The sequence below is a fragment of the Enterococcus sp. S183_ASV_20 genome (assembly GCF_018919685.1).
Classification (GTDB): domain Bacteria; phylum Bacillota; class Bacilli; order Lactobacillales; family Enterococcaceae; genus Enterococcus; species Enterococcus faecalis.
The window spans coordinates 1-57,671 of sequence record NZ_JAHLRI010000012.1; the positions used below are offsets into that span (position 1 = coordinate 1).

Sequence of the window (57,671 nt, forward strand, 5' to 3'; positions counted from 1 at the left end):
CTTTTTAGACATGGTAGGTGGACGTCCTTTCTGTTTAGAGAGTCCCTCTATACCAAACTTCTGATACGTTCTAAGCCAATTCGCAATCAATGATGGATTGTTCATTTTTAGAAGATTAGCTACTTCTTGATAGGACAACTCTGTTGTTAAATATAACTCTATCGCATCTAGCTTAAATTGAACAGAGTAATTCTTATTTTTTCGACTGCGAAGTAGGCCTTCTTCACCAAGTTCTTTATAGGCATTTATCCATTTGCTTATTTGAGAACTATCTTTAAACCCATACTTCTTTGCGAGAAACCTTAGACCTCCTTGACCAGATAAGTAGTCATGAACAAGTTTAAGTTTAAATTCAAAACTGTATTTTGCCATACAAAAAAACCTCCAAAAGTTAGATTTCTAGGTCTAACTTTTGGGGGTCGGCTCAATTCGTTGCTTTTTTATATTTTTTTACACAAATGATACAAAAAGAATATCAAAATCAAATAAATGATTAGTATACTTGAAGAAACAAATAGGAAGCAAAGCAAACGTTTTGAGGTGTTCTTTCATGGAAAATCGAGGAATTTTATTTGATAAAGATGGTACGTGTATTCGTTTTGACACTCTTTGGCAAGCAGGTTTGCAAGCTTGTTTTGAAACACTAAGTATGTTAGCCCCTCATCATTCAGCAGAAATAAAAAAGATATTAGCTATTCAGGAGCAACGTTTTTTGCAAAAACATTTACTTGATGAAGTCCTTTATCAGGAACTTTATCAGGAATTGGCGCAATTTGAGGAATTAGTCGAACAGGGAATCAGCAGTCGATGGCTGGAGCAATTTTTTTATGATTATTTACGAAAAAATCTGAAAAAGATCGAACCGATTGGTGATTTAAAACAGTTATTTCTTGAGCTGAAACGGAAGAACTATAAAATTGGATTAGCAACTTCAGATACTTTGCCAGCGACTATGTTGATTATGGAATATCTTGGTTTAACAGAAATGTTTGATTTTATTGCGACAGGAGATCGTTACTTACCGAAACCAGATGCGGACATGCTCCAAGCCTTTTGTCAGTCATGTCAATTGAAGGCGACAGAAGTAATTATGGTAGGTGATTCGCTCGTGGATGTTTTTATGGGAACGTGTCATGGCAAAGCAGGAATTGGTGTTTTAACCGGCAACTGCCAGTCAACTGATTTTGAAAAGTTTGAAGTAGCCTATTTCCGTGATATCCATGAAATACCTTATCAAGAATTATGGGAAAATACCAAGAAGAAAAAAATCCTGAAAAGATGACGAGTCTTTTCAGGATTTTTTTATTAATCCAATTGAAGCAATTGCCGTTTCTTTTGTTGAAATTCTTCTTCTGTTAGAATTCCTTCATCAACTAACATTTTTAAATTTCTTAACTCAGCCATTACGTCTTCAATAGTGCTAGATGAGTTTTTTTGTGAATCAGATAGTTTTGGTTCAATCGGTTGGTTTTTATCACTCTTTATAGGAGTTGGTATTTCTGCGAAAAATCTAAAAACTTCGACCGCCACCACCGAATGTGCCGCCGCCAGTTGAGTGGGTGGTGCTACCACCACCGCCCATTCCGCCACTGCCGCCATTGTTTTTAGGAATACGACGCGTAGTGATGAAAGAGTTGGTTAACTGATCTGTGCGGGAGGTTAAGTTTAAAGTTGTTTTTTCCCTAAAGGGATATTGATAACTTGAAAATTTTAATTGATATTTAGAAATATTAATGCCTAAGAAGACCAAACTGAGTATCAGCGCAGCAGCAAAAGCAATTACCATTTCCAGCGGGGTAATGACTTTATAACGAGTGATTTTACCTGTTTCGCTGTCCACACGATAGTGTCCCCCAGGAACCCCTTTATTAACAAATGCTTGAGTTTCCTGAACAAAGGTTTGAGCAGCCGCGAAATAATTTCCTTGACTCATCCCATCCATTACTTTATCTAAGGTATCATCAATTCGTGCACCCGTCATATAATCAATCATGTTTCCAGAAGTAGAGATGTAGACTTTCCGTAAGTCCATATCAATGAGAAAAAGAATCGCATTTTGGTCCTTGCCAACTTTATTTAAAAGATAATGATCTGCATAGTCTTGTTCATCGCCATAGGTATTATTATTTGTGGTCACAATAAAGACAGAGGCTTTTGTTTTTTCTTCTAAAGGTTGTATCTCTTGTTTTAGTTGGTTGATTTGATCAGGTGTCAGTAATTGTGCGTCATCATCAATTGAATTTTCAGCCGCCGAAACGGGTAGGGCAAGGCCAAAGGTAAGAAGTATTAGGAAAAAAATAGGTAAAAGTCGTTTTTTCATAGGAAATAACCTCCTAATAAAAAGAGTGCTAAGAGTCCAGCGAAAATGCCTAACGTTGCTAGTCCTAAACGAGTGTAACTAATTGGAAGCACACCGCTTACTTTACCTGTTTGTCCATTCATGGCATAATAATAAACTTTTTTTGATTGTTCCTGACTGCGATAGGTGACTAACCAAATTGGCAAAAGCATATAGTAATTATTTTCTTGGTTTAGAGAAATATCCGTGCGAACATTTGTCAACGTAGTATAACCAGAAGCAGAGTCCCGTAACAATGATTCCGAATAATCTTGTAATTCTTGTTGGACGTGTTTTTTGATTGCTTCATATTCAATATCGCGTTTTTCTGCTTGGAAACCTGCTAGGTATTGGCTTTTGAAAGGCACCGCTTGATCAATTAAAAATGGTTGAACGCCTTCCACCATTTTTTGTTGGACGTTTTTTGACAAGGCATTTTTAACTAATTCTTTAAACGATAATTTTCCTGAACGTCCCACATTGAAACGTTTTGTTTCGGTGTATTCAATATCACCTACGCGCCAAATGCGAATACTTGTGCCAGTAGCTTGCAGTTGTCCGTCGACTTCTGCATCAACGACCCAATAGGGGAAGTAAACCCCAGTTAATTTATCGATTTGATTTTTGCTGAAAAAATCTCGGGGAATGAACCATTTTTTCTTGGTCCAAGCGAGAAATTTTTCAATCGCTTCGTCTTTTTCAATTGTAAAGGGTAAGACGTTTTCTGGTAAAAATTCGCCACTTAATCGACCAGCCAAGACAACTGGATTATGGCAATAATAACAGTATGTGGCTGCTGTTGTTGCATCGGTGACAATTTGAGCGCCACAGCTTGGACAATTAAAAATTTCCATTGTGCCTGTATCTGCAGTTGTTTCATTCTCAGTGGTCTCTGTTTGTTGCGTAGCGGAGGATTCTTCTTCCGCTGTGAAAGTCAAATTTTCCTCGGCAGTCGTTGTTGAGGGATTCTCTAAATGCGCCTCATGTTGCTGTTGCTCATAACGAGTCACTTCTTCTTCCGTGTAAATATTTAAACAATATTCACAATGAAATTTTTGATCTTTGGGATTAAATAAGAGCGGGCCGCCACAGTTGGGGCATTTATGGGTAAATGTTGTTTCCATTGCAACCGTCCTTTCTAATAGAGTGAGTAAATAACAGGAATCTGATTCAAAGAAAAAGGGTAGACTTGTGCCTGACCCTTTTCTTTAATTGTTCACTACTTGCTTATAAAGGAACCCCTTGGAATGGTTTACCACAATGTGGACAGAACTTAGGAATACCATTACTTAAGTCAACAATTTCGCTACATTCACTACATTTCATTTCTAATTTTGGTTTTTCGTTTGTTGGTTTTGGTGTACCACAGTTTGAACAAAACTTCCCAGTGTTTTCAGTCCCACATTGTGGGCAAGTCCAAGTGTCTGTAGCCCCTTGTGCGTTTTGCTGGTTTTGTTTTTCTTGCATTTGTTGTTGGTTTGTTTGAGACGCTTGCGCAAAGTAGTTGCCATTCGCATTCATGCCCATACCAACGCCCATAAAGCCGCTCATAGCGCCACCTTCATTTTTACCAGCAGCCTCCATACCACGAGCCAAGGAACCTTGAACATAGCCTTCGCGAACACCTGGATCGCTGAGCATAGCACCTTCATTTCGCATGTTGATTAATTTAGTTGAATCATCTGTATAAGAAATGCTCGCAACTGCTACAGAAACAATTTCCATACCGCGATTGGTGCGCCAATCCTCATCAAGCGCAGTTTGCATATATTTGCTTAATTCAACACTTTTTGAGGGAACATAAGAAATACGTTGTCCATCAGCAGACATTTGATTGATTGCTGCTTGCAATGCTGTAATGAACTCTGCCAAATATTGTTCATTAATATCATTAATATCTACTTGCGTTTGGTTTTTAGGAATCGCATTGGTATAAAATAGCAAAGGATCTGTAATTTTAATTGAGTAATTTCCGTGTGCACGTAAGAAAAGTTCGGCATTATAAAAATTATCAAAATAGTTTAATGGCGCAGGTGTTCCAAATTTAATGCCTTTAATTTCTTGCAAGTTAATATAAAAAACTTGTTGTTTTTGTGGAGTTACGCCACCAAATTTGAAACGACTGAAGGTCTCTGCAATCGCATCTTTTAAAGAACCGTTAAACATTGAAGGCGCAGAATCATTTTTGACTGTATAATAGCCTTCTTCAGCAGTGTAATCGATGATTTTGCCCCCATCGACAAGAAGCATCATCATGTTGGGATAGACATGTACAACAGAACCATCTGTTAAAACATCGTCCGTTCCTTTACGATTAGAACCACGTTTATCATCTTTACGTACAAAAACACCTTTTGTCATGACGGTTGTGTCCCCCATATTATCAGGTTCAATAACCTCTAGCCATTGATCGGCCAAGCCACCGCCAACTGAACTTGTTGCTGCTTTAATAAGTCCCATGTTCATTCCTCCTAATAAAAAACTAATTGTTACAGCTAGTATACCACACAATGAATGCAGAGAAATCCAACGAAAGCCTGATGAAATGGAAAAAATTGATCAAACTTTATTAAGAAATTAAAAAAAGTATAGGTGAAACACAAGCATTTTAAAAAAAGTTACGTATAATAGAAGAAAAGACATATTATATAGTTAGGGGATTATTGAATGGAACGAAGCAATCGTAATAAAAAATCTTCAAAAAAACCACTTATTCTTGGTGTTTCTGCCTTGGTTCTAATCGCTGCTGCCGGTGGCGGGTATTATGCTTATAGTCAATGGCAAGCCAAACAAGAATTAGCCGAAGCGAAGAAAACAGCTACTACATTTTTAAACGTATTGTCAAAACAGGAATTTGATAAGTTACCGTCCGTTGTTCAAGAAGCTAGCTTAAAGAAAAATGGCTATGATACTAAATCTGTTGTTGAAAAATACCAAGCAATTTATTCAGGGATTCAAGCTGAAGGAGTCAAAGCTAGTGATGTTCAAGTCAAAAAAGCGAAAGACAATCAATACACATTTACCTATAAATTATCGATGAGTACCCCTTTAGGCGAAATGAAAGATTTGTCTTATCAATCAAGTATCGCCAAGAAAGGCGATACCTACCAAATCGCTTGGAAGCCGTCTTTAATTTTTCCAGATATGTCAGGAAATGATAAAATTTCGATTCAAGTAGATAATGCCAAACGTGGAGAAATTGTCGATCGTAATGGTAGTGGGCTAGCAATTAACAAAGTGTTTGACGAAGTGGGCGTAGTGCCTGGCAAACTCGGTTCTGGCGCAGAAAAAACAGCCAATATCAAAGCTTTTAGTGATAAGTTCGGCGTTTCTGTTGATGAAATCAATCAAAAGTTAAGCCAAGGGTGGGTCCAAGCAGACTCCTTTGTACCAATCACAGTCGCTTCTGAACCAGTGACAGAATTACCAACAGGGGCTGCGACAAAAGATACAGAGTCACGTTATTATCCGCTGGGGGAAGCAGCTGCGCAATTAATCGGGTATACGGGCACCATTACTGCAGAAGATATTGAAAAAAATCCAGAGTTAAGTAGTACGGGCGTAATTGGTAAAACTGGCTTAGAACGAGCGTTTGATAAAGAATTAAGAGGGCAAGATGGTGGCTCACTAGTTATTTTAGATGACAAAGAGAATGTCAAAAAAGCTTTACAAACCAAAGAGAAAAAAGATGGTCAAACGATTAAATTAACGATTGACAGTGGCGTACAACAACAAGCCTTCGCTATATTTGACAAACGCCCTGGTAGTGCGGTCATTACCGATCCTCAAAAAGGCGATTTATTAGCAACGGTTAGTTCACCTTCGTATGATCCTAATAAAATGGCCAATGGCATTTCTCAAAAAGAATATGATGCTTACAATAACAACAAAGATTTACCATTCACAGCACGTTTTGCGACAGGCTATGCACCAGGCTCTACCTTTAAAACAATTACCGGTGCCATTGGTTTAGATGCAGGGACATTGAAGCCAGATGAAGAGCTAGAAATTAATGGTTTGAAATGGCAAAAAGATAAATCTTGGGGCGGCTATTTTGCGACACGTGTAAAAGAAGCAAGTCCAGTCAATCTGCGTACCGCTTTAGTTAATTCAGATAATATTTATTTTGCCCAACAAACATTACGGATGGGAGAAGACAAATTTAGAACGGGTCTTAATAAATTCATTTTCGGTGAGGAACTAGATTTACCAATTGCCATGACGCCTGCTCAAATTTCAAATGAAGATAAATTTAATTCTGAAATTCTTTTAGCAGATACGGGCTATGGTCAAGGTCAATTGTTAATTTCGCCAATCCAACAAGCTACCATGTATAGTGTTTTCCAAAATAATGGAACATTAGTCTATCCAAAATTAGTTTTAGACAAAGAAACGAAGAAAAAAGACAATGTAATCAGCGCCAACGCAGCGAATACAATTGCCACAGATCTTTTAGGTAGTGTGGAAGATCCTTCAGGTTATGTTTATAATATGTACAATCCGAACTTCTCATTGGCTGCTAAAACAGGAACAGCTGAAATAAAAGATAAACAAGATACAGATGGCAAAGAAAACAGTTTCCTTCTAACGTTAGATCGTAGTAACAATAAATTCTTAACAATGATTATGGTTGAAAATTCAGGAGAAAATGGTTCTGCAACAGATATCAGTAAACCATTAATTGATTACTTAGAAGCAACCATTAAATAAAAAGAGAAAATGAACGAAACGAGGTTTCTGTAAAAAGAAACCTCGTTTTCCCTTTTTAGAAAAAGGAAAGTGTGCTACAATGAAGCGACTAAATTGTAGAAGGAAAGGGATTCGTGTGCGAATTTTAGCAATAGATACATCTAACCAAACATTGAGTATTGCTGTGTGTGAAAATCAAAAAATTCTGGGAAGTTATACAGCAACGGTTAAAAGAAATCATAGCTTAACATTAATGCCGGCAATTGACTATTTGATGAGTCAATTGAACTTGGTGCCAACGGCAATTGATCGTTTTGTCGTAGCAGAAGGACCTGGATCATACACTGGCTTACGTTTAGGCGTGACGACTGCCAAAACATTGGCCTATACTTTAAAGAAAGAGCTAGTAGGCATTTCCAGTCTACAAACGTTAGCGGCCAATTGTGTTGGACAAACCGGTTTAATTGTGCCTCTTTTTGATGCGCGTCGTAAAAACGTCTATGCTGGTGCTTATCGGTTTGTCGATGGCGTGTGGCAAAATGAGTTACCGGACCAACATATTTCCCTGCGGGAGTTATTAGAACAACTAAAAAATGAACCAAATCTTTTTTTTGTTGGTGAAGATGTTGAAAAATTCACTGAAGAAATAGCTCAAATCATTCCTCATGGAGAAATTTGTGATGTCCCGCAATGGCAAATTCCTAATGCTGCAGTTTTGGCTGCGTTAGGTAGTGTGGCTGAACCTGTTGAAAATGTTCATGGGTTCTTACCTGCGTATTTGAAAAAAGTAGAAGCGGAAGAAAATTGGTTGAAGACACACACGCCTAATGGAGAAAGCTATGTGGAAAAACTTTAATTTTGTGACAAAATACTTTACAAAAAGACGGCAACGGTATATAACTAAAACCATTGCAATGAACCAGCAAGAATTTCAATTGCGTGAAATCACCTACCAAGATATTAAGGATTTACTAGCAATTGAACGTGAAGTTTATGCTGGGGAACTTCCTTGGACGATGTCTGCTTTCATGGCAGAACTTGGCTCAAAAGCGCCGCATCTCTATTTGTTAGCGGCAATTAACGGAAAAGCAGTTGGCTTTATTGGTTGTCGGATTCAAGGAACGGATGCACACATTACGAATGTCGCTGTCCATACAGCATACCAAGGCTTAGGTTTAGGTCGTTCTTTAATAGAAGAAACGCGAATTTTTGCCAAGAAAAATCGTTGTGAAACCTTATCGCTAGAAGTACGAATGAGTAATGTTAAAGCCCAACGTTTATATCGAAAAATTGGCTTTGTCTCACAAACGGTGAAAAAAGGCTATTATGACGAAAATAATGAAGACGCACTAGAAATGATAATTGATTTAAAAGAAGAGTGAAGAAAAAATGTTAGTAACAAAAAAAGAAATATCTGTAGCAAATATTGGTGAAGAATTATGGCGTTTTAGTAATTCTTCTTATACAACTGGCTCCCCTTGGACAGAAACACAATTCGCGGAAGATTTTGCTCAGGAAAATAGCGAATATCTTTTTTTAGTTGAAAATGGCCAGTGGTTAGGTTATATTGCCTATCATTTTATTTTAGATGAAGCAGAAATTAGTCACGTTGTTGTGAATGGTCAGAAACAACACCAAGGAATTGGTTGTCAATTAATGAAAGCTTTTAAAGAATATGTTAAAAGTCGTGACATTACACAAATTTTCTTAGAGGTCAGAGAATCGAATACATTAGCTCAAAAACTTTATGAGAAAACAGGTTTTCGGAAAGTAGCTGTTCGAAAAAATTATTATAAAGAACCGCAAGAAAATGCCTTTGTAATGTGTGCGAAATTAAGGAAGGAAGCCCAATGACAATTTTTACAAAAGAACGTAAATTATTATTAGCTGTGGAAAGTAGCTGTGATGAAACAAGTGTGGCTGTCATTGAAGATGGCGACAAAATTCTTTCCAATATCGTAGCTTCGCAAATTAAGAGCCATCAACGTTTTGGTGGAGTCGTTCCGGAAGTTGCGAGCCGTCATCATGTTGAACAAGTGACGATCTGTATTGAAGAAGCATTAACAGAAGCAAAAGTCACACCAGAAGAGCTTAGTGGCGTTGCTGTGACCTATGGGCCTGGGTTAGTTGGTGCTTTATTAATAGGACTTTCTGCAGCAAAAGCATTTGCTTGGGCGCACCAATTACCACTTATTCCAGTCAATCATATGGCTGGGCACATTTATGCTGCCCGTTTTGTGGCACCGCTCGAATTTCCATTGATGGCCTTACTCGTTAGTGGAGGACATACGGAATTGGTCTACATGAAAGAAGATGGCTCTTTCGAAATTGTTGGTGAAACACGTGATGATGCAGCTGGTGAAGCGTATGATAAAGTCGGACGTGTGTTAGGGTTGCCTTATCCTAGTGGTAAAGAGATTGATGCTTTGGCCCATGAAGGCACAGATACCTATCAATTTCCACGGGCGATGCTAAAAGAGGATAACTATGACTTTAGCTTTAGTGGTTTGAAAAGTGCGTTTATTAACACGGTTCATAATGCAGAGCAACGTGGTGAAGTACTGTCTACAAAGGATTTAGCCGCAAGTTTTCAGGCGAGTGTGGTAGAAGTATTAGTGACTAAAACCATTCGTGCTTGTCAAGAATATCCTGTTAAACAATTGCTAATTGCTGGGGGCGTTGCTGCGAATCAAGGATTACGAGAAGCAATGAGATATGCAATCAGTGAACAATTACCAGAAGTGACATTACTTATTCCGCCATTAAAACTTTGTGGGGATAACGCGGCGATGATTGGCGCTGCCGCCTTTATCGAAGCTGAAAAGAATCACTTTGCTTCGTATAACTTAAATGCAGAACCTAGCGTTAGTTTTATGACAATTAGTGAAGAAGGCTAGCCAGCTAGACAAAAATTTGCTATAATGAAGCCAGTTTAACAATGACATTCGATGATAAAGAGAGTACTTATTTCAACGTCAGCTTAGCGATCTTGGGAAGGTGGGAGCCAAGAGTGATCGGAATGAGGAAGCGCACTTTTAGAATTCTGCTGAAAGCAGACGGCAATCACCGTTATCGATGAAGCAGGTCTATCCAAGTAGTATAGACAATTAGAGTGGTACCGCGGGTAAATTCTCGTCTCTGACAAAACAAATCATTTTGTTTTGTCAGAGACGTTTTTGTTTTTTTATACTTACAAATTAATCAGGAGGGTTCTTATGAACAACAAAGAAATCGTAGCAAAAGCGTTACATGATGTTTTAAATGAAGAATTAACGATGGATCAAATCGAACAATTATTGGAAAATCCTAAATCTGTTGATCATGGAGATGTTGCTTTTCCAGCCTTTTCATTAGCTAAAATTTATCGTAAAGCACCACAACAAATTGCAGCAGAATTAGCAGAAAAAATTGATGGCACAAATTTTGAAAAAATTGAAGTGGTAGGACCTTATTTAAACTTTTTCATGAATAAAGAAGCAGTCAGTCAAGCTGTCATTGGCGCAGTAGTCAAAGAAAAAAACAACTACGGAAACAGTACCTTTGGCAATAATGGCAATGTTCCTATTGATATGTCTTCACCAAACATTGCTAAACCAATTTCTATGGGGCACTTACGTTCTACGGTAATCGGGAATTCAATTGCCTTTATTTTAGAAAAAATTGGGTATCAGCCAATTCGGATTAACCACTTAGGTGACTGGGGTACACAGTTTGGTAAGTTAATTGTAGCTTATAAAAAATGGGGTTCTGAAGAAGCAGTCCGCCAACAACCAATTAATGAATTATTGCGCTTATATGTACAATTTCATGAAGAAGCAGAAGAAAAACCAGAATTAGAAGACGAAGCACGTGCTTGGTTTAAAAAATTAGAAGAAGGAGACCAAGAAGCCAATGAATTATGGAAATGGTTCCGTAGCGAGTCTCTAAAAGAATTTGATAAAATCTATTCCATGTTAGAAGTTGAATTTGATTCATACAATGGCGAAGCCTTTTATAATGATAAAATGGATGAAATTGTTACTTTATTAGAAGAAAAACATTTATTAACAGAAAATCAAGGTGCAGAAATTGTTGATTTGACAGAATATAATTTAAATCCAGCACTTATTCGTAAATCAGATGGTGCGACGTTATATATCACACGGGATTTAGCTGCTGCGCTTTACCGTAAACGGACGTATGATTTTGCCAAATCACTTTATGTAGTCGGCAACGAACAAAGCAATCACTTCAAACAATTAAAAGCAGTCTTGAAAGAACTAGGGTTTGACTGGTCAGATGATATGGAACACATTCCGTTTGGTTTAATTACTCAAGGCGGTAAAAAATTATCCACACGTAAAGGGAAAATTGTTTTATTAGAAGAAGTATTGAATGAAGCTGTTACTTTAGCAGGAAATCAAATTAACGAGAAAAATCCAGACTTAGCAAATCGTGAAGAAGTGGCGAAACAAGTGGGTGTAGGTGCAGTTATTTTCCATGACCTTAAAAATGATCGTCTAAATAATTTCGATTTTGTATTAGATGAAGTTGTTCGTTTTGAAGGTGAAACTGGCCCATATGTTCAATATACGCATGCTCGTGCGATGAGTATTTTACGTAAAGCAAACTTTACACCAGACGCTACACAACGTTATGCACTAAATGACAAGGACAGCTGGGAAGTCGTGAAGTTGTTACAAAAATTCCCTGAAACTGTGATGCAAGCTGCTGAAAAATATGAACCATCTGTTATTGCGAAACATAGCATTCATTTAGCACAAGCGTTCAATAAATATTATGCCCATGTTCGGATTTTGGATGAAGATGCTCAAAAAGAGGCACGCTTAGCGTTAGTTTATGCAGTAGCTACTGTTTTAAAAGAAGATTTACGTTTACTAGGGTTACATGCACCAGAAGAAATGTAGAAGTTTTTGTGAAAATTTTACTGCGTTGAACGCTAAACTTATTAAGCAAATATTAAAGTTAAGTTACAGATTGAGAAATTCATAGTAATTAAATAGCTGGGGTGCTATACTCGAGTCAAGTTATAAAAGGATTAGAAAAGGTGGCACCCAATTATATGACAGAAAAATGGCGTGAAGACGAAGAATATCTTTCTTATGTAGAAGATTTATTAGCAACCGAAGAAGTCCAAAAATTAGCAGAATACACACAACATATGCATTCAACTCGTTTAGAACATTCAATTAGTGTTTCCTATCATAGCTATAAATTAGCAAAGCGTTGGAACGGCAATGCTCGTGCAACAGCTCGTGCTGGTTTATTACATGATTTGTTTTACTATGATTGGCGCACAACAAAGTTTGACGAAGGCTCTCATGCCTATGTTCATCCACGAATTGCAGCCAAAAATGCTGAAAAAATTACAGAGTTGTCTGATTTAGAACGAGACATTATTATTAAACATATGTGGGGCGCAACTATTGCACCACCAAAATACAAAGAAAGTTACATTGTAACCTTTGTTGACAAATATTGTGCTGTGAAAGAAGCGGCGTTGCCGATGACGACAGCCATGAAAACCAAATGGCGTCAGTATTTTGGCCAACAGTCAATCTAATAAAAAGCTTATCCGTAAGGATAAGCTTTTTTTGTTTGACGTTGACTAAAAAGTCTAGCATTCATCTATTTAAAATAAATATTAAAAGTAATTTTGTTCTGTTAATTTCTTTTGAGCATATCGATAGACTGCTTCTTGATTTTCAGTTGTTAACTGTTTGTATATGTTCATAATATTGGTTGGGACAACAAATGGCGTTTCTTCCGTTTCAGGAATACCTAAGATTTCAAGAGGTGATACATCTAAAATTTTAGATAAGGCGACAATTTTATCCCTCCCCATATTTTCAATCATTCCAGTTTCCCATTTCCTGACGGTACTTTTTCCAACACCAACAAAATTTCCAACTTGTTCTAATGTAAGATTTTTCTCCATCCGTTTTTGCTTCAAAAAATTTTCTTTCAAAAAAACCACCTCCGTAAAAACATTCTAGCACAAAAAGTGTCGCAAAAGAAACATGTTTTACTCTATACATAGAGTGATAAATAACTATTGAATCGGCATATATTGACGGTTTTTTCACAAAATGATATACTTCCAGTGTCTAATAAGACACTAAAAAGGGGTGAAAAGGGGGAGTAAAATGGAATCAAATTTAATTCATTCAAAATTGAAATTAAAAGGGAAAAATGTTGAATGGTTAGCAAGTGAAATGACCGCTGCAGGTCAACCAATCTCAGCTTCAACAATTTATAAGAAATTAAAAGGAGAGGTTGTATTTAAAGCTTCAGATATTAAATTGATTTCTAAGTTGTTAGATTTGGAAAGCGAAGAAATCATGGTTATTTTTTTTAATGAGCTAGTGTCTAAAAAGACACGTAAAGGTTGTTAAAGGTAATGAGTTATTCTTCTATTGCACTTTCCAGAGTTGCGTGGTATTATTTTTAATAGTTTAATAGCAACATGGTGATGGTGTTCACCACGAACTATTTATTGGACGAATAAATTAATGACGCCTACCAAACGGGAGAAGTGTACCCTTTGGTAGGCTTTTTCTGTACGCTAGGATTGGCGATAAGAAAATTGTAAAGGAGCATGTAAAGTGAAAAAAGAAACAAAGCAACTACTATCAATCAGCGGTTATATGGCAAAATGGTTGCTCATTACCGCAATTATTGGTTTATTTATGGGGGCGTTATCCGCCTTTTTCTTAAAGAGTCTTACCTATGTAACAGATGTTCGTTTAGCAAATCCTTGGTTACTCTTTATCCTCCCCATTAGCGGTGTCGTTTTTACGTATTTCTATACGCGTTTTGGGAAAAATGCTAGCCGAGGAAATAACTTAGTGATTGAACAAGGCAATGGCGGGGAAGAAGATATTCCCTTACGCTTAATTCCTTTAACATTGTTTGGCACGATTACTACGCACTTATTTGGTGGTTCTGTTGGTCGTGAAGGGACGGCGGTGCAAATGGGGGGCGCAATCGCAAATGCTGTAGGAAAAGTCTTTAAACTGTCCGCTTTGGAACGACAAGTAATTATTATTAGCGGAATTAGTGCAGGTTTTAGTTCTGTTTTTGGCACACCATTAGCGGGAACGGTTTTCGGATTAGAAGTTTTGGCGATTGGAAAAGTTCGTGCAGAGGCACTTTTCCCAAGTTTTTTTGCAGGCTTATTTGCTAATTTTGTGACTGAAAGTTTTGGTGTAACACATACGCATTATCCGATGGGCAAAATTCCGACTTGGTCGGTTGATCTATTCGTAAAATTATTTTTGGCATCGATTTGTTTTGGCTTGGCAGGTTGGGTTTTTAGTCGTTCCATTGTCTTTTTAAAAAAGGCCTACGCAAATTGGTTTGCTAATGTCTACCTTCGTGCGTTTCTTGGCGCTGCCATTGTCGTTCTGTTTGTGCTCGTCTTAAACAACCAACGTTATTTAGGCTTGAGTTTACCTTTACTAGAAGATGCTTTTGCAGGCAATGCGCAGCCTTTTGATTTTGTTGGGAAATTATTCTTTACGGTGTTATCCTTGGGTGCCGGATTCCAAGGAGGAGAAGTGACGCCATTGTTTGAAATTGGGGCTACGTTAGGGAGTTCTTTGGCCCCTTTGTTACATCTGTCAATTCCTTTTTTAGCAGGTTTAGGATTTATTGGTGTTTTTTCTGGCGCCACGAATACGCCGATTGCTTGTTTCATTATGGGCATTGAACTATTTGGTAGTGAAGCGGCAGTCTATTTTTTCATGGTCTGCTTAATCAGTTTTATGTGTTCAGGAAATAGCGGTATTTATGCTTCGCAACAAAGTTTGTATCGCAAAGGAACAGCAGAATATCCTCTCTTTAATGCATTAAAAAATCGACGTAAATAAGATGTTTTTTTATGAAAATATGCTAAACTAGAGAAGATGAGGTGAAGACATGAAAGACTATCAATATCCATTAGATTTAGATTGGACGACAGAGGAAATGGTGATTGTCACTAATATGTGGACAGCAGTTGAGCAAGCCAACGAAACAGGCTTGCCTGTTGACAAATTTTTAACAACTTATCAACAATTTAAAACGGTCGTTAAAAGTATCGGCGAAGAAAAACGCTTAGGTCGTGAATTTGAAAATGCTTCAGGATATTCGTTATATCGTACGCTTCAACAAGCTAAAAAACAGGGAAGCGGTAAATTAAAGCTGGGGGATGATTAGATGACTGAAACGCAAAAATTTGTTCAAACAATTCAAAGTTGGCTTTTTGAAGCAGCCGATGTGATTCGAATGAACTTGGAATCAGAGTTAACCGTTCAACAGAAAAATGGCCGCACCGATTTAGTGACAAATATGGATGAACAAACCCAAGAATTTTTAATGAATAAAATTCAAACAAATTTTCCCGAAGATCAAATTTTAGGGGAAGAAAAAGGCTACAATACTTTAAAAAGTTTTGCTGGTCGCGTGTGGATCATCGATCCGATTGATGGCACAATGAATTTCGTGATGGAAAGAGAAAATTTTTGTATTATGTTAGCTGTTTATGAAGACGGCATTGGTAAATTAGGTTTTATCTATGATGTGATGCGAGAAGAACTTTATTGGGGCGGCAAAGGGCTTGGCGTTTATCGGAATAATCAATTATTAAAAGCGCCTACTATGAAAGCCTTGGCAGATGGATTATGGGGCATGAATGCTTACATGCATGGAAAAAATATTCATTACGCAACGGAAATCGGACAAGCAAGTATGGGCGTGCGTATTAGCGGTTGTGCAGGTTTGGAAATTATTGCTATGTTAAAAGGCAACCATCATGGCTATTTATCTAATCTAAGTCCTTGGGATTATGCAGCAGGCTTAGTACTTTTGGAAGAATTTGGGTTTAAATACTCTGGTATTACAGGAAAACCATTAACTTTTGCGGGTCGTGAATACTTTATTGCAGCAACTCCTGAAACCTATGATGAAGTATTTACCCGATATTTAAATGAATCGGAATAATCAAAGAAGAGCGTTGCTGAAAGGTAAGGCTCTTCCTCTTTTAAAAGAGAAAAATTTGTAAAAAAATGTCCTTGTTTTCAGAAAAAGCCGAATAATTTCTAAAACTTTCATTATTTTTGCAGGCGAAAGCCTTTTTTTAATGAAAAAAGTTTGCTATAATAAGCAGTCGGCTTTTATGGACTTAAGTAACATAAGCGTATATAGATAAGGAGCAATTAAATTGAAATACAGAGATGATATTCGTAACGTGGCAATTATCGCCCACGTTGACCATGGTAAAACAACCTTAGTAGATGAACTTTTAAAACAATCTGACACTTTAGATGGACACACACAATTACAAGAACGTGCAATGGATTCCAATGCACTTGAAAGTGAACGTGGAATTACTATCTTAGCAAAAAATACAGCCGTAGATTATAACGGTACACGTATCAACATTCTAGATACACCAGGACACGCGGACTTCGGTGGTGAAGTAGAACGTATCATGAAAATGGTAGACGGTGTTGTTTTAGTTGTCGATGCGTATGAAGGAACAATGCCTCAAACACGTTTCGTATTGAAAAAAGCATTAGAACAAAAAGTAACACCAATCGTGGTTGTTAATAAAATTGACAAACCTTCTGCTCGTCCTGAACACGTAGTAGATGAAGTTTTAGAGTTATTCATCGAATTAGGCGCAGACGACGATCAATTAGATTTCCCAGTTGTTTATGCTTCTGCTTTAAACGGAACTTCAAGTGAATCAGATGATCCAGCAGATCAAGAGCCAACAATGGCCCCAATTTTTGATAAAATTATTGAACATGTGCCAGCCCCAGTTGACAATTCAGACGAACCACTTCAATTCCAAGTCTCATTACTAGACTACAACGATTACGTTGGACGTATTGGGATTGGCCGTGTGTTCCGTGGCACAATGAAAGTCGGCGACCAAGTTGCGTTGATGAAATTAGATGGCAGCGTGAAAAATTTCCGTGTAACGAAAATTTTAGGTTTCTTTGGCTTACAACGTGTGGAAATTGATGAAGCAAAAGCGGGCGATTTAATTGCCGTTTCCGGAATGGAAGACATTTTCGTTGGGGAAACAGTTGTAGATGTTCACAATCAAGAAGCATTACCAATTCTACACATTGATGAGCCAACCTTACAAATGACTTTCTTAGTTAACAATTCTCCATTTGCGGGACGTGAAGGAAAATACATTACCGCTCGTAAAATCGAAGAACGTTTAATGGCTGAGTTACAAACAGACGTATCTTTACGTGTTGATCCAATTGGCCCAGATTCTTGGACTGTATCAGGCCGTGGCGAATTGCATTTATCAATTTTAATTGAAAACATGCGTCGTGAAGGCTATGAATTACAAGTTTCTCGTCCAGAAGTTATTGAGCGTGAAATTGACGGGGTTAAATGTGAACCATTTGAACGTGTTCAAATTGACACACCTGAAGAATACATGGGTAGCGTGATTGAATCACTAAGTTTACGTAAAGGCGAAATGCAAGATATGATTAATGCCGGTAACGGACAAATGCGTTTAATCTTCTTAGCACCAGCTCGTGGCTTAATTGGTTATTCAACAGAATTCTTATCAATGACTCGTGGGTATGGTATTATGAACCACACCTTCGATCAATACTTACCAATGATTCAAGGAACGATTGGCGGCCGTCATCAAGGTGCGCTAGTTTCAATCGATACTGGTAAAGCAACGACTTACTCAATCATGAGTATTGAAGAACGTGGTACAGTTTTCGTTGAACCAACGACAGAAGTTTACGAAGGAATGATTGTTGGGGAAAACAACCGCGACAATGATTTAACTGTGAACATCACAAAAGCTAAACAAATGACTAACGTTCGTTCGGCAACGAAAGACCAAACATCAGTCATTAAAAAACCGAAAAAATTAACGTTAGAAGAATCATTAGAATTCTTGAATGAAGATGAATACTGTGAAGTAACACCAGAAAGCATCCGTTTAAGAAAACAAATTCTTAACAAAAACGAACGCGAAAAAGCAAGCAAGAAAAAGAAAAAAGCTGAATAATTTTTTTGAAAAGTACAAAATGCCAATGGCTATTGTACTTTTTCTTTTAATAAGTAAGGGAGTTGTGTGGATAAGTGAATAAAATCGCAAAATATCTGATAGTAGGGGTATTTCTATTAACTGGTTGTGCTAATAGTTCTGTTGAACGTTTATTACCTAAAAACCAGACACAAATTATAGCTCATCGTGGAGATCATAATAAAGCTCCAGAAAATACTGTTGAAGCAATTAATGAAGCAGCTAACCAGAATTATAATGGTGTAGAAATTGATGTTCGTAGCAATAAAGATGGTCAATTATATTTAATGCATGACAATACATTGGATAGAACAACGAATGGACAGGGAAGATCAGAAAAATTTACCATGAAACAATTAAAAAAATTAAGTATAAAAACGGCTAGTTATCCTAAATATGAAAACACATCAATAAAAATTCCGACGTTTGAAGAAGCAATTGAAGCAGCTGCAAATAATGGATTGATGGTTAATGTTGATGGATCTAAAGGAAACTGGTTAGATGGACATTTTGTTAAAAATGTTATGGACATCTTAAAAAAATATGAAATTTATGATCGAAGCTTTTTTGTGATTAGTGATGAGCCAAGTCGAAATTTTGTGATTCAAAAGTATCCAGATGCTACTGTCTCATGGTTATGTGATAAAAAAGAAGATATTCCTAAAGAGATAAAAAAATTAAATCATATAAAAACGCATTATTATCTGTAGCTAATGATATTGCGGATGAAGCGGTCATTGAGAAACTCAATGTTTCTGGAATTCGTTATCAAGTATACGGTGTTCAAACTTCAGAGCGATATCAAGAATTGAAAAAAATGAAAGTACCTTTAATTGAAACAGATAAAGTTGTACCAGATAAAGCTGAATAATTTTTCGACAAATAAACATTTAAACCAACTATGCTCGTTTTACTACGAAAATAGTTGGTTTTTTTATGAAAAAAACGAATTAATGCGTATTTTAAGATAAGGTTATTTTTTTATGTGTGGATAACTACTCGTTATCCACAACAAGCAAATTCCGCTATTTTTGAAAGCTTTTGATAGCAAGCTTTCACAATTTTTCATTTTTTTTGATGTTTCACGTTAACTGGTGTTTCACGATTGTGTCTTGTTTTAACACACCTTGTTCCTGTTAGATTAGCGTGTTAAAATGACTTGTAGAACAAAGATTGGAGCGCAATAAATGGGTGCATTACAAGAATTATTAAAAGATACATTTGGCTATGATGATTTTCGGCCAGGACAAGAAACGATTATTCGTCATGTATTGCGACAAGAAAATGTCTTAGGCATTATGCCAACAGGTGGAGGCAAATCGATTTGTTATCAGTTGCCAGCCTTACTTCTGGATAATTTAACATTGGTGATTTCACCATTAATTTCTTTAATGAAAGATCAAGTAGATGCCCTGAATTTAATGGGGATTCCAGCTACATATATCAATAGTACCATTTCCTATCAAGAAATGAATCATCGTATTCAATTAGCGGTTAACAAAGAAGTCAAGCTATTGTATGTTGCGCCAGAGCGATTAGAATCTTATGATTTTCAACAGATGCTGACACATGTACCGATTGATTTATTGGCAGTAGATGAGGCACACTGTATTTCACAATGGGGGCATGATTTTCGTCCAAGCTATTTGCGTTTAGCAGAGATTATCGATCAATTTCAACAGCAACCAACTGTGATTGCACTAACAGCAACAGCAACGCCACAAGTAGCGGAGGATATTGTCAAGCAATTAAGAATTCCATCAGAAAATGAAATCAAAACAGGATTCGCTCGAGAAAATTTATCTTTTCAAGTCGTGAAGGATCAAAACAGAGACGTTTTTCTTTTGGAATATTTAAAGATGAATACTGGGCAATCAGGTATTATCTATGCAAGCACGCGGAAGGAAGTTGAACGAATTTATCATTTATTAGAAAATAAAAAAATTGCGGCTGGGATGTATCATGGGGGCATGAGTGAACAGCTACGTAGTGAAAATCAAGAAGCGTTCTTGTATGATCAAGTGCAAGTGATGGTAGCAACAAATGCCTTTGGTATGGGGATTAATAAGAGTAATGTTCGTTTTGTCATTCACGCACAAGTACCAGGAAATATTGAATCTTATTACCAAGAAGCGGGCCGAGCTGGTCGTGACGGTCTACCTAGTGATGCTGTGTTAATGTTTGCTCCACAAGACTTGCAAATTCAACAATACTTTATTGAACAATCTGAAATGACCATTGATTATAAGCAGAAAGAGTACTTGAAATTACGGGAAATGTCACAATATGCGAATGCACAAATGTGTTTACAAAAATATATTTTACGCTATTTTGGTGAAGAAGGGACGGACTGCGGTCGCTGCTCGAATTGTCTGGATAATCGAGAATTAGTCGATATTACGGTCGATGCCCAAAAAGTCTTGTCTTGTGTAAAACGTATGGGAGAACGTTTCGGTAAGGGCTTAGTTGGTAAAGTCTTGACTGGCTCAAAAGATCAAAAAATTGATCAATGGCATTTTGATCGTTTGCCAACATACGGACTAATGAAAGGTCGCACGCAAAAAGAAGTCACACAGCTGATTGATTATTTGACAGCAGAACGTTATTTAATTCCTTCTGATGGGCAATTTCCGTTGTTATCAGTCTCGACAGAAGGTGTTCAGGTGCTTTTAGGGGAACGGAAAGTCTTCCGAAAAGAAGACCAAAAAGTTCGAAAAGTAGCAGTGGATGATGCCTTGTTTGAACGATTACGCGAATTACGTATGGACATGGCTCAAGAGGCAGGCGTGCCGCCATATGTAGTCTTTTCCGATAGTACACTTAAAGAAATGTGTGAAAAATTACCGCAAACAACGATTCAATTATTGCAAATAAAAGGGGTCGGCCAAAATAAATTAGATAAATATGGCACCGCCTTTTTAGAAGTTATTAAAGAATATCAAGAGACAAAAAAATGATATAGTTTGTTATTTTATTTAAAATTAAAAGCAGAAAATAAGGAAAAAGTCTTTTAATGTATTTGTTGTTGTATTGATAAAATAAGCTTGTTATATAAAGAGATTTCTTACTTAATATATCGCTTGGTTTTAGAAAATTTCTTAAAGGAAATTTTCTGAAATCATCATGTATCTAACTGAGAATTATGTTATAATTATTTAATTAAGATAGGGAGGTTCTGTACAAATGGACGAAGGAATTTCAAAGAAATTTGCCATTCAATTATTAGAAGACGATGCAGAACGCATTAAAATGCTTATTCGTAATCAAAAAAACAGTTTGTGCATTTCTCAATGTAAAGCATTTGAAGAAGTGGTGGATACACAAATGTATGGTTTTTCAAGACAAGTGACCTATGCGACCCGTTTGGGGATTTTAACTAATGATGAAGGACATCGCTTACTAAGTGATTTAGAGCGCGAATTGAATCAATTATATACAGATGTTTATGAAGAAACACAAGAAAAAAACGAGATTGGCAAGGAGGGCTAAGCTTTGCCAAACAAAGTAAAGAAACGGCATTTGCTAGACTATAGTATTTTTATTCCATATTTAATTTTAAGTATCGTGGGATTGATTATGGTATATAGTTCCACATCCGCATTACAAGTAATGAAAGGTTTTTCACCTACGTCATTCGTTATTAACCAGGTTGCCTTTTGGGTAGTAGGGTTATTTGCAATGTTTTTTATTTATAAGATGAAAACATCCGTTTTCCAGAATCGAAGTTTTATCATGTTTGCCATTGCAGTAATTACGGTTATGGTTTTAGCCGTTCGGATTCCTGGTATCGGGAAAGAAATTAACGGCGCACGTGGTTGGATTGAGATTGGTGGATTTTCGATGCAACCAGCTGAGTATTTAAAAATTATGGTTGTCTGGTATCTGTCTTATATTTTAGCACGGCGACAAAAGACAATTAATGGAGGCATGGATCAATTTAAACAAGCTGCCGGGCGACCGTTGATGCTCGTTTTTGTATTAATTGCTCTAGTTGCAATCCAGCCTGACTTCGGGAATGCGGCCATTCTAACATTAATTACCATCGTGATGGTTTTAGCAAGTGGGATTAATTATATGTATACCTACTTGGTCGGTGGCTTGGGCATTTTAGGTAGTATCACGGCTATTCAGTTATTAATTATGTCTAAAGGAAAAATTTTCCCAGCGCGTTACCAATATATTTATAATCGTTTTGCTGTTTTTAAAAATCCATTTTTAGATGAACGGAACTTAGGCCATCAGTTAGCTAATTCTTATTATGCAATCAGTAATGGCGGCTGGTTTGGCAAAGGTCTAGGGAATAGTGTTCAGAAAAAAGGCTTTTTACCAGAAGCACATACGGACTTTATCTTTGCGATTACTTTAGAAGAGTTAGGCATTATCGGCGGTCTAGCGATTTTAGGATTGTTGATGTTTATGATTGCGCGAATTATTTTAGTCGGTGTACGCTCGAAGAAACCTTTTAATTCACTAATGTGTATTGGAATTGGTACAATGTTATTAATTCAAGTCTTTATTAATGTTGGTGGGATTACTGGGATTATTCCATTAACAGGAATTACTTTCCCGTTCTTGAGTCAAGGTGGGAATAGTTTGCTGATTATTTCGATTGCTGTGGCCTTTGTCCTGAATATCAGTGCAGATGAAATACGTCAGAAATTAGAAAATGAGTACTATTTATCTTTAGAACAGAACCAATAAATTTGAAGGAAATTGATGGTAGGAGTGACGTTATGAAAAAGGTATTAGTTGCCAATCGTGGCGAAATTGCGATTCGAATTTTTAGAGCTTGTACAGAATTAGATATCCAGACAGTAGCGATTTATGCTGCAGAAGATGAGTATTCTGTTCATCGTTTCAAAGCAGATGAAGCGTATTTAGTTGGTAAAGGGAAAAAACCAATTGAAGCCTATTTAGACATTGAAAATATTATCCAAATTGCCAAAAAATCGGGAGCAGATGCCATTCATCCTGGTTATGGCTTTTTATCTGAAAACTTACGCTTCGCCGAACGTTGTGAAGAAGAAGGAATCATTTTTGTTGGACCTAAAACACACCATTTAGATATTTTTGGCGATAAAATTAAAGCGAAAGAAGCAGCTGTAGCTGCGGGGATTGCTTCGATTCCAGGCTCAGACGGGCCAGTAGCAACGGTGGAAGAGGTCGTAGCTTTTGGTGAAACGCATGGCTTTCCTATCATGATTAAAGCTGCTTTAGGCGGCGGCGGTCGCGGGATGCGCGTTGCCCACGATGCCAAGGAAGCACGAGAAGGTTACGAAAGAGCAAAAAGTGAAGCGAAAGCAGCCTTTGGTTCTGACGAGGTTTATGTTGAAAAGTATATTTCTAATCCTAAACATATCGAAGTACAAATTTTAGGCGATCATCATGGGAATGTCTTGCATTTATTTGAACGTGATTGTTCCGTTCAACGGCGCCACCAAAAAGTGGTAGAAGTCGCACCATGTGTATCAATGAATGAAGAACAACGAGCAGCCATTTGTTCGGCTGCTGTGCAGTTAATGGCGCATGTCGGCTACGTGAATGCGGGAACGGTTGAGTTTTTAGTAGAAGGGGATCAGTTTTATTTTATTGAAGTGAATCCGCGTGTTCAGGTAGAACATACTATCACAGAAATGATTACAGATATTGATATTGTGATCTCTCAATTACAAATTGCGCAAGGGCTTGATTTGCATAAAGATATGCATTTGCCAAAACAAAACGAATTGACATTAAAAGGCGCGGCTATTCAATGTCGGATTACGACTGAAGATCCCCTGAACCAGTTTATGCCAGACACAGGGAAAATCGATACGTATCGTTCACCAGGTGGGTTTGGTGTGCGTTTAGATGTAGGGAATGCTTATTCTGGCTACGCTGTGACGCCCTATTTTGATTCTTTATTGGTTAAAGTCTGTACGCATGGTTTCTCTTTTGAACAGGCAATCAGTAAAATGCAACGCTGCTTAAAAGAATTTCGGATTCGTGGCGTGAAAACAAATATTCCGTTTTTACAAAATGTTGTGAGCTATCCAGCGTTTCAATCTGGCGAAGCCAAAACAACCTTTATTGATAATACACCTGAATTATTTGAATTTCCTCGTATGCGCGATCGTGGCAATAAAACGATGAAATACATTGGAGAAGTAACGGTCAATGGGTTCCCTGGCATTGAACGAACGGAGAAAAAATATTTTGAAGCCCCGCGCGTGCCGACAGATATTGAAGTTCCAGAAAAAGTGATCACAGCTAAAAATATTCTAGACGCTCAAGGAGCAACCGCCGTCATCGATTGGGTTAAGAATCAAGAAAGTGTGTTAATGACAGATACCACGTTCCGTGATGCGCACCAAAGTTTATTAGCTACTCGTGTGAGAACACAAGATTTTAAAGCAATTGCTGGTCTAACTGATGTAGCCCTGCCTGAGCTGTTTTCTAGTGAAATGTGGGGTGGCGCTACGTTCGATGTTGCCTATCGCTTCTTAACCGAAGACCCATGGCAACGTTTAAGAAAAATTCGTCAGTTGATGCCAAATACACTTTTACAAATGCTGTTCAGAGGTTCTAATGCGGTAGGCTATCAAAATTACCCTGATAATGTTATTGAAGAATTCATTAAAGAATCTGCTCGCCAAGGAGTCGATGTTTTCCGAATTTTTGATAGCTTAAACTGGATTCCTCAAATGGAAAAAAGTATTCAAGTCGTTCGAGATACCGGAAAAATTGCGGAAGCAGCAATTTGTTATACTGGGGACATCAATGATCCAGCCCGAGCAAAATATAATGTTCAATATTACCTTGATATGGCTAAAGAATTGGAAAATTTAGGTGCACAAATCATTGCGATTAAAGATATGGCTGGCTTATTGAAACCACAAGCTGCTTATCGTTTAATTAGTGAATTAAAGGCAGCCACGGATTTACCAATTCATCTCCATACCCACGATACTAGTGGCAATGGGATCATCACTTATTCAGCAGCTACTAAAGCAGGCGTTGATATTGTTGACGTCGCAATGAGTGCGATGAGTGGCGCAACTAGCCAGCCAAGTATGAACAGTCTATATTATGCTTTAGTCAATGGTGAACGGACGCCAACTATTAACATTGATAATGCACAGAAAATCAATCATTATTGGGAAGATGTGCGCATGTATTATCAACCATTTGAAAATGGGTTAAATGCCCCGCAAACAGAAGTCTATATGCATGAAATGCCTGGTGGTCAGTACTCTAATCTGCAGCAGCAAGCAAAAGCGGTAGGCTTAGGGCACCGTTGGGATGAAATCAAAAAAATGTATCACACAGTGAATTTGATGTTTGGCGATATTGTAAAAGTGACGCCATCTTCAAAAGTCGTGGGAGACATGGCACTCTTCATGGTTCAAAATAATCTGACAGAACAAGATGTTTATGCGTGTGGTGAAGAATTAAGTTTTCCTGAATCAGTTGTGACTTTTTTCCAAGGTGATTTAGGTCAACCAGTCGGTGGGTTCCCGAAAGAGCTCCAACGAATTATTCTAAAAGGTCGACCAGCCTTAACAGAGCGGCCAGGTGACTTAGCAGCACCAGTTGATTTTGCGAAAGTACAAGAAGAATTAGCCGAAAAAATTGGGTATCAACCTAAATTGGAAGAAGTTTTAAGTTATTTAATGTATCCACAAGTATTTTTAGAGTATCGTCAAAAATACGAAACCTTTGGAGATATAACCTTATTAGATACGCCAACATTCTTTAATGGTATTCGTCAAGGAGAGACATTGGAAGTTCAAATTGAACGAGGAAAAACGTTAATTATTCGTTTAGATGAAATTGGCGAACCTGATATTGACGGAAACCGTGTCTTGTTCTTCAATTTGAATGGGCAACGTCGTGAGGTTTTAGTTAAAGATGCCTCTATTAAGTCAGCTGTTCAAGTAAAACAAAAGGCGGAACCAACTAATAAAGAACAAATCGGCGCAACGATGTCTGGTTCTGTTCTACAAGTATTGGTCAAACGTGGCGATAAAGTAGAAAAAGGTCAGCCGTTGCTGATTACAGAAGCCATGAAAATGGAAACGACTATCGAAGCACGTTTTGCGGGCACGGTAGATCACATTTATGTTGAAGAAGGCGAAGCAATCAGCTCAGGTGATTTGTTATTAGAAGTAAAAGAAAAATAAGATGAGAGGGGAAAAAATGAAGCGATTTTGGGCCTTTACTGCTGTTTTTTTAACAGTTCTACTCATCGGATATTTAGAGCCAGTTTTTTTCCCTGCTGAAAAACCAACCGAAACAGCTCAAAGTGGGCGCTTATCCAGCGCTCACACCGCTGTTCCTCATGAAGAATTGCCAGCTTCTGGCTACGCAGCATACATAGGGAAAGATGTGGAAACCTTTATCCGCCAGTTTGGCAATCCTAAAGAAAAAATTAAAACAGGTCGTACGTATGAATTATGGACGTTCGGTTTGACGATGAATGATTACTTAGAAGTCAACGTTCGAGAAAATAAAGTCATCGCAATTAAGGCCTTTAACAATGACAAAATGATAGAACCGTTTAAGATAGATATGAAGCTTGCTGACTTGTCTGATTTAATGACGATTTATTCAAATTTTGCATTTAATTTTCATCATGAAGCTTACGATGTCGAGCTGATGGAAGAAGATATGAACTATCGACCACTGGTTGCTTTTGATAATGGCAGTTTTGCGGTGTTATTTTTTAATCAGCGGACGGGCGGTTTAATGGCAGTTAATTATGTCAATAAAGAAACGTTGCTCACGGAAATGCCGTATCAATTAAATGAAGGTTCTCCTTTGCCAGTTGATATAACGCAGTCAATGACCTTCGATCCTGTTCAAAGTAACCAAGCGATTTATGTCATGAATCTGGTTAAACAGCAAGAAAATCAAGCTGCTTTTTCAGTTTCTACACAAAGCCAAAAAGATGCCCAAACATTGTATCAAACGCTGGCTAACCATACACCAACAATTTTGTCGGCAAATCGACAAGCAGAATTGTTACAAACGAGAGAGGAACATACAGCCATTCATCCCTTTCATTTGACTAAGGACGAATTTTCTTTATTAGTTAAAACGAGCAAACTTTCGTTGAGAGAACCAGCAGGTATTTTCCAAGAACCTGTTTATGATAGTACCTTTACTATTTTGTCATGGTTTTCGGACCCGCAATATGATAGCTATTTTGCTGAGTCAGAAACGACAGAATTGGGCGTTGCCTTTTCCAATGAAGGTGTGTTAGTCTTATTAGAGAAACGACCAGAAAATAGGCAAATCACGGAGAGTAGTGAAAAGTTATGATTGTGACAGAACATTTATTTGCAATTGAAGATCAAACAGAATGCTTAATTTCAGCACTTTTAGAAAGTGATGCTGTTCAAAACTATAAAGAAACAAAAAAAGCCATGTATGCTTCGGCGGAAGTTGCTCAGTTACAAAAAGCATTTTTAGAAGCTAAGTCAGCTTTTGAGCGAGTAGAGGCTTATGGAATTCATGCACCCGATTTTCGGGGGAAACAACGAGCCCTACGTAAAGCAAAGCGGGCGCTTGATTTAAATGAAATCGTTGCAAATTATCGTTTTGCTGAGACAAACGTTCAAACGTTGCTAGATACAATAGGTTTAAAGATTGCGCAACTAATTTCTGAAGATATTAAAGTAGATGCTGGAAATCCTTTCTTTGAACGAGGAAAGAAACATTCAGGTTGTGGAGGAAGCTGCCATGCAAGCTAAAGAAGAAAAAGAATTTACGCTTCAAGAGCGTCGTTGCCTAATTGTTTGGGTATACACATTAAAACCGTTAAAACAGTTACGCCGATATGGACTGATTCACTATGTTTCACGAAAAATGAAATATGTGGTGATTTACATGAATGAAGAAAATATTGAAAGTAACATGGAAAAAATTAATCAGTTACATTTTGTTCGTAGTGTCGATAAATCGTATCGACCAGATGTCGAAATGAATTTTGCTGAAAAAATTGGTACCAAAGCGGCTTATCAAGAACAAGAAGACGATGGCTATGTAGTAGAGGAATTATCTACAGAGATTCGCTTAGCAGAGAATGTCTAATGCAAAAGAGTGAGAAATGTTATGAGAAATTTCAAACATTTTTCACTCTTTTTGTTATAATGAATTATAAAAGAATGATTGATAAAGGAGTCGAAACAATGCGTGTTATTTCTGGAGAATATGGTGGCCGGCGCTTGAAAGCGTTAGATGGCGACAATACTAGGCCCACAACAGATAAAGTAAAAGAATCTATTTTTAATATGATTGGTCCATATTTCGATGGTGGAATGGCGCTGGATTTATATTCAGGAAGTGGCGGGTTAGCGATTGAAGCCGTTTCTCGTGGAATGGACAAAAGTATTTGTATTGAAAAGAATTTTGCTGCACTAAAAGTAATTAAAGAAAATATTGCGATTACAAAAGAACCAGAAAAATTTGAAGTTAGAAAAATGGATGCTAATCGTGCCTTAGAACAGTTTTATGAAGAGAAGCTACAATTTGATTTGGTCTTATTGGATCCGCCCTATGCCAAACAAGAAATTGTTTCACAATTAGAAAAGATGTTAGAACGGCAGTTATTAACAAACGAAGCCGTTATCGTTTGTGAAACAGATAAAACTGTCAAATTACCGGAAACGATTGGTACACTAGAAAAAATAAGAGAAACCGTTTACGGAATCACTCAAGTAACGATTTATCGTCAGGAGGCGTAAGATGCGTAAAATTGCTCTATTTCCCGGAAGTTTTGATCCGATGACAAATGGTCATTTAAATTTGATTGAACGCAGTGCGAAGTTATTTGACGAAGTCATCATTGGCGTTTTTATAAATACAAGTAAGCAAACATTATTTACGCCAGAAGAGAAAAAATATTTAATTGAAGAAGCAACTAAAGAAATGCCAAATGTGCGTGTTATCATGCAAGAAACCCAGTTAACTGTGGAAAGTGCAAAATCATTAGGGGCTAATTTTTTGATTCGTGGCATTAGAAACGTCAAAGACTACGAGTACGAGAAAGACATTGCTAAAATGAATCAACATCTGGCGCCAGAAATTGAAACGGTTTTTCTATTAGCAGAAGAACCATATGCACATGTAAGCTCCAGTTTACTAAAAGAAGTTTTACGTTTTGGAGGCGATGTGTCTGACTATCTTCCTCCCAATATTTATCATGCGTTAAAACAAAAGAAGAATGACTGGAGCTAAAATAATGAATAAAAAAACAGAAAAATTTTCGTTTAAATCACTTATTCCAATGGTATTGGCATTGCTGCTAATTGGTTTGTTTATCGTCCCAATTCCTTATTATATTGAAGGACCAGGAACGACAGAAAATTTAAAAGAGTTTGTAACTGTCGATGGAAAAAAAGATACGCAGTCTGGTGCTTTTTATTTAACAACGGTGGGCATTCGTTCGGCCACTATTTTTTCTGCCATAAAAGCAAACTTTTCGGATTTTCAAGAAGTCATGTCCAAAAAAGAATTAATGGGAGATAGTAGTAATAGCGAATATAATCGAATTCAACAATACTATATGGATTCCTCAAAAAACGCCGCAATTGAGCAAGCCTTAAAATTAGCGAAGGTTCCATATGAGATGAAATTTAAAGGCGTCTATGTGTTAGCGATGGAAGACAACTCAAGTTTTAAAGGAAAAATTGAAGTTGGCGATACCGTGACAGGCGTGGATGGCAAATCTTTTAAAAGCAGTGAAGAATTAATGAATTACATTAAAGCACAAAAAGTGAATCAAAAAGTCACTGTTCAATTCATTCAAGATGGCAAAGCAAAAGAAGCGACCGGCAAATTAATTGAATTGCCAACAGATAAAAAAGCGGGGATTGGTATTGGTTTGACCGATCATACAGAAATTGATTCTTCTATCCCAGTATCTATTGAAGCGGGTGATATTGGTGGGCCATCGGCTGGTTTAATGTTTACTTTGCAGACCTATGAACAATTAAGTCATAAAGATTTACGTAAAGGTCATGAAATTGCTGGAACAGGTACGATGAACAGTCAAGGAATCGTTGGTAGAATCGGAGGCATTGACAAAAAAGTTGTAACTGCCAGTGAGAACGGCGCAGAAATTTTCTTTGCACCCGATGATGAAATAACTTCAGAAATGAAAAAAGTTGAGCCAAAAATCAAATCGAATTATCAAGAAGCACAAGAAGCTGCGAAAAAAATTGGGACAAAAATGAAAATTGTCCCAGTAAAAACGGTTCAAGATGCCTTGAACTATCTAGAAAAATTAAAATAAAAGTACGCCTGGGCCAAAAATTACTAGTGATTTTTGGTCCAGGCGCATTTTTTTGTTAAAAAATGCGTAATTATATTTTGAAGGGAGGACAAACGATGGATTGGTTGAAACAGTTACCCAAAAAGTGGCTATTGCTAGGTAGTGGCGCATCTATGGTCATTTTGATAACTCTATTAGTGGGTATTTATTTGATGGTTAATAAGGAGCCACAAGTAGATACCAAAATGTGGGAAGAGACAAGTCTGACCACTATGGCAGAGGTCGCCACAGATGCCACAAAAGAAAGGGCAGAAACAATGATCTATGTTGATATTAAAGGCGCAGTGAAAGTACCAGGAATCTATCAACTAAAAAATCAGCAGCGGATTTGGGATGCTTTAGCTTTAGCTGGAGGTGTGAGCGAGGAAGCTGATACTACCCAGGTCAATTACGCGCAAAAAGTAAAAGATCAAATGATTATTTACGTGCCCAAAAAAGGAGAATCAGTGCCACAGTCATTAGAAACGCTGCAGGAATCAGCACCTGCTCAGCAAAATCAGGAGGAAAAAATCAACCTTAATACGGCAACAGAAGCAGAGCTACAAACGATTTCAGGAATCGGTGCGAAAAAAGCACAAGAGATTATTCGTTTTCGTGACGAACAAGGACCGTTTAAAACCGTCGAGGAACTGAAAAATGTTCCAGGTATTGGAGAGAAAACAGTAGAACGTTTAAAAGACATGTTGACAGTGACTGGCTAACTTTTAACAGAAAATTCCTGAGAATTCTTGACTATGGGATGCGGATAACATACTATTTGTAATAAGATTAAATGATTTGGCAAATCGAACACAGGAGTCATTAAAAATAAAGGAGGTTTATTATGGAACGAATTCCATGGGACCAATATTTTATGGGACAAAGCGTCTTATTATCATTAAGAAGTACTTGCACACGTTTAACTGTTGGAGCAACCATTGTTCGCGACAAACGAATTATTGCAGGAGGTTACAATGGTTCAGTCAGTGGCGGAACGCATTGTATTGATGAAGGATGCTATGTTGTTGATAATCATTGCGTTCGAACAATCCACGCAGAAATGAATGCTATTTTACAATGTGCGAAGTTTGGCGTCCCTACAGAAGGGGCAGAAATTTATGTGACACATTTCCCTTGTCTGCAATGTACAAAGATGATTTTACAAGCAGGGATTAAAAAGATTTATTATTTAAAGGATTACCGTAATGATGCGTACGCCCTAAATTTAATTGAACAAGTAGGAGCCACGGTTGAAAAAGTGACTTTAGTACCAAAATATTTTGCCGAATTACAATGGGGAGAAGAATTTGCCACACTTGAGGACAATCCTTCCTCAGCTGAGGAATAATTGGTTCTTCATAGCTCTGCTGACTAGTTGTGGGCTGTGGTGTTTTTTCGCACCTAGTCTATTAGGAGCTCTTCTTTTTTCTATCACTGTTATCCGTATTGTCTGTACAAAAAGTTTTCCTGTTATATTGGGAGGTTTTTTGTGCAGTTTTTTAATAGTAGGGGGCATATTGATTTTCCAGTGGTTAAAGCCAGTCTCTTTGTTGCCTAAAGAAGTCCGCTTGTCAGGACAGCTAACGATATTACCAGATGAAATACAAGTCGATGGTGATCAAGTAAAATTTCCTGCCAATTGGATCGTAAAAGGCAAAAGGCAGAAAGTGATGGCATTTTACCAATTAAAAAGTGTGAAAGAAAAACAGCAATGGCAACAACTAGCCACAACCATTCAGGCAACCGCTGTAGGTATTTTAGACTCGCCCCAAGGTCAAACCAACAAAAATGGCTTCAATTATCAACTATTTTTAAAGAATCAAGGAATCGAAGCTATTTTATTCATTGAGGAGATAGGACAACCGCGTTTCTTTTTTTCTTGGCGGTTTAAAGAAATCATTAGCGGCTGGCGGAAATGGGCGATGGTACATATTCAGAAAAATTTTGGTGATACTAGTGCAATGTACATGAATGCGTTGCTTTTAGGTTTTCGTAATGAAGAATTTGCTGAAATAAGCGATAAATTTTCAGCATTAGGCATTTTGCATCTTTTTAGTTTGTCAGGGATGCACGTTTCTTTTTTCCTTCGTTTATTTCGCTTGCTAATGCTAAGAATTGCTCGCCGAACGCAAGAAAGTTATTTTTTGTGGCAATGCGGTTTTTCTCTGATATATGCTGGTTTAACAGGATTCTCAGTTAGTGTCATGCGGGCGCTTTTACAAACAAACCTCAATACGTTCAATCGACGGTTTAATTGGCAGGTTCCGGCCCTCGATTGTTGGAGTTTAACTCTCTTAGTGCACTTGATTGTTCAGCCAACCCTCTTTTTTTCAGTCGGCGGTCAATTTAGTTATTTACTTTCCTTTGTTCTGCTGTTTTTAGAGCAAACATTGGTTGGTTATTCTTCGCCTTTCATTAAAAATTGTTTAGGCTCTTTCCTATTGGCTGTGGCTTCCTTACCTATTTTAGTCCAATCATTTTATGAATGGCCCTTGTTAGGAAGTTTCTTAACATTTCTCTTGTTACCAATTTTTGAACGGTTCTTGTTACCGCTTTTGACGTTGAGCTTTTTTCTAGTGATTATTATGCCAGCACGTTATTTAGCAGCCTTGCTCGAACCACTATTTTTAACAATGAATGGCTTATTTGAGTGGGTGCTAGTTCACTTAAATCCGAAGCTGACCATCGGCTATTTAAATTCTTGGATACAAATTAGTTTGTTATTACTAATCGGACTTTCAATGATTTATTTAGCAGACAAGTCTAAAAAAACTTTTTTCTCAATCGGACTACTAATTGTTTTGATAAATAGTAAATACCTTTCGCCAATTGGCATTGTTGCAATGATCGATGTAGGCCAAGGGGATAGTTTGTTTATCCAAGCGCCTTTTCACAGAAAAAATACACTGATCGATACAGGTGGTCGGTTGTCTTTTGACAAAGAAGCTTGGCGGCAACGGAAAAATAGTCGATCAGGAGCGGAATATTCAGTGATTCCTTTTCTCAAAAGTCAAGGAGTCAAACGTTTAGATGAAGTGATCATCACACACGCACATGAAGACCATTTTGGCGATTTATTAGCCATTGCGCAGAAGGTTCCAATTTCTGTTCTTTATTTCCCTAAAGGAGCAGCTGAAGCCAATTTTTCGTTTCGCCAAGTCTTGAAACAACTCCAAAAAAGCGGAACAGACTGTCGGCCAATTTTAGCGCCCAAGCGAATTAATGGGCCCATTTCTCTTCAAATTTTATCGCCCAATAAGAGCAGTATTGGGGGCAATAATGACTCGATAGTGTTTTCCACACAATTAGGCGGACGGCATTTTTTATTTACTGGTGACTTGGAAGCCGAAGGAGAAGAACAAGTGTTGGCTCGCTATCCCCAGTTGAAAATCGACATCTTGAAAGTCGGTCATCATGGTAGTAAAACGTCGTCTACTAAAAGATTTATCAAACAGCTTAATCCGCGAGAAGCATTGATTTCAGCTGGACTGAATAATCGTTTTAAACATCCTCATCAGGAGACATTAGCGACGCTGGAGGAGCAAAAAATAAATTATTATCGGACCGATCTTCAAGGAATGATTTATTATCAATGGTTACCTTGGCAAGGGCTTTCTAAAGCCAAATTTGTTAAAGAACAAGACTAGTATTTCCAGAAGTAACATGATAGGATAAACAAGAGAAACGAGAAAAGGAGCGAGCCAATGGAGTTACAAAAAGCTTTGAAAGAAGTGCGAGAGCAAAAAATCGCTCCAGTGTATTTATTAATAGGAACAGAACTTTATTTAACTGAATTATTTAAAACAACATTGATGAAAGAATTGTTGACGGAAGAGGATGATCAATTTAACTTTTTCTCATTTGATATGGAGGAAACACCTTTAAGTGCAGCGATTGCTGAAGCGGAAACAATTCCGTTTTTTGGTGATTATCGCCTTGTCTTTGTGGAAAATCCTTACTTTTTAACTGCCGAAAGAAAAACAAACGGTGTGGAACATGATGTCAATCTTTTATTGAATTATTTGGAAAGTCCATCACCAACAACTGTTCTTGTTTTTATGGCCTCATATGAAAAATTAGATGAACGCAAAAAAGTTACCAAAGCATTGAAAAAAAATGCCACAGTGGTTGACGTCAATCCAATGGATGAAAAGGCTATTCGTCAGTACATTTCTCAAACGATTGAGAGCGAAGGGTACACTATTCGCTCCGATGCTTTTGATTTATTACTTCAATTGACAGACTTGAACTTATCAAAAATTATGGGAGAATTACAGAAGCTGTATTTATATGCCCTTGAAACGAAGACAATTACACGAGGTGCGGTTCAAGAATTAGTCCCTAAGTCTTTGGAACATAATGTTTTTGACTTAACCAACGAAGTACTTTCTGGAAACAGTGAAAAAGCTGTTCAATTGTATGAAGATTTACTTTTACAAGGAGAAGAAACCATTAAGTTAAATGCAATCTTATTGAATCAGATTCGCCTTTTTCTACAAACAAAAATTTTGGCTAAGATGGGCTATCAACAAGCGAATATCGCTGATACATTAAAGGTTCATCCTTATCGAGTCAAGTTAGCGTTACAACAAGTCCGACGATTTGAATTGTCTCGATTAGAAAGACTTTATGATGAATTAGTTGAAAATGATTACCGCATGAAAACGGGCCAAATGGATAAAGAATTACTATTCCAATTATTTATTTTAAAATTGACTGCGCAAGCAAAATAAGAAAGTGCCAGAGACAATCGTCATACAACGATTGTCTCTGGCACTTTCTTATTATTTAGCTCCTAATAGTTCTTCTTTTCCGTGAACAAGCTGTGTCAACATGGCACAGAAAGGTGTTGCTACGTTGTATTTTTGTCCTTTGCGCCAAACAGCACCATTAATGTAATCAATTTCTGTGAGACGATGATTTTTAATTAAATCTTGATACATAGACGGATAGTGCAAGCCAATACCGTTTGGATCATAAGTTTGAGTAATATGTGTATAGACTTCTGCTTGATCTAAATGAATGGCTTCTTTTTCTGCGACTGCTGCAAATTCACTGATTAATGTTTTAACAAGGGATTCACTAACAGATAGTGCACCAAATTCGGCAATATTACAATCAAGGATTGTACACAAACCATTTAGCGTACCATTGACACAGGCTTTCCGCCAAATAGAGTAGCGAACATTGCTACTATAGCTTGGATTTAAACCAGCTTTTTGGAAGACATCAACGACTTCTAAAGCAAATTTTTTACCAGAATGATCAATATTTTCTAATTCAATTTCGCCATCACCTAAAAGTTTAACAAGTCCCGGTCCTTCTAAACCAGCTGTCCACATGGTAATGCCAACCAAGATGTTTTCTTTTGGCACATATTTTTCTAGTACATCTTCATGACCTAAGCCATTTAATAAACATAGTACATACGTTTTTTCAGTAATCATTGGTTGAATCGCTTTAAACATTGCATCTAATTGTTGTGCTTTGGTTAAAGCAATAATTAAATCAACTTGTTCATTTTGATGGTCAATTTCTTCTGGTGAGAAGATTGGTAGTTTTGCGACAACTTCTTCTCCATTAAAATCAGCGATTAAACCATTTTTACGAATGGCTTCAATGTGCGCGGGCCATTGATCGATTAAAGTTACATCATTTCCGCCTTGATGCAACATAATTCCTAAACGGCTGCCCATAGCGCCGGCACCAGCAATTGCAATTTTCATGTGTATCCATCTCCTTAAAAGTTCTTTAACCGTTATTATTATACAGCAACTTTCCTAAAAATGAATAAATGGGACTTGCAAATTTGTTATTTTTTAAATGTTTCCTAAAAAGTAAGGATTGCATCAAATGGTAAAGTAAGCTAAAGTAAAGCGTGGAAAAGTTTATAAATGAAAGTAGAGGAATCGTTAATGACGAAAGAAAAATTTTGTCGAGAATCACGAGTGATTCAAACACATCGTGTATTTCCCTTTGATTTAAATCCCTTTGGTGCACTATTTGGTGGGAAATTAATGTCTTTAATTGATGACGCCGCATCCATTTCCGTTTCACGACATTGTCGGAGAGGGGCAGTTACAGCATCTTTAGATAACTTAAATTTTTTAAAACCTTTAAAAGAAAATCACTCAGTGTGTGTTGAAACGTTTGTTTCTGGCGTGCATCATAAATCGATGGAAGTATTTGTTAAAGTTGTAGGAGAAGATTTAACAACTGGAGAGCGTTATTTAGCGGCGACTTGTTTTACAACTTTTGTAGCCATTCCGTCTCATATGAATCCCGAAAGTGACTTCCAATTAGCGGCAGTCGTCCCAGAAACTGCAGAAGAAAAGTTGATTTGTTCCAATTATGAAACGAGACGACAACAACGTTTAGCTTTGCGAGAAGAGACTAAATTATTTAGTCAACATCTCACAACGGATTTACCGTGGATTGATTCACCTTTATAAAAAAATGTCCGAGTCTTTGTGAAAACAGACTTGGACATTTTTTTATGAAAAAAGAAGCTAACATGAATGCTAACTTCTATCTCACATTATTTAGCTAATTTGCTTAAACGAATTTTATCGCGGTTAGCTTTGTTTTTATGGATTAAACCTTTAGTTGCAGCCATATCAACAGCTTTAACAGCTTCGTTGTATAAAGCATCGACGTTATCAGCTCCAGCAGCTACAGCTTCTTCAAATTTCTTGATTGCTGTACGCATTGCGTTTGTTTGAGATGAATTTTTCGCATTCGCGTTAGCACTTGTACGTACGCGTTTGATTGCAGATTCGATATTTGGCATTTGTTTCACCTCCGATGATTTAGGTTTTACACTGGTCAGCCAATGTAATTCAACAGTAATCATTATACCTAATCCATTGTTCCATTGCAATAAAAGACGACAAGTTTTTTTCCTTAACAGACAATTTCAAGAAAAAAATAAGAAAATTTGCCAGAGCCTTAAGAAAAAAGCATACATTTTTTTTAAAACATGCTATGATAAAATAGATAAATGAAAAATGGTGGTGTCTTTGTGAGTATTGCATTATTGGTAACGATTACTTTGGTAATGGGTGTAATTTTTGTTAACGGTTGGACGGATGCGCCGAACGCAATTGCAACCGCTGTCTCGACTCGGGTGTTAAAACCGAATGTCGCAATTTGGATGGCTGTTGTGATGAACTTTTTAGGTGCATTAGTCATGACCTTTTTTAATGCCCAAGTAGCTGAAACGATTAGTAACATTGTTAGTTTTGACGCAAATGGAAACGCTTCACAGGTGGCTTTGGCTGCTTCGCTTTTTTCAATTGTGGTTTGGGCAGTTGCTGCGTGGTATTTTGGTATTCCCACAAGTGAAAGCCATGCGTTAATTGCCGGCTTGACTGGTTCGGCAATGGCATTAGGTGGTTTGGGTGCAGTCAATGGCTCGGAATGGATCAAAGTGCTTGTTGGTCTAGTTGTTTCTACCGTTATGGGCTTTGGCGGCGGATATTTGATTGCCAAACTTGTTGTGAAAGCTTTCTCGGCTGTGCCTAGAAGAAAAGCCAACAAATTTTTTACAGTTGGACAAGCCTTTGGTGCAGGAGCTAATGCTTTTTTACATGGTGCGCAAGATGGGCAAAAATTTATGGGCGTGTTCATGTTAGTGCTTTTTTATAATAATTTAGTCGAAAAAACAGGTGGCGGTTTTGTGATTCCGTTATGGGTTATGGTTCTGTGTTCCATTACAATGGGCATTGGAACTTCTGTGGGCGGCATGAGAATCATTAAATCAGTCGGGATGGATATGGTAAAACTCGAACGCTATCAAGGCTTCACTGCAGATTTAAGCACGGCTATTTGTTTATTTTTAGCATCGGCTTTTGGGATTCCAGTTTCAACTACTCATACAAAAACGACAGCGATTATGGGAGTAGGTGCTTCTAAGCGAATCTCAAGTGTTGACTGGCGTATCGTGAAAGAAATGCTGATAGCATGGATTTTAACTTTCCCAGGATGTGGGCTGATCGCTTATGTGATGTCAAAATTATTTATTGCAATTTTTTAAGGAGAGAAAAACATGGCACGTAAAAAACAATTTGATTATTTTGGAGAATTAAACCAGTTAGCAACAAATGCTTATGAAGCGGCAAAGGTTTTGCAAGAAATTGTAGACAATTATTCATTAGAAAACTTAGTAAAAAAATCAGAAGCGATTCATCAATTGGAAAAAGAGAATGATGAAATTGTTCGCAAAATTTTAAATGAACTCTATATTTCCTTTATTACGCCGATTGATCGAGAAGATATTGTCGATATTACGGATCACTTAGATAACATTATCGATAGCATTAATAGTTTGTCTTATTTACTTGATCATTTAGTTGTCGAAGAAATGATTGCGCCCGCGCTAGAATTAACTGCTTATATTGTTAAAGCGACAGAAGGCGTTAAATCAGCAACGAAGGAATTTGCAAAATTTAAGAATTCTAAAACGTTAGTTTCATTGATTGATGAAGTGAATACGATTGAATCTCAAGGCGATAAATTATACAGTAGCGCCATGAAAGATTTGATGACTAACGAAAAAGATTTATTAAAAGTTATCAAGTGGAAAGATGTTTATGATCAGCTTGAGCGCACGATTAATGATTGTGAATCAGCTGTTAATATTATTGTCGGAATTGTCATCAAAAATACGTAAAGAAAAGAGGGGGAGCTGTTGGTTAAAGTAATTGTTGATGCTGATGATTTTGGGATGTCAGAAGCGATTAATCATGGCATTATCAAAAGTTATGTCGATGGTTTAACGACGTCGACACTTTTGATGCCCAATTTACCAACAGCAGAACACGCCGTTGCGTTAGCAAAAAATTATCCAGGATTATTTGTAGGTCAGCATACGAATTTTTTATTAGGGAAACCTTGTGCGGACCCATGTATGATTCCTTCATTGGTAGATGAACAAGGCAATTTTCATCGCTCTTCTTATTATCGTCAACAAAAGCAAGTAACCTTCGTATATGAAGAAGTACGACTTGAAACGATTGCGCAATTGACGCGCTTTAAGGAACTAACTGGACATTATCCTGAACATTTTGATTGCCATTCGATTGGGGATGAAGTGGTTGATCACGTATTTTTAGAATTAGCAGAAGAGTACGGACTTCATACAACCCTGAAATATAGTGGGGAAAAAGAATATCCACCGCAACAAGGTTATTTTCAGGTGACACATTTGTTAGAGTCTGGCGCGTTATCTTATATTCACGAAGGCGTATCAGTGGAGAATTTTTTAAAAGATGACTTTGGTTTATTACGGATGCCGGAATCGGCAATTGCTGAGATGCATTTTGATGTTGGGTATTTGGATCAATTTGTTTTAGACAATTCTTCATATACCACTTTACGCTGCAAAGAATTAGCAACGATTTGTGATCCTCGTGTTCGTCAGTGGTTTGAAGAACAGGGGATTGAGCGAATAACGTTTGGCGATTTAAAAAAATAAAACCGTTGCTTTCAATAGTGAAAGCAACGGTTTTATTTTTATGAGAATAACCAGTAGCCAATTAAAATCGCACCTAAAATTACACGATACCAACCGAAAACTGTAAAATCGTTTTTCTTCAAGTAATTCAATAAGAATTTAATCGCAATGATGGAAACAACGAAGGCAACAATAGAGCCAGTTAATAAAATAATGATTTCTTCTGATCCAAACGTATTTCCTTTGGCCAAGAATTTAAAGATTTTTAAAAAACTTGCTCCAAACATTACTGGAATTCCTAAGAAAAATGAAAACTCTGTTGCAACAAAACGTGAGGCCCCAATTAAGATTGCCCCTAAAATGGTCGCTCCTGAACGTGAAGTTCCTGGAATTAATGCCAGTACTTGGAAAGCACCAACGATTAAAGCGGCTTTATAAGTGAAATCTTTTAGATTAGTACACTTCGGTGCAACATTTTTATTTCGTTTTTCAATGATAATAAAAGCAATCCCATAAACAATTAACATAATCGATACTGTTAAAAAGTTATAAAAATGTGCATCTAAATAATCATCAAATTTTAGACCAATAACTGCCGCTGGTAAACAAGCGACTAAGACTTTAGACCAAAGAATCCAAGTATCTTTTTTCTCTTCGCCATTTTTCTTTGGTGAGAAAGGATTCAATTTGTGGAAGTATAAAATAACAACCGCCATAATCGCTCCCAATTGGATAACGACGTTGAACATTTCCATAAAATCTTTACTTAGATCGAGTTTAATAAACTCATCCACTAAAATTAAATGTCCGGTACTACTAATTGGAAGCCACTCGGTAATTCCTTCGATAATACCAAGAATAATTGCTTTCCATAGGTTAGCAAAAAGCATGTCACCATTCCTTTCTGAAATAAATGCAAAATACATCAAGTATAAGTATACCCGCTGACAAAGTAAATGCCAATGCAAATTCTTATTTTAAAATAAATTTTAGAATTATACAAAGGTGCCACTTGTAATTCATGAAACTTTTTTCTATACTAGTGATACTTTAAAAAATTGGGGAAGAGAAATGTTTGGATTTTTGAAGAAAAAGAATGAAGTTGTCGAAAATAATACAATGTATGCCGTTGCCAATGGAACCGTTATCCCAATTAGTGAAGTGAATGATCCTGTTTTTTCACAAAAAATGATGGGAGATGGCTATGCAGTAGTTCCAGAAAATGGTGAAATTTATGCACCTATTGAAGGAGAAGTTTTAAGCGTTTTCCAAACAAAACATGCCATTGGTTTAAAAATGACAAACGGTCTTGAAATTTTATTACACATGGGTATCGATACGGTAGAGTTAAACGGGGCACCGTTCACTATTAAAGTGAAAGAAGGCGACCAAGTGACTGCAGATACGGTGGTCGCAATTGCTGATTTAGAAGCAATTAAAGCAGCTGGTAAAGGAACTGAAATGGTTGTCATTATTACCAACATGGATAAAGTAACACAATTTTCGTTAGAGAAAACTGGCGTGGTTACAGCTGGTACACCAGTTGGCTCTGCCACAGCCAATTAATGAATTAGACAGATATTTCTATAAAGGAATATCTGTTTTTTTTGAACATAAATAAAATTTTATTTTGGAATTAAAAAATATTTAGAAAAATAGTTGAAATTTTATTTCAAACAAGTTATAATGAAAGCGTATTAGAGAGGAGCTAAAAAGATGTATGGTATTTCAGTTTTTCTTGGTGAAGAGATTACAAACGATACAATTATTTATATCAAAAAGATGAAAGCGCTTGGATTTGATGGTATTTTCACTTCTTTACACATTCCAGAAGATGATACTTCTCTTTATCGCCAACGCTTGACTGATTTAGGGGCAATTGCTAAGGCAGAAAAAATGAAAATTATGGTAGATATTTCAGGTGAAGCGTTAAAAAGAGCGGGTTTTTCTTTCGATGAATTAGAGCCTTTAATCGAGTTGGGCGTAACTGGCCTTCGGATGGACTACGGCATTACGATAGAACAAATGGCTCATGCTTCACATAAGATTGATATAGGATTGAATGCTAGTACCATTACACTGGAAGAAGTGGCTGAGTTAAAGGCTCACCAAGCGGACTTTTCTCGCTTAGAAGCTTGGCATAATTATTATCCAAGACCTGAAACCGGCATTGGAACAACATTTTTTAATGAAAAGAACCGCTGGCTTAAAGAATTAGGCTTACAAGTTTTTACTTTTGTGCCAGGAGATGGGCAAACAAGAGGCCCAATTTTTGCTGGTTTACCAACATTAGAAAAACATCGTGGGCAAAATCCTTTCGCCGCTGCCGTTGGTTTGATGGCTGATCCTTATGTCGATGCTGTTTATATTGGTGATCCTACAATTAGTGAGCGAACCATGGCTCAATTTGGTTATTATCACCAAACCAATCAATTTCTGTTAGAAGTAGCACCTAGCGAGAGCCGCTATTTGAAGCGAATACTTGGGACTCATACCAATCGTTTAGATGCTGCAAGAGATGTTTTGCGAAGTGAATTATCAAGAACGAGTGAAATGTTCAGAAAAGATGAAATTGCAACGATTGAGTCAGAGCAGACTGAAGCACGTCCAGTGGGAACCGTAACGATTGATAATGAAAAATATGGTCGCTATATGGGAGAAATTCAAGTCACACTGGTGGACTTGCTGAAAGATGAAAAAGTCAATACGATTACACGAATTATTGAAAAAGATCAAACGATATTGCCGTTAATCAAGGCAGGAAATCAATTTACGCTGGTCACGGAAGGAACGATAGAGAATGAATTTAGAAAACTTAACAACTGAACGTAGAAATGAAAATACAATGGGCTTAGATGAGATGAGTGTCAAAGAAGCTTTACAAAAAATGAATCAAGAAGACCAAAAAGTTGCAATGGCAGTGGGTCAAGAATTAGCAGCCATTGAACCAGTGGTAGAAGCCATCATCAAAAGCTTCAATCAAGGCGGCCGCTTGATCTACATGGGCGCTGGTACGAGTGGTCGGTTAGGTGTCTTAGATGCAGCCGAATGTGTACCAACTTTTGGCGTCGAGCCAGAGATGGTTCAAGGCCTCATCGCTGGTGGTCAAAAAGCAATGACTGTCGCAGTAGAAGGTGCTGAAGATTCAAAAGAACTAGGTCGTCAAGATTTAGTTGATCTAAAACTATCAGCAAATGACATTGTTGTCGGGATTGCAGCCAGTGGTCGGACGCCTTATGTAATTGGCGGTTTAGAATATGCTACAACGGTGGGAGCAGCTACCGCAACTGTGGCATGTAATAAAAATGCCGAAATTAGTAAGTATGCGCAAATGCCGATTGAAGTAGATGCAGGACCTGAATTTTTAACAGGTTCGACTCGCTTGAAATCTGGGACAGCTCAAAAATTAATTTTAAATATGTTATCAACTATTTCCATGATTGGTATTGGGAAAGTCTACAATAACTTAATGGTTGATGTAAAACCAACCAATGAAAAATTAGTGGAGCGTTCCAAACGGATTATTATGGAAGCAACGGGTTGTAGTTATGAAGTTGCCGAACTAAAATTTGTAGAAGCAGAAGAAAATGTGAAGTTAGCAATTGTAATGATTTTAACTGATAGTACTAAAGAAGAAGCAACACAAAAATTAATTGACGGGAATCAATTTATCAAGAATACATTAAATTAAGGAATTAGGAGGGTGTTTTAACATGGCAGAAGAAAGAATTAAACGCATTGCTGATGGGATTTATAAAGAAGTTGGTGGTCAAGAAAACGTGGACAAAGTCATTCATTGTATGACTCGTGTTCGTATGGATATCCGGGATTATGACAAAGTGGATATTGAAGGATTGAAAAAAATTGATGGCGTTATGGGCGTCGTAGAAGATGATACGTTGCAAGTAGTTGTTGGTCCAGGGACTGTTAACAAGGTTGCACAAGAAATGGTAGATCAAGCAGGTGTCAAATTGGGAGAACCATTTAATCATGGCACCACAACTGATGCTGCAGCAGGCAAATCTGGAAAAGATTTAGTAGAAGAAAAAGCCGCTCAAATGAAAGCACAACAAAAAGCGAAACAAAATAACACTTCACCATTTAAAAAAGTGTTAAAAGCCATTTCTAGTATCTTTGTTCCGATGATTCCTGCCTTTGTTGGGGCTGGTATTATTGGCGGGATTGCAGCTGTTATGTCTAACTTAGTTGTTGCTGGTGATATTTCAGCTTCATGGCAACAATATATTGATGTCTTAAATATCATTAAAAATGGGATTTTTGCTTATTTAGCTCTTTACACTGGGATTAACAGTGCCAGCGTTTTTGGTGCAACGCCAGCATTGGGTGGTGTTATTGGGGCAGTCACAATGTTGACAGGAATGAATCCAGATGCACCAATCAGTAATATTTTCACTGGGGGAACATTATCTGCAGGACAAGGCGGAATTATCGGTGTTATTTTTGCCGTATGGTTATTATCATTGTTAGAAAAACAATTGCATAAAATTGTCCCAGAATCAATTGATATTATCGTAACGCCAACCATTTCACTTTTAGTGATTGGCTTAGCAACTATTTTCTTAATCATGCCTGTAGCCGGAGCTATTTCTAATGGCTTAGTTGGTATTATCAATGTTGTCTTAGAAAAAGGTGGCATGGTTGCTGGCTTTACTCTTGGTTTAACCTTCTTGCCAATGGTAATGTTTGGTTTACATCAAATTTTGACGCCAATCCACATTGAAATGATTAATCAAACAGGGATGACTTTGTTATTACCAATTCTGGCCATGGCTGGTGCGGGACAAGTCGGTGCAGCTTTAGCATTATGGATTCGTTGTAAATCAGATAAAAAATTAGTTGAAATGATTAAAGGTGCCTTGCCAGTTGGGATTTTAGGTATTGGTGAACCATTAATCTACGGAGTTACTTTACCATTAGGACGTCCATTTATTACTGCTTGTATCGGCGGTGGTATTGGTGGTGCGGTGATTGGGGCCTTCGGTAATGTTGGTGCGATTGCTATTGGACCAAGTGGGGTGGCTTTAATTCCGTTAATTGCCAACAACCAATGGCTTGCTTATGTATTAGGTTTATTGGCCGCTTACGCAGGTGGTTTTGTAGCAACGTTATTCTTTGGGATTCCTAAAGATATGCAAACAACTAAATAATAAATAGAAAAAAGGAGAACTTGGCTTCTCCCTTTTTCTTTGTTAAAATTTAATTGCGTAGGAAATGGTGTATCAGGAGGGGTGTTTATGCAACAAAATATTGTCTTATCTATCCAAGATCGTCTACAACAATTACCAAAATCAGAACGGAAAATCGCAGAATATATTTTAAAAAATACAGAAACAGTTATTTCAATGAATGCGCAAGAGCTAGCGAAACAAGCAGGATCAAGTCCAGCGGCAATTATTCGCTTTTGTCATTCTATGGATGTGAATGGCTTCACAGAGTTGAAACTTTTATTATCTGCAAATCTTGGCCAAATGAAGCAGCAAATGTACACTGAAGTTACTAAAGGGGAATCAACAGCTGATATTAAACAAAAGTTACAGGCGCGCTTTGTTCATGTGGTTGAGCGAAGCGGTCAGACATTAGAGGATGTCGCAGTGAATGAAGCCGTCGATTTGTTGGAAAAAACAGAAGTAATTTTTGTCTATGGGTTGGGCGCCTCTTCGTTGGTTGCTCAAGATATTTATCAAAAGTTTACGCGATTAGGCCGAACGGTATTTACAACATTGGACCATCATTTATTTGCTTCTATGTTAGGCTCAACAGAAAAGCCTAGTGTTTTTATTGTTATTTCTAATTCTGGAACGAATAAAGAAGCAAGTACTTTAGCTGATTTAGCGAAGCAGCAAGGGATTCCTATTATTAGTATCACACAAGATGAAAAATCAGTGATTGGTGAAAAAAGTGATATCGTCCTTCAAACCTCTAGTGGGGAAGACGTGCCATTGAGAAGTGCGGCTACTGTTTCCTTGGTGGCACAATTGTATGTAGTTGATGTTTTGTTTTTTGCTTATGCAGCAAAAAACTATAAGGAAACCTTAGAAAAAATTCAAATCTCAAGAAAAAATGTAGAACGTTTAAAAGAATAAACAAAAAGAGAAGGTTATCTGTCAAAATGACAGATAATCTTCTCTTTTTTTACAATAAACGGCGCTTTTCAGCGATCTTTTTTCCCTTTTCAATATAAGAACTATCATTAATTCCTTGAATGGTAAATGTTCCTTTTTCGTAAGTTAAGGTCGTCACGCTACCATTCTCCAGCGCCATCTGCATAGGCAAACTTGCATCAATTAAGGAAAGTAAAAAGGAAATTGTTAGTCCATGGGAAACCACCATGACTTTGCCGCCACCATTTTTTTCTCGATGATGAGCGATATCTTCGAAACCAGACCAAACACGATCACGGATAACTTCATAAGGCTCCGCCCAGTCAGCCGTATCGGCTTCAATAATAGCATTTGCTAGATCACGATAGGTAATCTTCGTGGTCATCATGTCCTCATAACTTTTAAAAGCTAAAATGCGTGGCACCACACCCCAAAGTTCACCATCATAGCCACCATCTAAAGAACCAAAACACCACTCACGAATCCGTTTATCGGTTAGGTAAGGAATCTTTTGGTGGTTTTGATGTTCTTGTAAAATAATCTGAGCGGTTTGCATGGCACGACCACTATCACTACTATAGGCTTCCTTAAAGTCTATGTCCCTAAGACCTAAGCCTAAATGATAAATGCCTTCTTCTCCTTGTTTGGTTAAGGGGGTATCTGACCAGCCTTGGGTACGGCCAATCGTATTAAACATGGTTTTTCCGTGACGAATAATATAAAGTGTCGTTGCTTCAGTCATTGCTACTCCTCCTAAGTTTCTTTAAATAGTGAATAAATCTCTAATTAAAAAATGGGTTTGTGGCTTTTTCATGTTGAATGGTTGTGGCATCACCATGGCCTGGATAAACAGGAAATTCTTCTGGTAAAGTGAATAGATAGGTCGTAATGCTGTGTAATAATTGTTGCATATCACCAGTGTGCAAATCGGTACGACCAATACTACCTTTAAACAATGCATCCCCAACAACAACAAAATCATCAAAGACAAAGCTGACGCTACCAATTGAATGACCAGGTGTTGGGACTACGGAAAATTTCATGCCGCCAATTTCATAATCGGTTAGTTTAAATTCATGTTCGGCGGGCTGAACAATAATATTTGCTATATCATCATGTCTGCCTAATCCTGAAAGATTCAAAATAGGATTGGAAAGCCACGCTTGTTCTAATGGACTAACATAAACAGGGATTTGATAATGATGGCGCAATTCTTCTACCGCACCAATATGATCATAGTGAGTATGTGTTAATAAAATAGCGGCTGGTTTCTTCCCTAAACGGGTAATTTCTTGAATTAGTTTTGCTCCTTCTGCACCTGGATCAATAATTAATAATGCTTCTTCATTATAAACAAGATAACAGTTTTCTTGAATAACACCTGTTCTAATTTGTTCGATCTGTATCATCTCAGGACCTCCTAAAGTTCTAACGATTCTCTTCAAGTATACCGAAGAATCTTAAGAATAGAAAGTTTTCTTGTTTATCCAAAGAAAAAATAAATCATTCTTAGAATGTTCGGTTTTTGCTTGTTTTAACACGTATTTTTTTAAAAAAAATCACATTTTTATAGTTATTAAGCGAAAGTTTATGTATAATCTTCATGTGATAGTAAGGAGGAGTATTAAATGTTTCATTTTGTAATAAAAGGAACAGGTTTTTCTAGTAAAAATTTGCAAGAGATTAAAGTTTATGAAGAGACACTTTTTTGTATAGATGAGGCCGGAGTAATTCAGGAAATAATTGAACCAGATGCTGAAGCGTATGAAACTGTGCTAGCAGAACAAAAAGAGGCACAACGTTTTCAAGAATTGCCCCAAGATTCTTATCTTTTACCCGGCTTTGTTGATTTACATGTCCATGCACCTCAGTGGGCACAATCTGGGACCGCCTTGGATATTCCATTGTATGAATGGCTGAATACGTACACGTTTCCTTTGGAGTCCAAATTTGCAGATTTAACATTTGCCCAACAAGTCTATGATGAACTGGTAACCCAATTGTTAGCTAATGGGACAACAACAGCCCTTTATTTTGCAACCATTCATTATGAAGCTAGCCGTCGTTTGGCAGAGATTTGTGCGGAAAAAGGGCAGCGTGGCTTAATTGGCAAAGTTGTAATGGATGATCTTAATGAGAATCCTGAATACTATCGTGATCAAACAACGCAACAAGCATTAGAAGAAACGGAACGGTTTATTCAAGAAATTCAAGCATTAGCGCAGCAAACAAAACAAGGCGTGTATCCCGTTGTAACTCCGCGTTTCATTCCTAGTTGTACAGAAGAAGCACTTAAAGGATTAGGAGAATTAGCAGCGAAATATCAAGTCCATGTTCAAAGTCATTGTAGTGAGAGTGATTGGGAACATCAATTTGTTCAAGAACGTTTTGGAAAAAATGATGCTCAAGCATTGAATGATTTTGGTTTATTGACAGAAAAAGCAGTGATGGCACATGCAGGCTTTTTAGAAGAAGCAGATATGAATTTATTCCATGAAACAGGGACGGCTGTGGCGCACTGCCCAATCTCTAATGCTTATTTTGGCAATGCAGTAACACCGATTGCAAAATTAGTACATCAACATCAAGTAGAAGTTGGTTTAGGTAGTGATCTTTCAGGTGGTTTTTCACCAAGTCTTTTTGACAATTTAAAGCAAGCAGTTATTTCTTCTAGAATGTTAGAAGATGGCGTGGATGCTACAAAAAAACCAGAAGTACGAGGTGTTAAAACAGCACGGATTACAGTAAATGAAGCGTTTTATTTAGCTACTGCTGGTGGTGGTCAAGCGCTAAGTTTGCCAATTGGAAAATTAGAAAAAGGGTATGCTTGGGATGTTCAAATTATTAATACAAGCTTGTCACAAGCACGAATCCCTAAAAATCCAGGGGAATCATTGCTTGATATTTTCCAAAAAATCTTATATTTAGCACGACCAGAAAATATTCGAGAAGTCTGGGTACAAGGTGAAAAAGTACATGATAAAAATTTAATGTCAGCAACTAAAGGAGTATAAAAAATGAGTGAAAAGAAACAAAATAATCTTCATTTAACAGTGGGGCCAGAAGATTCAGTATCTTTTGGGCAGGCCACTATGTTAGGGATTCAGCATGTCTTAGCAATGGACGTGTACGTCGTACCTGTAATCATTGCTTCAATTATTGGTATTAGCACAGCACAAACGTCTTCTTTAATTCAAGCAACATTCATAGCAGCAGGACTTGCCACGATTATTCAATCTCATTTTTGTATGAGATTACCAGTTGCGCAAGGCCCTTCATTTATTCCAATCGGGGCAATTGCAGGAATTTATTTTGCCAATAACCAACAAGGAAATGGCTGGGGCGCAGTTTTAGGTGCTAGTTTAGTGGGGGCAATTGTTGTTATTATATTAGGATTTACTGGTATCTTTAATCGTTTAATCACTAAATTTGTTCCACCAATTGTGGGAGGAACAATTATTTTTGTGGTGGGGCTTTCGTTAATGCCAGTCGCTTTATCGGATAATATTTACCATGCAAAAGGGGAATTAGGACAAAATATTTTATTAGCATTTATAGCAGCGGGGACGTTGATCTTCTTTGCGCTCTTAGGTTCTGCTTTGAAAAAAGGGCGGATTTTCCGCGTTTCTTCTGTCATTTTGGCATTATTATTTGGGAGCATCGCGGCACAATTATTAGGGGTACTTGATTTATCAGCCGTTAGTGAAGCGGCTTGGTTTAGTTTGCCTCAGTTACCATTAGTTAACTTTTCTTTCCAATTTGATTGGTCAGCCATTGCCACGATGTTAGTTATTTATCTGGTTTTAATGGCGGAAACAACAGGCACTTGGTTTGCTGTGAGTCATGTTGTCGCTGAACCTTTGACCGAAGAAAAAATTAATCGCGGCGTAATTGGCGAAGGCTTAGGTTGCTTAGTTTCTTCATTCATTGGCGGCACGCCAGTAACTAGTTACTCTACAAATGCTGGGATTATTTCAATCACTGGAGTTGCTAGTCGCAAGGTTTTTGTGGCTGCAGGTGCGTGGTTTGTCTTATTTGGCTTATCTGGAAAACTTTCCACCTTGATTTCGGCCATTCCGGCACCAGTTATCGGCGGTGTTTTTGTGGTTGTTTGCGGCATCATTTCTGTAAGTGGAATGAAAGTCATGAGTGATGTAACAATTCATGAAAAAGAGATGTATGTAATTGCCGTTCCGATTATTATGACATTAGCGTTGACATTGTTACCAAAAGAGTTTTTGGAAACTCTACCACAATTTTTACAATATTTGTTTAGTTCACCCGTGGCAACTGCCTCAATTGTTGCTATTTTATTGCAGGCCATTTTACCAAACGTTCAAGAAGGGTAAAAAGATTAATTTTCGTTAAAACGCCTTTGACAAGTGGCGATAAATAGTGTAAATTAACAATGGTGTTTTTAAACACGAACGTTAAACGGCCGAATGTTCGGTTTTTACGTTATTTTTGTAAATAACTAGGAGGCAGTAAGTATGAAAGTTTTTGATTATGAAGATGTCCAATTAATTCCCAATAAATGTATCGTGAATAGTCGTTCTGAATGTGATACTACAGTAACTTTAGGAAAACATTCGTTTAAAATGCCTGTCGTTCCAGCGAACATGCAAACAATTATTGATGAAACGATTGCGGAAACCCTTGCTGAAAATGGTTATTTTTATATCATGCATCGGTTTGATGAAGAGGCCCGAGTGCCATTTATTAAAAAAATGCAACAAAAGGGCTTGATCACGTCAATTAGTGTGGGTGTGAAAGAAGGGGAATACGCTTTTGTTGAAACGTTAGCCCGAGAAGGTTTAGTTCCTGACTACGTGACAATTGATATCGCCCATGGTCATTCAAATGCGGTGATTAATATGATTCAACACTTGAAAAAATCTTTACCAGAAACGTTCGTTATTGCGGGCAATGTTGGAACACCAGAAGCCGTTCGCGAATTAGAAAACGCTGGAGCCGATGCCACCAAAGTGGGGATTGGACCAGGAAAAGTTTGTATTACTAAAATTAAGACTGGCTTTGGGACAGGTGGCTGGCAGTTAGCGGCTTTACGTTGGTGTGCCAAAGCTGCTCGGAAACCAATTATTGCAGATGGTGGGATTCGGACCCATGGAGACATTGCAAAATCTGTGCGTTTTGGGGCAACTATGGTCATGATTGGTTCATTATTTGCTGGACATGAAGAATCACCAGGTGAAACAAAAGTGGAAGATGGCGTTGTTTACAAAGAATACTTTGGTAGCGCCTCTGAATTCCAAAAAGGCGAAAAGAAAAACGTTGAAGGCAAAAAAATCTGGTTACGCCATAAAGGGAAGTTGGCAGATACTTTAGTCGAAATGCAACAAGATTTACAATCTTCCATTTCATACGCGGGAGGTCGCGATTTAGAAGCGATTCGTAAAGTTGATTATGTGATTGTAAAAAATTCTATTTTTAATGGTGATACCATTTAACATTCAACTATAGACTGAAAAGAAGACAGCACGTAGTGCAGAAATTAAAATGATTTCTGCATTACGTGCTTTTTTTACTTTACCTATCGTAGTAATCGTGTTAAGATAATTACAACGACAGACGTAGTACGATAGTTGAAGTACTTGAGGGAGGAATTTATGTGATTGGTAGTGATGCAATTCGAGGATACAACGATACCTTTATTCTCTCAATCTTACAATCCGGCGCTTCATATGGTTATGCGATTTCTAAACGCATTCGTGAAATTTCTAAAGAACAATATTCGATTAAAGAAACGACACTTTATTCTGCTTTTACACGTTTAGAGAAAAATGGCTACATTGAATCATTTCCAGGAGAAGTAACGCATGGCAAAAAGCGGACCTATTATCAAATAACCCATGCAGGAGAGCGTTATTTAGAGGAAAAGTTACTAGAATGGGAAGTAACAAAAGACGTCGTCGAAGCATTTGTAAAGGAGATGGGAAAATGAAAATTATAGAAGAATTTATTGATAGCTTATTTTCAGGCGTTGTTGAAACATCTGAAACAAAACAATTAAAGGCGGACTTATTAGCAAATGCTGAGGATCGTTATGAAGATTTGCTCAGCCAAGGAAAATCGGAAAATGAAGCAATTGGTACAATTATTTCTGAATTTGGTACTATTGATGAATTAATGGAAGAATTGAATTTAGAAAATAAACAAGTGGATGAAACAAACGATTCAATGAACGGTTTGCCAGAAATTTCAGTGGAGGAAGGACTTGACTATTTAGCTGTCCAACGTAAAGGTGCTATTCAAATTGGTCTTGGTGTTGTTGCAATCATGGTGAGTGTTGGCTTGCTGGTTGGTATGCGTGGTGTTCTTTCTAACGGTCTCGGTTTAGTTTGTCTTTTCATAGGTGTGGCAATTGGCGTTCCATTATTTATTGTTGCTGGTAATCGGTTTGTTGCAATGGACAAACAACTGGGGCAACGATTGATTCCGACTAAGTTAAAAAAAGAAGTTGCACAAAGAGAACAAAGTTTTCAACGATCATTTATTTTTTGTATGGCAGCGGGTGTCGTTTTTTGTATTTTGGGTTTAATCCCAGTTGTTGTCTTTAGTAGTGGCCTTCATCTGATGATGCGCCGTTCCATGCATCAAATGATGGGCGGACAATATTATAATGGAACGATGGGGATTAGTTGGCTCTTCTTTTTAGTATCGGTTGGTGTCTTCTTGTTTATATTTGGTGGAGTAATTAAAGGAAGTTTTAATAAATTGTTGAATGAAACTTATTTTTATTCAGAACATGTTGGTCATCCTGATTTTGCCCCTCAGCAAACTAAAACAGAGGAAGGACCTGTGGGAAATCCTGTCGGTGCAATTATTGCATCCGTTTATTGGCCCTTAGTTGTTGCACTCTATCTATTTATTAGTTTTGTTTTAGGGGATTGGCGGTTTAGTTGGTTAATCTTTATGTTCGCAGGAATCTTTTATAACACCATCCAAGCATTTTTACACAAACATTGAGACAAACCTGTTAATAGTAAAACAGAAAAGTGGGACATTCGTCAAAACGGCTGTCTCACTTTTCTTGTATTTTCGATTGACAAAAGTATTGAACTGGATTACTTTTAACTCATCCAATTGTTGAGGTGATTGCTATGTGGCAACTTAAAAAAGAACAAAATGTTCCCATTTATCGCAGTATTATGGAAATGATTATTCAAAAGATTCAAACAGGCGAATTATTACCAGGTGAAAAAATCCCTTCGGAACGTAAACTGGCAGAGTACTTGTCTGTCAATCGTTCAACCGTTGTTCATGCATTAGACGAACTGGTGGACTTAGGTTGGATTGTGCGAAAAAGAGGGAGCGGAACGATTGTCAACGAAGGGAAATGGGGGGTAATGATGACGCCACGAACGGATTGGCATCGTTATTTAGAACAAAATGTGTTCAAACAAGTTCATCCCTTGGTGACAGAGATTGAGTTACGTGCTAAACAAAATTTGCCGACTGACTTAGATATGTATACAGGTGAGTTGCCGTTAGACTTAATTCCCAGTTTCGATTTTCCAGCATTAAATTGGAAACAATTTTTAAAAGAGGAAGCACAAGATGAATTAGGTTATTTGCCGTTAAGAAAAGAAATCCAAGCCATTACAGCAACGGAATATCAGCTTCATTTACCAAGTGAAAGTTTATTGCTTACTTCAGGTGCGCAACAAGCACTTTTTTTAGTTTTGCAAGTTTTATTGAGACAAGGAGATAGTGTTGCTGTAGAAGATCCATCTTTCTTCTATGCCTTACCAATTTTCCAAGCTGCTGGTGTGCGCTTATTTGGTGTGCCCATGACAGAGGAAGGGATTGATCTTGAAGCGCTAGAACAAACAATCCGACAACATCGCATCAAAATGGTTATGGTTAATCCTTCCTTTCAAAATCCCACTGGGACAGTGATGCCTTTAAGAAAAAGAGAACAGCTAGTGAAAGTTTGTCAAACGTATCAAGTTCCTATTTTAGAAGATGATGTTTTTGGGCAGCTAAGTTTTATCCCGAAAACAGAAATTCCTCCTTTAAAAAAATTAGATCCAGATAATGTCTTGTATATCGGTTCGTTGTCAAAAATTTTAGGTTCGACCACGAAAATTGGTTGGTTAAGTGCGCCCGCCTCTGTGACGAAACAAATTGCAGAAGCCAGAAAAATGATGGATGTTTCGTTGAGTATTTTTCCGCAGATGCTCGCTAAAATGGCGATTGAAGATCCTTCTTTTTCTGAAAAAATTACGTTATTAAATAAACAAGTGGAACAACGAGCAACAGATGTGTATCAAGTATTTAAATCGTTGCCAGAATGGGAAGTTTCGCCAGTAAAAGGTGGTTTTTATTTATGGGCACATTGGCGTCAAGGGGCACTTAAGCCAGAAGATTGGCAAGTGTTTTTACGAGAAGGTGTTTTGGTAGCACCAAGTGTAGCTTTTAGTGAAAAACGTGGAAGTATTCGCTTGAACTGTTCCCGAATTTCACCAGAAGAAATGCCTCTTTTTTGTGAGCGAATGGTACGGATTACACGACAGCTTTCTGAAAATAGACAAACAAAAATAGAACACTAAGTAAGATTTTTCTTATAAAAATCATTTGCTGAGAGAAAACGCTACAACTTCCCTTTTCTAAACGAATATCCAATGCTATACTTAAAAAGTAAAAACAAAAAAACAAATGAGGTGTTTTCCATGTCTTGGGAACAAGTTTACCAACAATGGTTAAATGAAGAAAATATTCCAGAAAATTTAAAAAATGAATTAAAGGACTTAAATACAGACCCTGAAAAATGTGAAGATGCATTTTACGCACCATTAGAATTTGGGACTGCCGGGATGCGCGGGATTTTAGGCGCCGGTATTAATCGAATGAATATCTTTACGGTTCGTCAAGCGACAGAAGGGCTTGCACGTTTTATGGATACGCAAGATCCTGAAACGAAACGTCGCGGTGTAGCCATTGCCTATGATTCACGTCATATGTCTCCAGAATTTGCAATGGAAGCAGCTAAAACATTAGCTAAACATGATATTCCTTCTTTTGTGTTTGAAAGCTTACGACCAACACCAGAATTATCTTTTGCGGTCCGCTACTTTAAAGCTTTTGCGGGAATCATGATTACGGCTTCTCACAATCCAGCTGCCTATAATGGCTACAAAGTCTATGGTGAAGACGGTGGTCAAATGCCGCCAGCTGATGCAGATGCATTAACTAAATATGTTCGTAGTATCGAAAATCCTTTGAAAATTGATGTCTTATCAGATGAAGAAGTTGCCCACAGCGGTTTAATTAACATTGTTGGTGAAGAAGTCGATAACGCGTATTTGAAAGAAATTAAAACAGTTACGATTAATCAAGAATTAATTAACGAAATGGGTAAAGAATTAAAATTAGTTTACACTCCCTTACATGGAACTGGGAAAATGTTAGGAGAAAAGGCATTAAAACAAGCCGGTTTTGAAAAATTTGTTTTAGTACCTGAGCAAGCCGTTGCTGATCCTGACTTTACTACAGTTAAGTCACCAAACCCTGAAGAACATTCAGCTTTTGAATACGCGATTCGTTTAGGGGAAAAAGAAGGCGCTGATTTATTGATTGCAACAGATCCAGATGCTGATCGTTTAGGTGCTGCTGTGCGGATGCCAAACGGAGACTACCAAGTATTAACAGGAAATCAATTAGGTTCAATTATGATTCATTATATTTTAGAAGCCCATCAACAAGCAGGCACGTTGCCTCAAAATGCTGCGGTTCTAAAATCAATCGTTTCTAGTGAACTTGCTACAGCGATTGCTGAGAAATATAATACGAAGATGTTTAATGTTTTAACAGGTTTCAAATTTATTGCTGAAAAAATTCAACAATACGAAGAAGACCACAGTCAAACGTTTATGTTTGGTTTTGAAGAAAGTTATGGTTACTTAGTGAAACCTTTTGTTCGTGATAAAGATGCAATTCAAGCGTTAGTTTTATTAGCAGAAGTAGCGGCTTTCTATAAAAAACAAGGAAAAACATTATACGATGGCTTACAAGATATCTTTGAAGAATTTGGTTACTTTGAAGAAAAAACTATTTCCGTAACAATGAGCGGAATTGAAGGCAGCGGTAAAATCAAAGCTTTAATGGCAAAATGTCGTGAACAAGCGCCAACTGAGTTTGCCGGGATTCAAGTTGCTCAAACGGAAGATTTTAAAGAATTAACACGCACTTTTGCAGATGGTCAAACAGAACAATTACAAACGCCTCCTTCTGATGTGTTGAAATATCATTTAGAAGATGGTAGTTGGATTGCTATCCGACCATCAGGAACAGAACCAAAAATTAAATTCTATCTAGCGACAAAAGCAACAAGTAGTTCAGAAGCTTCTGAAAAAATTGCTGCGTTTGAAGCAGTCGTTAATGAATTAACAAAATAAAATAAACGAAACAGGCTGTACGGAAAAAAGTACGAATGTTAGTGTTTGTGTCAAAAGCTAATTGACTTTTGACACAAACACTTTATTTAACTAAGGAGGGAATGCTATGAAAATTGGCTTTATCGGTGCTGGCAGTATGGGCGGTGCCATGATTAAAGGGTTACTGAAAGCTGAGGCAGTCAAGAAGGAACATTTATATGTGAAAGGCGGCTCAAGTGGAACCGCAGAAGCACTTCAAAAAGAGTGGGGCTTTCAACTTGTCACAGATTATGCACTTTTCCAAGAATGTAAGGTTATTTTTATTGCGACAGGAGCAAAGGTCGTGTTACCTGTCCTTCAGGAATTAGCCCCTCATTTTTCCAACGAAAGTCTATTGATTTCTGTTGCAACAGGTCATACCATACAAGAAGCACAAATGGCCCTTGGCAATAAAGAAGCCAAAGTTGTTCATGCCATTCCTAATACACCAGTTAGCGTGAATCAAGGCGTGATTGGCGTAGCCTTGGCACCAACAATTGAAGGCCAAACGAAGGACCTGGTAATGGAACTTCTTGCTACTTTAGGGTTAGTCAAAGAAATTCGTGAAGCGCAACTGGAAACTTTTGGTACTGTGGCTGGTTGCAGTCCAGCTTTTGTTGATATCTTTATGGAAGCATTGGGAGATGCAGCAGTCTTAGAAGGGTTACCAAGAGACTTATCTTATGAAATTGTCGCTCAAATGATAAAAGGAACGGCGACCTTAGCCTTAGACACGAAAAAACACCCAGGAGCATTGAAAGATGAAGTGACTTCTCCAGGAGGAAGTACGATTCGCGGTGTCGTAGCTCTAGAAAAAAATGGCTTCCGTTATGCCGTGATGGATGCAGTTCAGCAAGCCAACCACGAATAGATGAAGAAAGTTGGAAAATCGACAAGTTTGTCATTTTTCCAACTTTCTTTGTGCCATATTTTTCGTAGGAAAGAACAATCGCAGTTCTTATTTTAAAAAACTCTGTGTTATAATGAGTGCAAAGTGAGGCGACTATAATGAAACAAATGGAAGAAATCAAACAAGTAAGTCAATTATATAAAGTATTAAGTGATCCAACACGTTTAAGAATTTTGCTACTTTTAAAAGAAGGCGAACATAACGTAACGGCGATTAGTGAACAATTGGGAATGGAACAGTCCGCCGTTTCTCATCAACTAAAATTATTAAGAGATAGCCGGGTTGTCAAGGCACGTCGCGAAGGAAAAACGATTTTTTATACATTGGATGATCATCATGTAATAGATATTTTAAATCAGACCTTTGAGCAT

56 protein-coding genes, 1 pseudogene and 1 riboswitch (1 of these 58 running past the window's edge) are annotated in these 57,671 nt (G+C 37.4%); of the genes and pseudogenes, 46 read left to right on the plus strand and 11 right to left on the minus strand.

Features of this window, described 5'->3' with window-relative positions:
• Positions 1-372 (minus strand): helix-turn-helix domain-containing protein (locus tag KQI94_RS06115; RefSeq protein WP_216454338.1); only part of this gene is annotated, 372 nt, incomplete at its 3' end.
• 178 nt (positions 373-550) lie between these two features.
• Here KQI94_RS06115 and KQI94_RS06120 point away from each other — a divergent pair.
• Positions 551-1,282 carry an HAD family hydrolase gene (locus tag KQI94_RS06120; RefSeq protein ID WP_002390007.1) on the plus strand — a complete coding sequence of 244 codons (732 nt, stop codon included), beginning with the start codon at positions 551-553 and terminating at the stop codon, positions 1,280-1,282.
• A gap of 23 nt (positions 1,283-1,305) precedes the next feature.
• On the opposite strand, the gene KQI94_RS06125 is transcribed toward KQI94_RS06120, so the two are convergent.
• The 4 genes from KQI94_RS06125 to KQI94_RS06140 all read right to left on the minus strand — a co-directional run bounded on the left by KQI94_RS06125 (position 1,306) and on the right by KQI94_RS06140 (position 4,798).
• On the minus strand, positions 1,306-1,533 hold the full coding sequence (locus tag KQI94_RS06125) for an SHOCT domain-containing protein (protein ID WP_025186767.1): 228 nt from the start codon (positions 1,531-1,533) through the stop codon (positions 1,306-1,308).
• On the minus strand, positions 1,511-2,320 hold the full coding sequence (locus tag KQI94_RS06130; protein ID WP_002368944.1) for a TPM domain-containing protein: 810 nt from the start codon (positions 2,318-2,320) through the stop codon (positions 1,511-1,513). Before KQI94_RS06130 ends, KQI94_RS06125 begins: the two co-directional genes overlap by 23 nt.
• Entirely contained in the window at positions 2,317-3,462 is a 1,146-nt protein-coding gene (locus tag KQI94_RS06135) for a hypothetical protein (protein WP_002368945.1), read from the minus strand. Before KQI94_RS06135 ends, KQI94_RS06130 begins: the two co-directional genes overlap by 4 nt.
• A gap of 103 nt (positions 3,463-3,565) precedes the next feature.
• Positions 3,566-4,798, minus strand: a complete 1,233-nt coding sequence (locus tag KQI94_RS06140) for an SPFH domain-containing protein (RefSeq protein WP_002356656.1) — start codon at positions 4,796-4,798, stop codon at positions 3,566-3,568.
• A gap of 207 nt (positions 4,799-5,005) precedes the next feature.
• Between KQI94_RS06140 and KQI94_RS06145 the strand changes: the two genes are divergently transcribed.
• The 7 genes from KQI94_RS06145 (at position 5,006) to KQI94_RS06175 (ending at position 12,590) form a co-directional block, all read left to right on the plus strand.
• Positions 5,006-7,048 (plus strand): penicillin-binding transpeptidase domain-containing protein, encoded by a 2,043-nt coding sequence (locus KQI94_RS06145; RefSeq protein WP_002368946.1) that lies wholly within the window; start codon positions 5,006-5,008, stop codon positions 7,046-7,048.
• Positions 7,049-7,163: 115 nt separating this feature from the next.
• Positions 7,164-7,883, plus strand: a complete 720-nt coding sequence (gene tsaB / locus KQI94_RS06150; protein WP_002368948.1) for a tRNA (adenosine(37)-N6)-threonylcarbamoyltransferase complex dimerization subunit type 1 TsaB — start codon at positions 7,164-7,166, stop codon at positions 7,881-7,883.
• Positions 7,855-8,409 (plus strand): ribosomal protein S18-alanine N-acetyltransferase, encoded by a 555-nt coding sequence (rimI, locus tag KQI94_RS06155; protein ID WP_002385747.1) that lies wholly within the window; start codon positions 7,855-7,857, stop codon positions 8,407-8,409. Before tsaB ends, rimI (KQI94_RS06155) begins: the two co-directional genes overlap by 29 nt.
• A 7-nt stretch (positions 8,410-8,416) precedes the next feature.
• Positions 8,417-8,881: a ribosomal protein S18-alanine N-acetyltransferase gene (rimI, locus tag KQI94_RS06160; protein ID WP_002359702.1), complete on the plus strand. Its 465-nt coding sequence runs from the start codon at positions 8,417-8,419 to the stop codon at positions 8,879-8,881.
• Positions 8,878-9,924 (plus strand): tRNA (adenosine(37)-N6)-threonylcarbamoyltransferase complex transferase subunit TsaD, encoded by a 1,047-nt coding sequence (tsaD, locus tag KQI94_RS06165; protein WP_002368949.1) that lies wholly within the window; start codon positions 8,878-8,880, stop codon positions 9,922-9,924. The genes rimI (KQI94_RS06160) and tsaD overlap by 4 nt, the downstream gene beginning before the upstream one ends.
• A 318-nt stretch (positions 9,925-10,242) precedes the next feature.
• Positions 10,243-11,934, plus strand: coding sequence for an arginine--tRNA ligase (gene argS / locus KQI94_RS06170; RefSeq protein ID WP_002367081.1), 1,692 nt, complete (start codon positions 10,243-10,245; stop codon positions 11,932-11,934).
• Between the two features lie 155 nt (positions 11,935-12,089).
• On the plus strand, positions 12,090-12,590 hold the full coding sequence (locus KQI94_RS06175) for an HD domain-containing protein (protein WP_002356666.1): 501 nt from the start codon (positions 12,090-12,092) through the stop codon (positions 12,588-12,590).
• 81 nt (positions 12,591-12,671) lie between these two features.
• On the opposite strand, the gene KQI94_RS06180 is transcribed toward KQI94_RS06175, so the two are convergent.
• Positions 12,672-13,004, minus strand: coding sequence for a helix-turn-helix transcriptional regulator (locus KQI94_RS06180; RefSeq protein WP_002368951.1), 333 nt, complete (start codon positions 13,002-13,004; stop codon positions 12,672-12,674).
• Between the two features lie 93 nt (positions 13,005-13,097).
• Here KQI94_RS06180 and KQI94_RS06185 point away from each other — a divergent pair.
• The 20 genes and pseudogenes from KQI94_RS06185 (at position 13,098) to holA (ending at position 35,111) form a co-directional block, all read left to right on the plus strand.
• Positions 13,098-13,422 (plus strand): annotated as a pseudogene (locus tag KQI94_RS06185) (hypothetical protein).
• Between the two features lie 64 nt (positions 13,423-13,486).
• Positions 13,487-13,556: riboswitch (Fluoride riboswitch) on the plus strand.
• A gap of 76 nt (positions 13,557-13,632) precedes the next feature.
• A complete protein-coding gene (locus KQI94_RS06190; protein WP_002368953.1) occupies positions 13,633-14,898 on the plus strand; it encodes a voltage-gated chloride channel family protein in 1,266 nt (421 codons plus the stop codon).
• Positions 14,899-14,947: 49 nt separating this feature from the next.
• Positions 14,948-15,226 (plus strand): UPF0223 family protein, encoded by a 279-nt coding sequence (locus KQI94_RS06195; protein WP_002356679.1) that lies wholly within the window; start codon positions 14,948-14,950, stop codon positions 15,224-15,226.
• Positions 15,227-16,009 carry an inositol monophosphatase family protein gene (locus KQI94_RS06200; RefSeq protein ID WP_002368954.1) on the plus strand — a complete coding sequence of 261 codons (783 nt, stop codon included), beginning with the start codon at positions 15,227-15,229 and terminating at the stop codon, positions 16,007-16,009.
• Positions 16,010-16,229: 220 nt separating this feature from the next.
• Positions 16,230-18,065 carry a translational GTPase TypA gene (gene typA, locus KQI94_RS06205; protein ID WP_002356682.1) on the plus strand — a complete coding sequence of 612 codons (1,836 nt, stop codon included), beginning with the start codon at positions 16,230-16,232 and terminating at the stop codon, positions 18,063-18,065.
• 74 nt (positions 18,066-18,139) lie between these two features.
• Complete coding sequence (locus KQI94_RS06210; RefSeq protein WP_002368955.1) at positions 18,140-18,793, plus strand: glycerophosphodiester phosphodiesterase family protein; 654 nt, start codon at positions 18,140-18,142, stop codon at positions 18,791-18,793.
• Positions 18,794-19,270: 477 nt separating this feature from the next.
• On the plus strand, positions 19,271-21,040 hold the full coding sequence (gene recQ, locus KQI94_RS06215) for a DNA helicase RecQ (RefSeq protein WP_216454339.1): 1,770 nt from the start codon (positions 19,271-19,273) through the stop codon (positions 21,038-21,040).
• Between the two features lie 226 nt (positions 21,041-21,266).
• The gene (locus KQI94_RS06220) at positions 21,267-21,572 is read left to right on the plus strand and encodes a YlaN family protein (RefSeq protein WP_002356684.1); all 306 of its coding nucleotides are present in this window, start codon (positions 21,267-21,269) and stop codon (positions 21,570-21,572) included.
• A 3-nt stretch (positions 21,573-21,575) separates the two neighbouring features.
• Complete coding sequence (locus KQI94_RS06225) at positions 21,576-22,784, plus strand: FtsW/RodA/SpoVE family cell cycle protein (protein ID WP_216454340.1); 1,209 nt, start codon at positions 21,576-21,578, stop codon at positions 22,782-22,784.
• A gap of 32 nt (positions 22,785-22,816) precedes the next feature.
• The gene (locus KQI94_RS06230; protein WP_216454341.1) at positions 22,817-26,245 is read left to right on the plus strand and encodes a pyruvate carboxylase; all 3,429 of its coding nucleotides are present in this window, start codon (positions 22,817-22,819) and stop codon (positions 26,243-26,245) included.
• Positions 26,246-26,261: 16 nt separating this feature from the next.
• Positions 26,262-27,386 (plus strand): CAP-associated domain-containing protein, encoded by a 1,125-nt coding sequence (locus KQI94_RS06235; RefSeq protein ID WP_002362207.1) that lies wholly within the window; start codon positions 26,262-26,264, stop codon positions 27,384-27,386.
• Positions 27,383-27,817: a YlbF family regulator gene (locus tag KQI94_RS06240; protein ID WP_002368961.1), complete on the plus strand. Its 435-nt coding sequence runs from the start codon at positions 27,383-27,385 to the stop codon at positions 27,815-27,817. Before KQI94_RS06235 ends, KQI94_RS06240 begins: the two co-directional genes overlap by 4 nt.
• Positions 27,807-28,157 carry a YlbG family protein gene (locus KQI94_RS06245; protein WP_002359714.1) on the plus strand — a complete coding sequence of 117 codons (351 nt, stop codon included), beginning with the start codon at positions 27,807-27,809 and terminating at the stop codon, positions 28,155-28,157. Before KQI94_RS06240 ends, KQI94_RS06245 begins: the two co-directional genes overlap by 11 nt.
• A gap of 74 nt (positions 28,158-28,231) precedes the next feature.
• Positions 28,232-28,810, plus strand: coding sequence for a 16S rRNA (guanine(966)-N(2))-methyltransferase RsmD (gene rsmD / locus KQI94_RS06250; RefSeq protein ID WP_324185972.1), 579 nt, complete (start codon positions 28,232-28,234; stop codon positions 28,808-28,810).
• Position 28,811: 1 nt separating this feature from the next.
• Complete coding sequence (gene coaD / locus KQI94_RS06255; protein ID WP_002356693.1) at positions 28,812-29,303, plus strand: pantetheine-phosphate adenylyltransferase; 492 nt, start codon at positions 28,812-28,814, stop codon at positions 29,301-29,303.
• Entirely contained in the window at positions 29,290-30,360 is a 1,071-nt protein-coding gene (locus KQI94_RS06260; protein WP_002382735.1) for a SepM family pheromone-processing serine protease, read from the plus strand. Before coaD ends, KQI94_RS06260 begins: the two co-directional genes overlap by 14 nt.
• Positions 30,361-30,422: 62 nt before the next feature.
• Entirely contained in the window at positions 30,423-31,100 is a 678-nt protein-coding gene (locus KQI94_RS06265; RefSeq protein WP_002368963.1) for a helix-hairpin-helix domain-containing protein, read from the plus strand.
• Positions 31,101-31,222: 122 nt separating this feature from the next.
• Positions 31,223-31,726 (plus strand): ComE operon protein 2, encoded by a 504-nt coding sequence (locus KQI94_RS06270; RefSeq protein WP_002356697.1) that lies wholly within the window; start codon positions 31,223-31,225, stop codon positions 31,724-31,726.
• A 34-nt stretch (positions 31,727-31,760) separates the two neighbouring features.
• Entirely contained in the window at positions 31,761-34,025 is a 2,265-nt protein-coding gene (locus KQI94_RS06275; protein ID WP_161797649.1) for a DNA internalization-related competence protein ComEC/Rec2, read from the plus strand.
• 57 nt (positions 34,026-34,082) lie between these two features.
• Positions 34,083-35,111 (plus strand): DNA polymerase III subunit delta, encoded by a 1,029-nt coding sequence (holA, locus tag KQI94_RS06280; RefSeq protein WP_002364451.1) that lies wholly within the window; start codon positions 34,083-34,085, stop codon positions 35,109-35,111.
• A 51-nt stretch (positions 35,112-35,162) separates the two neighbouring features.
• Here the strand turns inward: holA and KQI94_RS06285 are convergent, their stop codons facing one another.
• A complete protein-coding gene (locus KQI94_RS06285; RefSeq protein ID WP_002389990.1) occupies positions 35,163-36,104 on the minus strand; it encodes a ketopantoate reductase family protein in 942 nt (313 codons plus the stop codon).
• A gap of 168 nt (positions 36,105-36,272) precedes the next feature.
• On the opposite strand from KQI94_RS06285, the gene KQI94_RS06290 reads away from it, so the two are divergent.
• Positions 36,273-36,830, plus strand: a complete 558-nt coding sequence (locus KQI94_RS06290) for an acyl-CoA thioesterase (RefSeq protein ID WP_002382741.1) — start codon at positions 36,273-36,275, stop codon at positions 36,828-36,830.
• 86 nt (positions 36,831-36,916) lie between these two features.
• On the opposite strand, the gene rpsT is transcribed toward KQI94_RS06290, so the two are convergent.
• Entirely contained in the window at positions 36,917-37,168 is a 252-nt protein-coding gene (gene rpsT, locus KQI94_RS06295; RefSeq protein ID WP_002356703.1) for a 30S ribosomal protein S20, read from the minus strand.
• A 210-nt stretch (positions 37,169-37,378) separates the two neighbouring features.
• Here rpsT and KQI94_RS06300 point away from each other — a divergent pair, with 210 nt between their 5' ends.
• From KQI94_RS06300 to KQI94_RS06310, 3 genes are read left to right on the plus strand one after another with little or no spacing between them, the layout of a single operon-like run.
• Entirely contained in the window at positions 37,379-38,413 is a 1,035-nt protein-coding gene (locus KQI94_RS06300; protein ID WP_002356704.1) for an inorganic phosphate transporter, read from the plus strand.
• Positions 38,414-38,425: 12 nt separating this feature from the next.
• Positions 38,426-39,049, plus strand: a complete 624-nt coding sequence (locus KQI94_RS06305) for a DUF47 family protein (protein ID WP_002356705.1) — start codon at positions 38,426-38,428, stop codon at positions 39,047-39,049.
• 18 nt (positions 39,050-39,067) lie between these two features.
• Positions 39,068-39,853 carry a ChbG/HpnK family deacetylase gene (locus tag KQI94_RS06310; protein WP_002368966.1) on the plus strand — a complete coding sequence of 262 codons (786 nt, stop codon included), beginning with the start codon at positions 39,068-39,070 and terminating at the stop codon, positions 39,851-39,853.
• A 38-nt stretch (positions 39,854-39,891) separates the two neighbouring features.
• Here the strand turns inward: KQI94_RS06310 and KQI94_RS06315 are convergent, their stop codons facing one another.
• Positions 39,892-40,722, minus strand: a complete 831-nt coding sequence (locus tag KQI94_RS06315; protein ID WP_002356708.1) for an undecaprenyl-diphosphate phosphatase — start codon at positions 40,720-40,722, stop codon at positions 39,892-39,894.
• 115 nt (positions 40,723-40,837) lie between these two features.
• Here KQI94_RS06315 and KQI94_RS06320 point away from each other — a divergent pair, with 115 nt between their 5' ends.
• The 5 genes from KQI94_RS06320 to KQI94_RS06340 all read left to right on the plus strand — a co-directional run bounded on the left by KQI94_RS06320 (position 40,838) and on the right by KQI94_RS06340 (position 45,936).
• On the plus strand, positions 40,838-41,398 hold the full coding sequence (locus tag KQI94_RS06320) for a PTS glucose transporter subunit IIA (RefSeq protein ID WP_216454342.1): 561 nt from the start codon (positions 40,838-40,840) through the stop codon (positions 41,396-41,398).
• Positions 41,399-41,548: 150 nt separating this feature from the next.
• A complete protein-coding gene (locus KQI94_RS06325) occupies positions 41,549-42,658 on the plus strand; it encodes a MupG family TIM beta-alpha barrel fold protein (RefSeq protein WP_002368968.1) in 1,110 nt (369 codons plus the stop codon).
• Entirely contained in the window at positions 42,633-43,523 is an 891-nt protein-coding gene (gene murQ / locus KQI94_RS06330; protein ID WP_002356712.1) for an N-acetylmuramic acid 6-phosphate etherase, read from the plus strand. Before KQI94_RS06325 ends, murQ begins: the two co-directional genes overlap by 26 nt.
• 22 nt (positions 43,524-43,545) lie before the next feature.
• The gene (locus KQI94_RS06335) at positions 43,546-45,000 is read left to right on the plus strand and encodes a PTS transporter subunit EIIC (RefSeq protein WP_002368969.1); all 1,455 of its coding nucleotides are present in this window, start codon (positions 43,546-43,548) and stop codon (positions 44,998-45,000) included.
• An 87-nt stretch (positions 45,001-45,087) separates the two neighbouring features.
• Positions 45,088-45,936: a MurR/RpiR family transcriptional regulator gene (locus KQI94_RS06340; protein WP_002382748.1), complete on the plus strand. Its 849-nt coding sequence runs from the start codon at positions 45,088-45,090 to the stop codon at positions 45,934-45,936.
• 49 nt (positions 45,937-45,985) lie between these two features.
• Here the strand turns inward: KQI94_RS06340 and KQI94_RS06345 are convergent, their stop codons facing one another.
• Positions 45,986-46,696, minus strand: coding sequence for a histidine phosphatase family protein (locus KQI94_RS06345; RefSeq protein WP_002368970.1), 711 nt, complete (start codon positions 46,694-46,696; stop codon positions 45,986-45,988).
• Between the two features lie 40 nt (positions 46,697-46,736).
• Positions 46,737-47,363, minus strand: coding sequence for an MBL fold metallo-hydrolase (locus tag KQI94_RS06350; protein ID WP_002356716.1), 627 nt, complete (start codon positions 47,361-47,363; stop codon positions 46,737-46,739).
• A gap of 219 nt (positions 47,364-47,582) precedes the next feature.
• Here KQI94_RS06350 and guaD point away from each other — a divergent pair, with 219 nt between their 5' ends.
• From guaD to KQI94_RS06395, 9 genes are all read left to right on the plus strand, one after another.
• A complete protein-coding gene (gene guaD, locus KQI94_RS06355; protein WP_002367060.1) occupies positions 47,583-48,968 on the plus strand; it encodes a guanine deaminase in 1,386 nt (461 codons plus the stop codon).
• Between the two features lie 3 nt (positions 48,969-48,971).
• Positions 48,972-50,303: a nucleobase:cation symporter-2 family protein gene (locus KQI94_RS06360; RefSeq protein ID WP_002359736.1), complete on the plus strand. Its 1,332-nt coding sequence runs from the start codon at positions 48,972-48,974 to the stop codon at positions 50,301-50,303.
• 141 nt (positions 50,304-50,444) lie between these two features.
• On the plus strand, positions 50,445-51,422 hold the full coding sequence (gene guaC, locus KQI94_RS06365) for a GMP reductase (RefSeq protein WP_002356720.1): 978 nt from the start codon (positions 50,445-50,447) through the stop codon (positions 51,420-51,422).
• 161 nt (positions 51,423-51,583) lie between these two features.
• A complete protein-coding gene (locus KQI94_RS06370; RefSeq protein ID WP_002356722.1) occupies positions 51,584-51,916 on the plus strand; it encodes a PadR family transcriptional regulator in 333 nt (110 codons plus the stop codon).
• Positions 51,913-52,941 (plus strand): permease prefix domain 1-containing protein, encoded by a 1,029-nt coding sequence (locus KQI94_RS06375; RefSeq protein WP_002368972.1) that lies wholly within the window; start codon positions 51,913-51,915, stop codon positions 52,939-52,941. Before KQI94_RS06370 ends, KQI94_RS06375 begins: the two co-directional genes overlap by 4 nt.
• Before the next feature lie 134 nt (positions 52,942-53,075).
• Positions 53,076-54,527 (plus strand): PLP-dependent aminotransferase family protein, encoded by a 1,452-nt coding sequence (locus KQI94_RS06380; protein WP_002368973.1) that lies wholly within the window; start codon positions 53,076-53,078, stop codon positions 54,525-54,527.
• 120 nt (positions 54,528-54,647) lie between these two features.
• On the plus strand, positions 54,648-56,372 hold the full coding sequence (locus tag KQI94_RS06385; RefSeq protein ID WP_002356727.1) for a phospho-sugar mutase: 1,725 nt from the start codon (positions 54,648-54,650) through the stop codon (positions 56,370-56,372).
• Positions 56,373-56,478: 106 nt separating this feature from the next.
• On the plus strand, positions 56,479-57,261 hold the full coding sequence (proC, locus tag KQI94_RS06390) for a pyrroline-5-carboxylate reductase (protein ID WP_002362189.1): 783 nt from the start codon (positions 56,479-56,481) through the stop codon (positions 57,259-57,261).
• A 116-nt stretch (positions 57,262-57,377) separates the two neighbouring features.
• Positions 57,378-57,671: the 5' portion of a metalloregulator ArsR/SmtB family transcription factor gene (locus tag KQI94_RS06395; protein WP_002356730.1), read on the plus strand. 15 nt of this gene lie beyond the right edge of the window; only the first 294 of its 309 coding nucleotides appear in the window; its start codon is at positions 57,378-57,380; its stop codon lies beyond the right edge, outside the window.

Coding starts and splice junctions, on each gene's coding strand:
- KQI94_RS06350 (WP_002356716.1), bottom strand. CDS start 47,363: ATGATACAGATCGAACAAATTAGAACAGGTGTTATTCAAGAAAACTGT.
- rpsT (WP_002356703.1), bottom strand. CDS start 37,168: ATGCCAAATATCGAATCTGCAATCAAACGCGTACGTACAAGTGCTAAC.
- KQI94_RS06260 (WP_002382735.1), top strand. CDS start 29,290: ATGACTGGAGCTAAAATAATGAATAAAAAAACAGAAAAATTTTCGTTT.
- proC (WP_002362189.1), top strand. CDS start 56,479: ATGAAAATTGGCTTTATCGGTGCTGGCAGTATGGGCGGTGCCATGATT.
- KQI94_RS06140 (WP_002356656.1), bottom strand. CDS start 4,798: ATGGGACTTATTAAAGCAGCAACAAGTTCAGTTGGCGGTGGCTTGGCC.
- KQI94_RS06345 (WP_002368970.1), bottom strand. CDS start 46,696: ATGACTGAAGCAACGACACTTTATATTATTCGTCACGGAAAAACCATG.
- KQI94_RS06315 (WP_002356708.1), bottom strand. CDS start 40,722: ATGCTTTTTGCTAACCTATGGAAAGCAATTATTCTTGGTATTATCGAA.
- KQI94_RS06375 (WP_002368972.1), top strand. CDS start 51,913: ATGAAAATTATAGAAGAATTTATTGATAGCTTATTTTCAGGCGTTGTT.
- KQI94_RS06175 (WP_002356666.1), top strand. CDS start 12,090: ATGACAGAAAAATGGCGTGAAGACGAAGAATATCTTTCTTATGTAGAA.
- murQ (WP_002356712.1), top strand. CDS start 42,633: ATGAATTTAGAAAACTTAACAACTGAACGTAGAAATGAAAATACAATG.
- KQI94_RS06305 (WP_002356705.1), top strand. CDS start 38,426: ATGGCACGTAAAAAACAATTTGATTATTTTGGAGAATTAAACCAGTTA.
- KQI94_RS06220 (WP_002356684.1), top strand. CDS start 21,267: ATGGACGAAGGAATTTCAAAGAAATTTGCCATTCAATTATTAGAAGAC.
- guaC (WP_002356720.1), top strand. CDS start 50,445: ATGAAAGTTTTTGATTATGAAGATGTCCAATTAATTCCCAATAAATGT.
- rimI (WP_002359702.1), top strand. CDS start 8,417: ATGTTAGTAACAAAAAAAGAAATATCTGTAGCAAATATTGGTGAAGAA.
- KQI94_RS06300 (WP_002356704.1), top strand. CDS start 37,379: ATGAAAAATGGTGGTGTCTTTGTGAGTATTGCATTATTGGTAACGATT.
- KQI94_RS06200 (WP_002368954.1), top strand. CDS start 15,227: ATGACTGAAACGCAAAAATTTGTTCAAACAATTCAAAGTTGGCTTTTT.
- KQI94_RS06235 (WP_002362207.1), top strand. CDS start 26,262: ATGAAGCGATTTTGGGCCTTTACTGCTGTTTTTTTAACAGTTCTACTC.
- KQI94_RS06380 (WP_002368973.1), top strand. CDS start 53,076: ATGTGGCAACTTAAAAAAGAACAAAATGTTCCCATTTATCGCAGTATT.
- KQI94_RS06230 (WP_216454341.1), top strand. CDS start 22,817: ATGAAAAAGGTATTAGTTGCCAATCGTGGCGAAATTGCGATTCGAATT.
- holA (WP_002364451.1), top strand. CDS start 34,083: ATGGAGTTACAAAAAGCTTTGAAAGAAGTGCGAGAGCAAAAAATCGCT.
- guaD (WP_002367060.1), top strand. CDS start 47,583: ATGTTTCATTTTGTAATAAAAGGAACAGGTTTTTCTAGTAAAAATTTG.
- KQI94_RS06145 (WP_002368946.1), top strand. CDS start 5,006: ATGGAACGAAGCAATCGTAATAAAAAATCTTCAAAAAAACCACTTATT.
- coaD (WP_002356693.1), top strand. CDS start 28,812: ATGCGTAAAATTGCTCTATTTCCCGGAAGTTTTGATCCGATGACAAAT.
- KQI94_RS06290 (WP_002382741.1), top strand. CDS start 36,273: ATGAAAGTAGAGGAATCGTTAATGACGAAAGAAAAATTTTGTCGAGAA.
- KQI94_RS06245 (WP_002359714.1), top strand. CDS start 27,807: ATGCAAGCTAAAGAAGAAAAAGAATTTACGCTTCAAGAGCGTCGTTGC.
- rsmD (WP_324185972.1), top strand. CDS start 28,232: ATGATTGATAAAGGAGTCGAAACAATGCGTGTTATTTCTGGAGAATAT.
- recQ (WP_216454339.1), top strand. CDS start 19,271: ATGGGTGCATTACAAGAATTATTAAAAGATACATTTGGCTATGATGAT.
- rimI (WP_002385747.1), top strand. CDS start 7,855: ATGGAGAAAGCTATGTGGAAAAACTTTAATTTTGTGACAAAATACTTT.
- KQI94_RS06135 (WP_002368945.1), bottom strand. CDS start 3,462: ATGGAAACAACATTTACCCATAAATGCCCCAACTGTGGCGGCCCGCTC.
- KQI94_RS06195 (WP_002356679.1), top strand. CDS start 14,948: ATGAAAGACTATCAATATCCATTAGATTTAGATTGGACGACAGAGGAA.
- KQI94_RS06335 (WP_002368969.1), top strand. CDS start 43,546: ATGGCAGAAGAAAGAATTAAACGCATTGCTGATGGGATTTATAAAGAA.
- KQI94_RS06285 (WP_002389990.1), bottom strand. CDS start 36,104: ATGAAAATTGCAATTGCTGGTGCCGGCGCTATGGGCAGCCGTTTAGGA.
- KQI94_RS06270 (WP_002356697.1), top strand. CDS start 31,223: ATGGAACGAATTCCATGGGACCAATATTTTATGGGACAAAGCGTCTTA.
- KQI94_RS06120 (WP_002390007.1), top strand. CDS start 551: ATGGAAAATCGAGGAATTTTATTTGATAAAGATGGTACGTGTATTCGT.
- KQI94_RS06130 (WP_002368944.1), bottom strand. CDS start 2,320: ATGAAAAAACGACTTTTACCTATTTTTTTCCTAATACTTCTTACCTTT.
- KQI94_RS06240 (WP_002368961.1), top strand. CDS start 27,383: ATGATTGTGACAGAACATTTATTTGCAATTGAAGATCAAACAGAATGC.
- KQI94_RS06325 (WP_002368968.1), top strand. CDS start 41,549: ATGTATGGTATTTCAGTTTTTCTTGGTGAAGAGATTACAAACGATACA.
- KQI94_RS06385 (WP_002356727.1), top strand. CDS start 54,648: ATGTCTTGGGAACAAGTTTACCAACAATGGTTAAATGAAGAAAATATT.
- KQI94_RS06265 (WP_002368963.1), top strand. CDS start 30,423: ATGCGTAATTATATTTTGAAGGGAGGACAAACGATGGATTGGTTGAAA.
- KQI94_RS06340 (WP_002382748.1), top strand. CDS start 45,088: ATGCAACAAAATATTGTCTTATCTATCCAAGATCGTCTACAACAATTA.
- tsaD (WP_002368949.1), top strand. CDS start 8,878: ATGACAATTTTTACAAAAGAACGTAAATTATTATTAGCTGTGGAAAGT.
- argS (WP_002367081.1), top strand. CDS start 10,243: ATGAACAACAAAGAAATCGTAGCAAAAGCGTTACATGATGTTTTAAAT.
- KQI94_RS06360 (WP_002359736.1), top strand. CDS start 48,972: ATGAGTGAAAAGAAACAAAATAATCTTCATTTAACAGTGGGGCCAGAA.